The 56,151-nt window shown below is 63.6% G+C and carries 55 protein-coding genes (1 of these 55 only partly in view); 34 read left to right on the plus strand and 21 right to left on the minus strand.

The window, feature by feature from the left end; translation table 11 throughout:
- Positions 1-709: 709 nt before the first annotated feature.
- The 3 genes from hydA (at position 710) to NCS02_RS16030 (ending at position 3,452) form a co-directional block, all read left to right on the plus strand.
- The gene (hydA, locus tag NCS02_RS16020; protein ID WP_250502879.1) at positions 710-2,173 is read left to right on the plus strand and encodes a dihydropyrimidinase; all 1,464 of its coding nucleotides are present in this window, start codon (positions 710-712) and stop codon (positions 2,171-2,173) included.
- 129 nt (positions 2,174-2,302) lie between these two features.
- Positions 2,303-3,067 carry a CDP-diacylglycerol diphosphatase gene (locus NCS02_RS16025; RefSeq protein ID WP_250523229.1) on the plus strand — a complete coding sequence of 255 codons (765 nt, stop codon included), beginning with the start codon at positions 2,303-2,305 and terminating at the stop codon, positions 3,065-3,067.
- Between the two features lie 109 nt (positions 3,068-3,176).
- A complete protein-coding gene (locus tag NCS02_RS16030) occupies positions 3,177-3,452 on the plus strand; it encodes a BrnT family toxin (protein WP_034471857.1) in 276 nt (91 codons plus the stop codon).
- A gap of 166 nt (positions 3,453-3,618) precedes the next feature.
- On the opposite strand, the gene NCS02_RS16035 is transcribed toward NCS02_RS16030, so the two are convergent.
- The 3 genes from NCS02_RS16035 to NCS02_RS16045 form a co-directional block, all read right to left on the minus strand.
- Positions 3,619-3,951 carry a hypothetical protein gene (locus NCS02_RS16035; RefSeq protein ID WP_008353709.1) on the minus strand — a complete coding sequence of 111 codons (333 nt, stop codon included), beginning with the start codon at positions 3,949-3,951 and terminating at the stop codon, positions 3,619-3,621.
- A gap of 94 nt (positions 3,952-4,045) precedes the next feature.
- Complete coding sequence (locus tag NCS02_RS16040) at positions 4,046-5,329, minus strand: aspartate carbamoyltransferase (RefSeq protein WP_409014153.1); 1,284 nt, start codon at positions 5,327-5,329, stop codon at positions 4,046-4,048.
- A gap of 39 nt (positions 5,330-5,368) precedes the next feature.
- Positions 5,369-5,788, minus strand: coding sequence for a secondary thiamine-phosphate synthase enzyme YjbQ (locus NCS02_RS16045; RefSeq protein WP_250502880.1), 420 nt, complete (start codon positions 5,786-5,788; stop codon positions 5,369-5,371).
- 124 nt (positions 5,789-5,912) lie between these two features.
- Between NCS02_RS16045 and NCS02_RS16050 the strand changes: the two genes are divergently transcribed.
- The 3 genes from NCS02_RS16050 to NCS02_RS16060 all read left to right on the plus strand — a co-directional run bounded on the left by NCS02_RS16050 (position 5,913) and on the right by NCS02_RS16060 (position 8,653).
- On the plus strand, positions 5,913-6,395 hold the full coding sequence (locus tag NCS02_RS16050) for a BON domain-containing protein (protein ID WP_250435612.1): 483 nt from the start codon (positions 5,913-5,915) through the stop codon (positions 6,393-6,395).
- A gap of 76 nt (positions 6,396-6,471) precedes the next feature.
- Positions 6,472-7,854, plus strand: coding sequence for an NfeD family protein (locus tag NCS02_RS16055; RefSeq protein ID WP_502800881.1), 1,383 nt, complete (start codon positions 6,472-6,474; stop codon positions 7,852-7,854).
- 25 nt (positions 7,855-7,879) lie between these two features.
- Complete coding sequence (locus tag NCS02_RS16060) at positions 7,880-8,653, plus strand: slipin family protein (RefSeq protein WP_175979171.1); 774 nt, start codon at positions 7,880-7,882, stop codon at positions 8,651-8,653.
- Here the strand turns inward: NCS02_RS16060 and NCS02_RS16065 are convergent.
- Positions 8,650-9,186: a carboxymuconolactone decarboxylase family protein gene (locus NCS02_RS16065; RefSeq protein ID WP_008353697.1), complete on the minus strand. Its 537-nt coding sequence runs from the start codon at positions 9,184-9,186 to the stop codon at positions 8,650-8,652. The two genes, NCS02_RS16060 and NCS02_RS16065, sit on opposite strands and share 4 nt — an antisense overlap.
- A gap of 175 nt (positions 9,187-9,361) precedes the next feature.
- On the opposite strand from NCS02_RS16065, the gene NCS02_RS16070 reads away from it, so the two are divergent.
- From NCS02_RS16070 to NCS02_RS16090, 5 genes are all read left to right on the plus strand, one after another.
- A complete protein-coding gene (locus tag NCS02_RS16070) occupies positions 9,362-10,300 on the plus strand; it encodes a LysR family transcriptional regulator (protein ID WP_250502894.1) in 939 nt (312 codons plus the stop codon).
- A 156-nt stretch (positions 10,301-10,456) separates the two neighbouring features.
- Positions 10,457-11,548 (plus strand): HlyD family secretion protein, encoded by a 1,092-nt coding sequence (locus tag NCS02_RS16075; protein WP_250502882.1) that lies wholly within the window; start codon positions 10,457-10,459, stop codon positions 11,546-11,548.
- Between the two features lie 11 nt (positions 11,549-11,559).
- Complete coding sequence (locus NCS02_RS16080; protein WP_250523230.1) at positions 11,560-13,134, plus strand: DHA2 family efflux MFS transporter permease subunit; 1,575 nt, start codon at positions 11,560-11,562, stop codon at positions 13,132-13,134.
- 27 nt (positions 13,135-13,161) lie between these two features.
- Positions 13,162-14,625, plus strand: a complete 1,464-nt coding sequence (locus NCS02_RS16085; RefSeq protein ID WP_250523231.1) for an efflux transporter outer membrane subunit — start codon at positions 13,162-13,164, stop codon at positions 14,623-14,625.
- Positions 14,622-15,071: a PaaI family thioesterase gene (locus NCS02_RS16090; protein WP_008353692.1), complete on the plus strand. Its 450-nt coding sequence runs from the start codon at positions 14,622-14,624 to the stop codon at positions 15,069-15,071. Before NCS02_RS16085 ends, NCS02_RS16090 begins: the two co-directional genes overlap by 4 nt.
- Positions 15,072-15,125: 54 nt before the next feature.
- Here NCS02_RS16090 and aptA read toward each other — a convergent pair whose 3' ends face one another.
- The gene (gene aptA, locus NCS02_RS16095) at positions 15,126-16,454 is read right to left on the minus strand and encodes an omega-aminotransferase AptA (RefSeq protein WP_250502884.1); all 1,329 of its coding nucleotides are present in this window, start codon (positions 16,452-16,454) and stop codon (positions 15,126-15,128) included.
- A gap of 148 nt (positions 16,455-16,602) precedes the next feature.
- Here aptA and NCS02_RS16100 point away from each other — a divergent pair, with 148 nt between their 5' ends.
- Positions 16,603-18,018, plus strand: a complete 1,416-nt coding sequence (locus NCS02_RS16100; RefSeq protein ID WP_175979176.1) for an aminotransferase-like domain-containing protein — start codon at positions 16,603-16,605, stop codon at positions 18,016-18,018.
- A gap of 45 nt (positions 18,019-18,063) precedes the next feature.
- Here NCS02_RS16100 and NCS02_RS16105 read toward each other — a convergent pair whose 3' ends face one another.
- From NCS02_RS16105 to NCS02_RS16125, 5 genes are all read right to left on the minus strand, one after another.
- Entirely contained in the window at positions 18,064-18,324 is a 261-nt protein-coding gene (locus NCS02_RS16105; protein ID WP_008353687.1) for a hypothetical protein, read from the minus strand.
- 190 nt (positions 18,325-18,514) lie between these two features.
- Positions 18,515-19,111 (minus strand): H-NS histone family protein, encoded by a 597-nt coding sequence (locus tag NCS02_RS16110; RefSeq protein WP_250523232.1) that lies wholly within the window; start codon positions 19,109-19,111, stop codon positions 18,515-18,517.
- A 126-nt stretch (positions 19,112-19,237) separates the two neighbouring features.
- Positions 19,238-19,984: an ABC transporter substrate-binding protein gene (locus NCS02_RS16115; protein WP_284502730.1), complete on the minus strand. Its 747-nt coding sequence runs from the start codon at positions 19,982-19,984 to the stop codon at positions 19,238-19,240.
- A gap of 179 nt (positions 19,985-20,163) precedes the next feature.
- The gene (locus tag NCS02_RS16120; RefSeq protein ID WP_250435622.1) at positions 20,164-20,568 is read right to left on the minus strand and encodes an Hsp20/alpha crystallin family protein; all 405 of its coding nucleotides are present in this window, start codon (positions 20,566-20,568) and stop codon (positions 20,164-20,166) included.
- Positions 20,569-20,581: 13 nt separating this feature from the next.
- The gene (locus NCS02_RS16125; protein WP_008353683.1) at positions 20,582-21,016 is read right to left on the minus strand and encodes an Hsp20/alpha crystallin family protein; all 435 of its coding nucleotides are present in this window, start codon (positions 21,014-21,016) and stop codon (positions 20,582-20,584) included.
- A 318-nt stretch (positions 21,017-21,334) separates the two neighbouring features.
- Here NCS02_RS16125 and NCS02_RS16130 point away from each other — a divergent pair, with 318 nt between their 5' ends.
- The 4 genes from NCS02_RS16130 to NCS02_RS16145 all read left to right on the plus strand — a co-directional run bounded on the left by NCS02_RS16130 (position 21,335) and on the right by NCS02_RS16145 (position 24,289).
- Positions 21,335-21,523 carry a DUF2970 domain-containing protein gene (locus tag NCS02_RS16130; RefSeq protein WP_008353682.1) on the plus strand — a complete coding sequence of 63 codons (189 nt, stop codon included), beginning with the start codon at positions 21,335-21,337 and terminating at the stop codon, positions 21,521-21,523.
- 68 nt (positions 21,524-21,591) lie between these two features.
- On the plus strand, positions 21,592-22,572 hold the full coding sequence (locus NCS02_RS16135; RefSeq protein ID WP_250502885.1) for a 2-dehydropantoate 2-reductase: 981 nt from the start codon (positions 21,592-21,594) through the stop codon (positions 22,570-22,572).
- 73 nt (positions 22,573-22,645) lie between these two features.
- Entirely contained in the window at positions 22,646-23,026 is a 381-nt protein-coding gene (locus tag NCS02_RS16140; RefSeq protein WP_008353680.1) for a nucleotide pyrophosphohydrolase, read from the plus strand.
- Positions 23,027-23,107: 81 nt separating this feature from the next.
- Positions 23,108-24,289, plus strand: a complete 1,182-nt coding sequence (locus NCS02_RS16145) for an acyl-CoA dehydrogenase family protein (protein ID WP_250502886.1) — start codon at positions 23,108-23,110, stop codon at positions 24,287-24,289.
- A gap of 11 nt (positions 24,290-24,300) precedes the next feature.
- Here NCS02_RS16145 and NCS02_RS16150 read toward each other — a convergent pair whose 3' ends face one another.
- Positions 24,301-24,552: a DUF4148 domain-containing protein gene (locus NCS02_RS16150; RefSeq protein WP_033537146.1), complete on the minus strand. Its 252-nt coding sequence runs from the start codon at positions 24,550-24,552 to the stop codon at positions 24,301-24,303.
- Between the two features lie 209 nt (positions 24,553-24,761).
- Between NCS02_RS16150 and NCS02_RS16155 the strand changes: the two genes are divergently transcribed.
- From NCS02_RS16155 to NCS02_RS16175, 5 genes are all read left to right on the plus strand, one after another.
- A complete protein-coding gene (locus NCS02_RS16155) occupies positions 24,762-25,799 on the plus strand; it encodes a M14 family zinc carboxypeptidase (RefSeq protein ID WP_033537145.1) in 1,038 nt (345 codons plus the stop codon).
- Positions 25,796-26,590, plus strand: a complete 795-nt coding sequence (locus tag NCS02_RS16160) for an alpha/beta fold hydrolase (protein WP_250502887.1) — start codon at positions 25,796-25,798, stop codon at positions 26,588-26,590. The genes NCS02_RS16155 and NCS02_RS16160 overlap by 4 nt, the downstream gene beginning before the upstream one ends.
- Before the next feature lie 23 nt (positions 26,591-26,613).
- Entirely contained in the window at positions 26,614-27,120 is a 507-nt protein-coding gene (locus tag NCS02_RS16165; RefSeq protein WP_033537144.1) for a cupin domain-containing protein, read from the plus strand.
- A 299-nt stretch (positions 27,121-27,419) separates the two neighbouring features.
- Positions 27,420-27,659 carry a hypothetical protein gene (locus NCS02_RS16170; protein WP_008353671.1) on the plus strand — a complete coding sequence of 80 codons (240 nt, stop codon included), beginning with the start codon at positions 27,420-27,422 and terminating at the stop codon, positions 27,657-27,659.
- A 139-nt stretch (positions 27,660-27,798) separates the two neighbouring features.
- Positions 27,799-28,692: a GNAT family N-acetyltransferase gene (locus NCS02_RS16175; RefSeq protein WP_502800882.1), complete on the plus strand. Its 894-nt coding sequence runs from the start codon at positions 27,799-27,801 to the stop codon at positions 28,690-28,692.
- Positions 28,693-28,708: 16 nt separating this feature from the next.
- Here NCS02_RS16175 and NCS02_RS16180 read toward each other — a convergent pair whose 3' ends face one another.
- Positions 28,709-28,903: a DUF1059 domain-containing protein gene (locus NCS02_RS16180; protein ID WP_008353669.1), complete on the minus strand. Its 195-nt coding sequence runs from the start codon at positions 28,901-28,903 to the stop codon at positions 28,709-28,711.
- A 124-nt stretch (positions 28,904-29,027) separates the two neighbouring features.
- Here NCS02_RS16180 and nthA point away from each other — a divergent pair, with 124 nt between their 5' ends.
- Genes nthA through NCS02_RS16205 form a run of 5 tightly spaced genes read left to right on the plus strand, consistent with a single transcriptional unit; the run spans position 29,028 to position 32,247 of the window.
- Positions 29,028-29,687 (plus strand): nitrile hydratase subunit alpha, encoded by a 660-nt coding sequence (nthA, locus tag NCS02_RS16185; protein ID WP_008353668.1) that lies wholly within the window; start codon positions 29,028-29,030, stop codon positions 29,685-29,687.
- Complete coding sequence (gene nthB, locus NCS02_RS16190; RefSeq protein WP_008353667.1) at positions 29,684-30,346, plus strand: nitrile hydratase subunit beta; 663 nt, start codon at positions 29,684-29,686, stop codon at positions 30,344-30,346. The genes nthA and nthB overlap by 4 nt, the downstream gene beginning before the upstream one ends.
- The gene (locus tag NCS02_RS16195; RefSeq protein ID WP_250502888.1) at positions 30,343-31,140 is read left to right on the plus strand and encodes a nitrile hydratase accessory protein; all 798 of its coding nucleotides are present in this window, start codon (positions 30,343-30,345) and stop codon (positions 31,138-31,140) included. Before nthB ends, NCS02_RS16195 begins: the two co-directional genes overlap by 4 nt.
- Positions 31,141-31,162: 22 nt before the next feature.
- Positions 31,163-31,549 carry a tautomerase family protein gene (locus NCS02_RS16200; RefSeq protein WP_008353665.1) on the plus strand — a complete coding sequence of 129 codons (387 nt, stop codon included), beginning with the start codon at positions 31,163-31,165 and terminating at the stop codon, positions 31,547-31,549.
- Entirely contained in the window at positions 31,546-32,247 is a 702-nt protein-coding gene (locus tag NCS02_RS16205) for a 4'-phosphopantetheinyl transferase family protein (RefSeq protein WP_250502889.1), read from the plus strand. The genes NCS02_RS16200 and NCS02_RS16205 overlap by 4 nt, the downstream gene beginning before the upstream one ends.
- A 16-nt stretch (positions 32,248-32,263) precedes the next feature.
- Here NCS02_RS16205 and NCS02_RS16210 read toward each other — a convergent pair whose 3' ends face one another.
- Positions 32,264-32,770, minus strand: a complete 507-nt coding sequence (locus tag NCS02_RS16210) for a M48 metallopeptidase family protein (RefSeq protein ID WP_008353662.1) — start codon at positions 32,768-32,770, stop codon at positions 32,264-32,266.
- Positions 32,771-33,022: 252 nt separating this feature from the next.
- On the opposite strand from NCS02_RS16210, the gene NCS02_RS16215 reads away from it, so the two are divergent.
- Complete coding sequence (locus NCS02_RS16215; RefSeq protein ID WP_008353661.1) at positions 33,023-33,538, plus strand: metal-dependent hydrolase; 516 nt, start codon at positions 33,023-33,025, stop codon at positions 33,536-33,538.
- A gap of 27 nt (positions 33,539-33,565) precedes the next feature.
- The gene (locus NCS02_RS16220; protein WP_175979188.1) at positions 33,566-34,060 is read left to right on the plus strand and encodes an LEA/WHy family protein; all 495 of its coding nucleotides are present in this window, start codon (positions 33,566-33,568) and stop codon (positions 34,058-34,060) included.
- On the opposite strand, the gene NCS02_RS16225 is transcribed toward NCS02_RS16220, so the two are convergent.
- Positions 34,057-34,482 (minus strand): cupin domain-containing protein, encoded by a 426-nt coding sequence (locus NCS02_RS16225; RefSeq protein ID WP_008353659.1) that lies wholly within the window; start codon positions 34,480-34,482, stop codon positions 34,057-34,059. The two genes, NCS02_RS16220 and NCS02_RS16225, sit on opposite strands and share 4 nt — an antisense overlap.
- A 221-nt stretch (positions 34,483-34,703) precedes the next feature.
- Here NCS02_RS16225 and NCS02_RS16230 point away from each other — a divergent pair, with 221 nt between their 5' ends.
- From NCS02_RS16230 to NCS02_RS16250, 5 genes are all read left to right on the plus strand, one after another.
- Positions 34,704-39,569, plus strand: coding sequence for an NAD-glutamate dehydrogenase (locus NCS02_RS16230; protein ID WP_250502890.1), 4,866 nt, complete (start codon positions 34,704-34,706; stop codon positions 39,567-39,569).
- 185 nt (positions 39,570-39,754) lie between these two features.
- On the plus strand, positions 39,755-40,438 hold the full coding sequence (locus tag NCS02_RS16235; protein ID WP_175979191.1) for a CsgG/HfaB family protein: 684 nt from the start codon (positions 39,755-39,757) through the stop codon (positions 40,436-40,438).
- Positions 40,439-40,466: 28 nt separating this feature from the next.
- Positions 40,467-40,829: a DUF4810 domain-containing protein gene (locus NCS02_RS16240; protein WP_008353656.1), complete on the plus strand. Its 363-nt coding sequence runs from the start codon at positions 40,467-40,469 to the stop codon at positions 40,827-40,829.
- 9 nt (positions 40,830-40,838) lie between these two features.
- Positions 40,839-41,513 (plus strand): DUF799 domain-containing protein, encoded by a 675-nt coding sequence (locus tag NCS02_RS16245; RefSeq protein WP_250435634.1) that lies wholly within the window; start codon positions 40,839-40,841, stop codon positions 41,511-41,513.
- Between the two features lie 408 nt (positions 41,514-41,921).
- Positions 41,922-43,310, plus strand: a complete 1,389-nt coding sequence (locus tag NCS02_RS16250; RefSeq protein ID WP_250435635.1) for an FAD-binding oxidoreductase — start codon at positions 41,922-41,924, stop codon at positions 43,308-43,310.
- A gap of 51 nt (positions 43,311-43,361) precedes the next feature.
- On the opposite strand, the gene NCS02_RS16255 is transcribed toward NCS02_RS16250, so the two are convergent.
- The 3 genes from NCS02_RS16255 to NCS02_RS16265 form a co-directional block, all read right to left on the minus strand.
- On the minus strand, positions 43,362-43,718 hold the full coding sequence (locus NCS02_RS16255; protein WP_250460406.1) for a host attachment protein: 357 nt from the start codon (positions 43,716-43,718) through the stop codon (positions 43,362-43,364).
- Between the two features lie 123 nt (positions 43,719-43,841).
- Positions 43,842-45,338, minus strand: coding sequence for a succinyl-CoA:acetate CoA-transferase ScpC (gene scpC, locus NCS02_RS16260; RefSeq protein WP_175979195.1), 1,497 nt, complete (start codon positions 45,336-45,338; stop codon positions 43,842-43,844).
- 269 nt (positions 45,339-45,607) lie between these two features.
- A complete protein-coding gene (locus tag NCS02_RS16265; RefSeq protein ID WP_250502896.1) occupies positions 45,608-47,659 on the minus strand; it encodes an FUSC family protein in 2,052 nt (683 codons plus the stop codon).
- Between the two features lie 160 nt (positions 47,660-47,819).
- Here NCS02_RS16265 and NCS02_RS16270 point away from each other — a divergent pair, with 160 nt between their 5' ends.
- Positions 47,820-48,779 (plus strand): LysR family transcriptional regulator, encoded by a 960-nt coding sequence (locus NCS02_RS16270; protein WP_033537142.1) that lies wholly within the window; start codon positions 47,820-47,822, stop codon positions 48,777-48,779.
- Position 48,780: 1 nt separating this feature from the next.
- On the opposite strand, the gene NCS02_RS16275 is transcribed toward NCS02_RS16270, so the two are convergent.
- The 4 genes from NCS02_RS16275 to NCS02_RS16290 all read right to left on the minus strand — a co-directional run.
- Positions 48,781-49,464 carry a Fe2+-dependent dioxygenase gene (locus NCS02_RS16275; RefSeq protein ID WP_008353646.1) on the minus strand — a complete coding sequence of 228 codons (684 nt, stop codon included), beginning with the start codon at positions 49,462-49,464 and terminating at the stop codon, positions 48,781-48,783.
- Positions 49,465-49,527: 63 nt separating this feature from the next.
- On the minus strand, positions 49,528-51,741 hold the full coding sequence (locus tag NCS02_RS16280; RefSeq protein WP_250502897.1) for a TonB-dependent receptor: 2,214 nt from the start codon (positions 51,739-51,741) through the stop codon (positions 49,528-49,530).
- Positions 51,742-52,142: 401 nt separating this feature from the next.
- Entirely contained in the window at positions 52,143-53,096 is a 954-nt protein-coding gene (locus tag NCS02_RS16285; protein ID WP_175979197.1) for a LysR family transcriptional regulator, read from the minus strand.
- 70 nt (positions 53,097-53,166) lie between these two features.
- Positions 53,167-56,151: the 3' portion of a cellulose biosynthesis protein BcsC gene (locus NCS02_RS16290; protein WP_250523233.1), read on the minus strand. Its footprint extends 1,521 nt past the window's final position; only the last 2,985 of its 4,506 coding nucleotides appear in the window; the start codon falls outside the window, past its right edge; it ends in the stop codon at positions 53,167-53,169.

Consider the following 56,151-nt stretch of genomic DNA (forward strand, 5'->3'; position numbering starts at 1 on the left):
GCTGTGAGCCCATGTAACACAAACGGGCTACCGCTTCGAGCGAACGGGAGAGATCAGCTTCCGGACGCCAGATTCAATATACAAGTAACCAAAGAAAGCAGCTTCCGATACGCCCGCGGTCACACGCAATTTGGGTAGTTCTCTCGTTGCAGATGGCACTCGCCTAAAGAGTGCCATCGAAGGACTAACCGGGCTTGGATCGCGCACGGTCTGACAAGCTAGTTTTCCAAGGGCGCTGGATCAGCACGAAACAGCTTCGGCACAGCGCTACGCGCTGCCGCCGGGTCTGCAAGGGAAACCAACGTGAGGAACACGCGGCGTGGTCAGAGGGAAGGGTAAGTAGAGAAGCACTCGCGGACCCGATTGGCCGTTCGGCCGCGAAGCGGGCTGGAGCTATTTGGTGCTGAACCAGTTTGTTGTGTGGTGCGATGACACAGACCGTGCGCGAGCCAAGCCCGATGGGGCCTATGAGGGCACTCTTTAGGCAGCCCACGATGGACGAGAGGACTACCCAAATTGCGTGTGACCGCGGGCGTATCGGGAGCTGCTTTCTTTGCTTACTTTCTTTGCAGCAGCAAAGAAAGTGAGTGCCGCCCCGCACAGGGGCAGTGCTAATAGACCGACACGAACAAAGGATTTCACGAGAGCGGAAGCGAACAAGCAACGCAACGCAACGCAACGCAACGACAACCCCCGGAGGGACACTTCAATGCCAACATTGATCCGCGGCGGCACCATCATCGACGCTGACCGCACCTACCGCGCCGATATTCTCTGCGCAGACCCGCAAGCCGGTGGCACGATCCTGGCGATAGGCCTCGACATAGAGGCACCGGCCGATACGCACACCATAGACGCCGGCGGTCAGTACGTCATGCCGGGCGGCATCGATCCGCACACGCACATGGAACTGCCCTTCATGGGCACCACCGCGAGCGACGATTTCTATACCGGCACCGCAGCGGGATTGTCAGGCGGCACGACGAGTATCATCGACTTCGTGATTCCGAGCCCGAAGCAACCACTCATGGATGCGTTCAAAGAATGGCGCGGCTGGGCTGAGAAAGCATCGGCGGACTACGGCTTTCACGTCGCGGTGACGTGGTGGGACGAGTCGGTGCATCGCGACATGGGCCTGCTCGTTCACGAACACGGTGTGTCGAGCTTCAAGCACTTCATGGCCTACAAAAACGCAATCATGGCCGACGACGAAGTGCTCGTGAACAGCTTCACGCGCTCGCTTGAACTCGGCGCGCTGCCGACCGTGCACGCGGAAAACGGCGAGCTCGTCTTTCAGTTGCAGAAGCAACTACTTGCGAAAGGCTTCAGGGGACCGGAGGCGCATCCGTTGTCGCGTCCGCCCGAAGTGGAAGGCGAGGCGGCCAATCGCGCGATCCGCATCGCGCAAGTGCTCGGCGTGCCGCTCTATATCGTGCATGTGTCGGCGAAAGATGCAGTCGATGTCATCGCCAAGGCGCGCAACGAAGGACTGCGCGTATTCGGTGAAGTGTTGCCGGGCCATCTGGTGATCGATGAATCGGTGTATCGCGATCCCGACTGGACGCGCGCCGCCGCGCACGTGATGAGCCCGCCGTTTCGCACGAGCGAGCACCGCGAAGCATTGTGGCACGGGCTGCAATCGGGACAGCTTCATACGACGGCGACGGATCATTGCGTGTTCTGCGCATCGCAGAAGGCGATGGGCCGCGAGGACTTCACGAAGATCCCCAACGGTTGCGGCGGCGTGGAAGATCGCATGTCGGTGCTGTGGCATCACGGCGTCAACATGGGACGTCTCACGCCGAACGAATTCGTGCGCGTGACATCGACGAACGCGGCGCAAATCTTCAATCTCTATCCGCGAAAGGGGGCGGTGCAGATAGGCGCGGACGCAGATCTCGTCGTATGGGATCCGAACGCGACCCGCACGATCTCCGTAAAGGCGCATCATCAAAAGGTCGATTTCAACGTCTTCGAAGGCATGCAAGTGCAGGGCGTCGCGACGCACACGCTCACGCGCGGCGCGCTCGCGTGGACCGACGGCGATCTGCGCGCGGAACGCGGCGCGGGACAGTATCTGAAGCGTCCGCCGAACGCGTCGTACTTCGAGGCGGCGCGCGTCGCCAACAAGCTGAAGGAACCGCATCCCGTGAATCGCGCTGAGTCGGCTTGATTTGCGCATCGGTCGACGAAGCTCCGCGTTGCATTCGACGCGGAGTTTTGTCACGTTTCGCGGCGTGGTCACGCGCCTGCAAGCATAATCCGGCAGGCTATCGATTTTTTGCGCCGCCCGATCATGCCGATGAAAATCACAAAGAAGCTACGCCGCCTCGCCGCGCCAGGTTTGCTCTGTCTGCCGCTCGCGTGCGCGGCAAATCCCAACGCGCTGTGGGAAATCGTCCACGACTACTGCGAGCCCGCCGCCGAGGGCGCGCAGGTCCGGCAGAAATGCGCGGACGTGAATCTGGCGGGCGGCTATGCGGTGCTGAAGGATATCGTCGGCGCCGCGCAGTATCTGCTGATTCCGACCGCGCGCGTGAGCGGCATCGAAAGTCCCGAACTGCTCGAGCCCCACGCGCCGAAATACTTTCGCGACGCATGGAATGCGCGCGGCTATGTCTTTCGCGCGTTGCGCCGGACGCTGCCGCGCGACGAAATTTCGCTCGCGATCAACTCGGCAAGCGGGCGCACGCAGAATCAATTGCACATTCATATCGACTGTCTCGCGTCGGATGTCGCCCAGACGCTGCGCGAACTGGGACCGGGCATCGGCACGGCGTGGAAGCCGCTGCCGGTGAGATTGCGCGGCCATGTGTACAGCGCGATGCGTATCGATGATGCTGATCTCGCGCATACGGATCCCTTCAAGCTCGTCGCGCCCTATGCCGCAAGCCGCGGCCAGACCATGGGCGAACAGACGCTGCTGCTCGTCGGCGCCGTGCGTGGCGATGGCGTGCATGCGTTCTTTCTTCTCAACGATCACGTTCAGCCAGGCAACTGGGCGTCATCCGAAGAGCTGCAGGATCATACGTGCTCGTTGGCCAATCGGTCTATAGAAAAGCCGTGAGGTTTTCAGAAGAATGAAGTGACGCAAATCGTTCGGAGTTCGGATGAATCGCAATCCGCAAATCAGAACTTTCGCGCCTTGTCACTTCTACTTCTGGGAACCACAATGAATGCACTTCGACATCACCTTTGACCCGTTGAAGGACGCGATCAATCGGCTTCAGCATGGTGTGTCGCTGGAGCTTGCGAGGGAGATTGCGTGGGACGATGTCGCGCCGAAGGTTGATGGTCGTCGCGACTATGGAGAGGTACGCGAAGTCAATTTCGCGCCCATTCGAGGCTTCATGTTTTGCGTAGTGTTCACGCAGAGAAGCGAAACGCGGCGCATCATCAGTTTGCGCCGCGCCAACAGAAGAGAGATAAATCGGTATGCAACAAACGTATAAAGGGTTCATCCTTCCTACGCCCGAGGAAGAGGCGGCGATTCAGCGCGGCATCGAACTCGATCCGGATACGTGGAATCTGTCCTACGAAGAGTTTGAGCGACTGGAATCATCCGCCGCTTATCATCGTCGGCAGTCGATGTCTGGCGAGCTTCCGGCCGCATGACCCTCACCCCGCGTCGCGCGTGTTCATCCGATGCGCAAACACACGCGGCGCAATCCCTTCGACACGCGCTTCCGGCAACACGCGCTTCAACGTTCGCAAGGTGAACGCAAGGTCTTCGCTAGCAGTATCGAATTCGAGCCGCAGTTCGCAACCTTCACGCTGCGCCTGACTCACGTAGATGCCAAGCGGCGAATGAAACAACGCGCGTATGCGTTCCCGCGACGCTTCGCTATCCGCGAAATGCGCAAGCGCCAGAACCCGCACACGTTGACATGCACCTAACCCATCATCCTGCAATTTTCGACGGCTGACCGCCCACGCAAGCGACATATCCATGGCCGTTGCTCCATCACGTTTCCCTTGTGTAGAAGGATAGGGCGGCTCGCGTCAACGTCGCGCAAAGACACGTGCGCCGCGTGTAAAAAACGTATCAATCGAAGCCATGAAAGACCGCATCGTCCGGACCGATGGAAGCAGGCGACTTCCATGCCGCATCGCGCATCGAGTGACGCACCTGATGCTCGACGCCGAGCAGCACCGCGAAAATCGCCATGCGAACCGCAATGCCGTTGTCGGTCTGACGGAAGATCGCGAGGCGCGAGTCGTGATTCAGATCGGTGGCGAGATCGTTCGCACCGGGGCGGCTGTCGCGCGGCAGCGGATGCATGATGAGCGTGTCGCGTCCGCATACATCGTCGACGAGCGCCTGGTTGATCTGGAAATCCGGCGTATAGCCTTCGATGGACTCATCGGCGAAACGCTCTTTCTGGATGCGCGTCGCGTAGACCACGTCGGCGCCCGCGAGTCCCGCGCGCAAGTCGCTCGTCTGTTCGATCACATGATCGCCGCGCGCGATGCGCTCGATGATATGCGCCGGCATCTCCAGCGAACCCGGCGACACGAGCGTGAACTTCAGCCCCTTGTAAAGCGAGAGCAGCTTGGCGAGCGAATGCACGGTGCGGCCGTACTTGAGATCGCCGACCATCGCGATATGCGCCCCATCGACGATCTTTCCGAGACGCGAAAACTCGCGCTGGATCGTATACAGATCGAGCAGCGCCTGACTCGGATGCTCGCCGGGGCCGTCGCCGGCATTGATGACGGGAATGTTCGTCGCGCGCGCGAATTCCGCGACGGAGCCCTGCTCCGGATGCCGCACGACAATCGCGTCGGCGTATCCGCTGATGACGCGGCTCGTGTCGTAGATCGACTCGCCTTTCGCCATCGAGGAAAAGGTGAAGCCGGTCGTGTCGCACACGGAGCCGCCGAGGCGCGCGAACGCCGCGCCGAAACTCACGCGCGTGCGCGTGCTGGCCTCGAAGAACAGATTTGCAAGCACCGCGCCTTCGAGCACGCGCGTGATTTTCTTGCGCCGCGCGATGGGCTGCATCATGTCGGCCGTGCGGAACAGCGCTTCAGCCGAGTCGCGCGAAAACTGGTCGATCGAAAGCAATTGCGGCCGGCCTTCGAAGTCGATGGCCAAATGTGCGCTTTGCGTATATGGGCCACCTTCCGGCAAACCGCCGAGAATCTCGCCGACATAGCGCGCGGCGATCTCCGGCATCGCGCGCGACTCCGGCGATTCGTCCGGCAGCAACCATGTGTCCAACGCACGCCGCGACACGCCGATGCGCGATGCGAACGCGTCGCGCGTCATGTTCAGACGCCGCATCGCATCGCGAAGAATCGTCTGCTGCTGAAGTTCCTGAGTCACCGTCACCGCTCCCGAAATATACGCGGTGCGTATATTAGGTCACTCGCCGATCAGATGCAAGACGAGTTCGCGCTGATGCTGCGCCGTCCGGTGCTCGAACACGTAGATGCCCTGCCAAGTGCCGAGCACCATCCGGCCAGCCTCGACGGGAATCGAAAGCTGCACCGTGGTCAGCGCGGTGCGCAGATGCGCGGGCATGTCGTCGGGGCCTTCGGTGTCGTGCACGTAGCGGCCGGGCGCTTCGGGCGCGACCGACTCGAAATAGCGTTCGAGATCCACGCGCACGTCGGGGTCGGCGTTCTCCTGAATCAGCAACGATGCCGACGTATGCCGGCAAAACAGCGTGAGCACGCCAGTGCGGATGTCCTGAAGGTCGATCCAGTGATCGACGTCGCGGGTGACTTCGTGCAGGCCGCGCGAGCCTGTCGCGACCGTCAGATGGTGGAGTGCCTGTTTCATGTCGGTCTCGGTGCGAGGAATGGGCGGTGCGCCACATCGTGAGTTTACCGACTTCCCGCGTGGCGTTCGATTCGACGCGATGAACTATGCTGTCTGGACGATGGCTCCACGAAAGGCGCGCACGATGACACGAAACGCGGCTTACGGAACGCTCGCGCTGGCGGCTGTGCTCGCCGCGGCCCCGTACGGGACACACGCCGAAGAAAGGCGCGAGAACCGCGGCAACGATCCGTTTCTGCACGTTTCGAGCGCCATCGCCGATTGCGCCGCTCCGCGCGGCCCGTTCGAAACGCATCAGGAATGGCTCGACGAAGCGCATTACCGCATCGAACGCGGCAATAGCTGCTGGATCGCGGGGCGCTGCCGGCTCGCCAACAGCTACGACTACGACAAGGAAATCGCCGAAAGCGTGACGCGGCGCCTGAATTCGCTCAACGCCTCGCTGCAGTGGCGCGAGAAAACGAGTTTGTGGCTCACGTTGCAGCGCCGCTTCATCTATCTCGACGGCTGCGTGTCGGGCGACTTCGACACGGCGCGCTTCGTGAAAGAGCTCGGCGAAACGGCCGATGTCGAAAAGGTCATCGACCGAACGACGCGCCGGCCGTGATCTCGCAATTGACCTAAGCTAAAAGAGAGACCAAACACGAGGAACCGCCGCGCATATGCGCGTCCGGCTTTCGCCGATGAAAACGAACTTCGCTGACTGGCTGTGCAGACGCGTGCGCCACGCGCTGCTGCTGATGGCGTTCGCCCTCGTGCCGATGAGCGCCGTAGCCGCCGTGGCGGCGCCCGTCGTCGTGATTCCGCTGAAGGGCGCGATCGGGCCGGCGAGCGCGGATTACGTCGTGCGCTCGCTCGCCCGCGCCGCAGACGAGCACGCGCAACTCGTCGTGCTCGAACTCGACACGCCCGGCGGCCTCGATCTCTCGATGCGCTCGATCATTCAGGCGATGCTCGCGTCGCCGGTGCCGGTCGCCGCGTTCATCGCGCCGAGCGGGGCGCGCGCTGCGAGCGCGGGCACGTACATCACGTACGCGAGCCATATCGCCGCGATGGCGCCCGGCACGAATCTGGGCGCGGCGTCGCCGGTGCAGCTTGGCATCGGCGGATCGGAGCGCGAGGGCAAGGCGGCGTCAAACGCAGACGCGCAATCGACCGAAACGCGCAAGCAGATGCAGGACGCCGCCGCCTACATCCGCGGCCTCGCGCAACTGCGCGGACGCAACGTGCAATGGGCCGAGCGCGCGGTGCGCGAGGCGGTCGCGTTATCGGCGACGGAAGCGCTGGAGCAGGAGGTCATCGACGTGACCGCCAACGACGTTCCCGACCTGCTCGCGAAACTCGACGGCCGTCATGTCAAAACCGCGAGCGGCGATCGCGTTCTCGCGACGAAACAGGCGCCGCTCGTCGTGCTGCAACCCGACTGGCGCAGCCGCTTTCTCGCGACGATCACCGACCCGAGCGTCGCGCTCATCCTGATGATGATCGGCATGTACGGCCTCTTCTTCGAGTTCGCGAATCCGGGCATGGTGCTGCCGGGCGTCGCGGGCGCGATCTGCCTGCTCGTCGGATTGTTCGCTTTGCAACTATTGCCGATCAGTTTCGTCGGACTCGGATTGATCGTGCTCGGCATGGGCTTTCTCGTCGCGGAAATGTTTCTGCCGACATTCGGCTCGCTCGGCATCGGCGGAATCATCGCGTTCGCGATCGGCGCGCTCATGCTGATCGATACCGACGTTCCCGGCTTCGGCATTCCGGTCGGGCTCGTTGCCGGGCTCGCGCTCTTCACGGCGCTCTTCGTGTTCACCGTGTCGGGCGTCGCGTTGAAAGCGCGCAAGCGGCCCGTCGTGAGCGGCGGCGAAGCGATGCTCGGCACCATCGGCGTGATGCTGGCGCACGAATCCGGCAGCGGTTGGGCGCGCGTGCAGGGCGAACGCTGGCGCGTGCAGGCGGACGCGCCGCGAGCGTTGCCGCAAGAAGGCGCGCGCGTGCGGGTGATTTCGCGCCACGGTCTCACGCTGACCGTCGAGCCGCTCGAAGGCGAACGCGAGGCGGGCCATTCCTGAACACATCGACAACGAGGCTTGAAAAATGGGGCTTACCTTCGGTTTCAGCGGCATTGTCATTGCGTTCGTCATCTTCATCGTCGCGTCGGCGGTGCGTATTTTTCGCGAGTACGAGCGCGGCGTCGTGTTCATGCTCGGGCGCTTCTGGAAGGTGAAAGGGCCGGGGCTCGTGCTCATCATTCCGGTCGTGCAGCAGGTCGTGCGAATGGACTTGCGCACCGTCGTGTTCGACGTGCCGCCGCAGGACGTCATCACGCGCGACAACGTGTCGGTGAAGGTGAATGCGGTCGTGTACTTTCGCGTCGTCGATCCGGAGAAGGCGGTGATTCAGGTCGCGCGTTTTCTCGAAGCAACGAGCCAGCTCGCACAAACGACGTTGCGCGCGATTCTCGGCAAGCACGAGCTCGACGAGTTGCTGTCCGAGCGCGAGCGCCTCAATACCGACATCCAGCGCGTGCTCGATTCGCAGACGGACGCATGGGGCATCAAGGTATCGAACGTCGAGATCAAGGACGTCGACATCAACGAAACGATGATCCGCGCGATCGCCCGCCAGGCCGAAGCGGAGCGCGAGCGGCGCGCGAAGATCATCCATGCGGAAGGCGAGTTGCAGGCATCGGAGAAGCTGCTGCAAGCGGCGCAGATGCTCGCGCAGCAGCCGCAGGCGATGCAGTTGCGCTATCTGCAAACGCTCACGTCGATCGCCGGCGACAAGAACTCGACGATCGTCTTTCCGGTGCCGGTCGATCTCGTGAGTTCCGTCATCGACCGGCTGACCAAAGGCTCGACGCAAACTTAGACGAGAGCAGGGAAGTCGATCACCGTGTCGTTCACGCGGTTCACGAGGTTCGTGAAATTGATGACGCTCATCGCAAACAGCGTGTCGATGACTTGCGCTTCCGAATAGCCCGCTTCGCGCACTTCGGTAAGACGCGCCGCGTCGATCGTGCCGGTCGTGCCCGCGACATGCCGCACGAAGCGCACGAGCGCATCGCGCTTTGCATTGCCGGTCGCTTCGCCCGCGCGAATTTGCTGCGTTTCCTTCTGCGACAGCCCGACCATCTTGCCGACGAGCGTATGCGCGGCGGCACAGTAATCACAGCCCGCGAGTTCGCTGACGGCGAGCTTGATCGCTTCGACATCGGCCTTGTCGAGGCTGCTCTTCGCGAGAATCGCATCGCCGTTGAGCGCTGCGCCGAGCGCGGCCGGGCTATGCGTGCCGATGGTCGCGTAAGCGTTCGGCACCTTGCCCGCGGCCTTCTTGATCGCGGCGAAAAGATCGGCGGTGACGCCCGTTGCTTCGTTGACGTTGATTTGGGAAAGACGTGACATGGTGTGCTCCTTCGTTCGGTGGTTGGCCATGTGGATGGCATGGGTTGAACTTTAGGCGCGTGCGTCTTTCGCGTGAATGCTCGCGCGGCTCGTAAAACCGCGCGATCGTCTCATCGTGCGAATGCGGCGGCTTCGTGCCATGATCGGGGCTTCCGCACGCATCGCGAACGCGCACATGGACTATCTGACGAGCCTGAAGGTGTTTTGCACGGTGGTCGAAGCGAAGAGCTTCGCGCGTGCGGCCGACATACTCGGCTTGTCGCCGCCCGTCGTATCGCGTGCCATCGCCGGCCTCGAAGACCGCCTCGGCAGCCGGCTCTTCAATCGCACGACGCGGCAGATCTCGCTGACGGAAACCGCCGAGCGCTTCTTCGCCGACTGCTCGCGTCTGCTCGACGAATTGCAGGCGATGGAAGAGCGCGCGTCGAACCGCGCGAGCGAAGCGACCGGCCTGTTGCGGCTCGTCTCGCACACGACCGTGATGATGAGCCGCTACGCGCCGCTCGTCGCGAGCTTCAGGCGCGCGCATCCGCATGTGCGCCTCGACGTGACGCTGACGGAGCGACCCATCGATCTCGTCGGCGAAGGCTACGATCTCGCCATCGTGCTGCCTTTCATGCTATCGACCGATACCGCCGTCACGCGCCTGCTGGAAACCATTCCGCTCGTGCTCGTCGCGAGCCCCGCGTATCTCGCGCAACGTCCCGCGCCGCGCCATCCGTCCGAACTCGCCGATCATGTGTTCGTGCCGATGTCGCCGTCGATCCGCAAGCCGGCGCTCACGTTCCGCATCGGCGGCGAGGAACTGCGCGTGCCGCTCAGTCACGACATCACGTCGAACAGTGCGGTGTTCAATCGCGAGATGGCCTTGCAGGGCTTCGGCATCGGCGTGTTGCCGACGGCGCTCGTGGCCGACGAGGTCGCGTCGGGGCGGCTCGTCACGCTGCTCGACGCCTACGAGCGCGTCGATTCCGCGATCGAAATCCGGATCGCGTACAGCACGCGCGCGCTGTTGCCGGCCAAGGTGCGCGCGTTCGTCGAGCATGCCGTGCGCTTCTGCGCCGACGAGAGCCTGCGTCCCGACGCGCCGGCAAACCGTCTTCGCGCCTTGTAGCACAAGGCTCGGCGCGATTCTTTCCGTCTGCGTCATTCATTCATGCGCGCCGTGACGGTTGACTTGGTGCATATGCACAACTAGTCTTCCGGGCTATGACGGGCAATGGATTCAGGCCTTCCTTCAAACTTAATTGTGCATATGCACTTATCGCAAATGACGACTCCTACGACGAATATTCCTTCGGTAGCGGCGCCGGCGCTCGCGCGGCCCACGCGCAAGATTCCCTGGATGCTGCTCGCGCTTGGCCTGGTCGGGCTCGTGCTGATCGCGGCGGCGACGTACTGGGCGCTCGTGCTGCGCTTCATTCAGACGACCGACGATGCCTACGTCGGCGGCGATGTCACCGTGCTCGCGCCGAAGGTGAACGGTTTCGTCACCGACGTGCTCGTGCAGGACAATCAGCCCGTTAAGGCGGGGCAAGTGCTGATCCGCCTCGACGCCCGCGACTACGATGCGCGCCTCGCTCAAGCCGACGCCGAATTGTCGGGCGCGCGCGCGGCGGTGGTCGAGTTGCAGGCGAAGGACGCGCTGCAGGCGGCCGTCATCAACCAGCAGCAGGCGGAAGTGCGCGCGTCGTCGGCGGAACTCACGCGCACCGGGCAGGACCGTTCGCGCTATCGCCAACTCGTGAAGGACGATGCGGTGTCGAACCAGATCGTCGAGCGCGCGGACGCGGACTACACGAAGGCGCAGGCGGCGGTGGATCGCAGCGGCGCGTCGCTCGTCGCGGCCAAGCGTCAGTTGAGCGTGATCGAAGCGCAGATCGCCGATGCGCAGGCGCGCGTCGCGACAGCGGAAGCGGCACGTCGTGTCGCGGAGCTGAACGTCGAATACACGACGATCCGCTCGCCGGTCGATGGCTATGTCGGCAATCGCACGGCGCGCGTGGGCGTGCTCGCGAACGTGGGCACATCGCTGCTGACCATCGTTCCGTCGACGGGCCTTTGGGTCGATGCGAACTTCAAGGAAGATCAGTTGAAGAAGATGCGCGCGGGCGACGAAGCCGACGTCGAACTCGACGCATCGAGCGTGCCGCTCACCGGTCACGTCGAAAGTCTCGCGCCCGCGACCGGCGCGACCTTCAGCGTGCTGCCCGCCGAGAACGCGACGGGCAACTTCACGAAGATCGTGCAGCGGGTGCCGGTTCGCATCCGCCTCGATGTGCCGAAGGGCATGGAAACGGTGCTGCGTCCGGGCTTGTCGGCGACGGTGAAGGTGCATCTCGCGAAGCAGTCGAACGGCTGAGGAGCGCGGCGATGACACACACCATTCCTTCCGATCCCGCGAGCCAGCCGATACGGCAACGCGTGTTCGCCTTCGCGCTGATGTGCCTCGGCTTCTTCATGGCGACGCTCGATATCCAGATCGTCGCGTCGTCGCTCAAGGATATCGGCGGCGGATTGTCGGCGAGCCAGGACGAGCTGTCGTGGGTGCAGACGTCGTATCTGATCGCCGAAATTCTGGTCATTCCGATGTCGGGCTGGCTCTCGAAAGTGTTCTCCACGCGCTGGCTGTTCGTCGCATCGGCAATCGGCTTCACGCTCACGAGCATGTTGTGCGGCATGGCGTGGGACATCAATTCGATGATCCTCTTTCGCGGACTGCAAGGCGCGCTCGGCGCCGCGATGATCCCGACCGTCTTCACGACCGCCTTCGTGCTGTTCCCCGGCAAGCAGCGATTGATTGCATCTACAACTATCGGCGCGCTGGCGTCGCTCGCGCCCGCAGTCGGACCGGTGATCGGCGGATGGATCACCGATCAATGGTCGTGGCACTGGCTCTTCTATCTGAACGTGGTGCCGGGTCTCGTCGTCGGGTTGCTCGTGCCGAAGTACGTGCACGTCGACGAGCCCAATGTTTCGCTGCTGAAGAAGGGCGATTACATCGGCATCGTGCTGATGTCGGGCTTTCTCGGCTGTCTGGAATACGTGCTCGAAGAAGGGCCGCGCAAGAACTGGTTCGGCGACGACGTCATCATCGTCTGTGCGTGGATTTCGGGGATCTGCGGCTTCCTGTTCCTCGTGCATGCGTTCACGGCGAAGGATCCGATCGTCGATCTGCGTGCGCTCGCGGTGCGCAACTTCGCGATCGGCAGTCTGCTTTCGTTCGTGACGGGCATCGGCATCTTCGTGTCGGTGTTTCTGACGCCCGTGTTCCTCGCGCGCGTGCGTGGCTTCGAATCGCTGCATACGGGTCTCGCGCTGCTTTCCGTCGGCTGTTTTCAACTGCTTTCCATCGGCGTGTACGGGTTCGCGTCGCGCTTCATCGACATGCGCGTGCTGCTCGCATTCGGTCTGATCTGCTTCGGCGCGGGCTGTTACTTCTATACGCCGCTGACGCACGACTGGGGCTGGCAACAGTTCCTGCTGCCGCAGGCGCTGCGCGGCATCGGCCAGCAATTCGCGGTACCGCCCATCGTGACGATGGCGCTCGGTTCGCTTCCGCCATCGCGGCTCAAATCGGCGAGCGGGCTGTTCAATCTGATGCGCAATCTCGGCGGCGCAATCGGCATCGCGGTGAGCGCGACGATGCTCAACGATCGCCTCAATCTGCATTACCTGCATCTGAACGAGAGCGTGACGATTGGTCGGCCGGTCGTCGACGACATGATCGCGCGCAGTTCGGCGCATCTCGCTTCCGTCGCCGGCGATGCGTTGAACGCGTCGCAAGCGGGGCTGGCATCGCTGCACGCGCTCGTGATGCGCGAGGCGCTCGTGCTGACCTTCGCCGATTGCTTCTACGTGCTCGCGCTGTGTTTCCTCTTCGGCCTGATGACGGTGATGTTCGCCAAGCCGATCACGAGCGCGCCGCCTTCGTCCGACGCGCATTGAACCGGGCCTTATCTGGATGCTTCGATCATGAAGAAACTTCTCGTCGCAATACTTTCCGGCGTGACCGCGCTGACGCTCGCCGCGTGCGCGGTGCAGCCCGCCACGCACGCCGATCTTCCCGCGACGGTCAACGCGACCGCGCCCACGGACTGGAGCGTCGATGTGCCGAGACAGGCCGTCGATCCCGCTGCATGGTGGAATCAGTTCAACGATCCGGTGATGCATGAACTCGTCGCGTCGGTGCTGAACGATAACCTCGATGTTCAAGCCGCCGTCGAGCGCGTGAAGCAGGCGCAAGCGCTCACGACGCAACGCCGCGCGGCCTTGCTCCCGCAACTGGATGCGAGCGCGGGCGGCGCGTACACGCGGCAGAACACGCCGCCGCCGCTCGGCTATGTGAAGCAGGCGGGCTTCGGCCTCGCGCTGAGCTGGACGCCGGACGTGTTCGGCGGCGAGCGGCTGGAACTGCTGGCATCGCAGGCGCAGCTCGTCGGCCGCGAACACGCCGCGGATCAGATCAGGCTCGCGCTCGCCGCGGATACGGCCGCTGCGTATGTCGACCTTCGCTGGGCGCAGGCGGAATCGAAGATCCTGCAAGACAATCTGCAGATTCGCGAACGCGCGTTGAAACTCACGCAACGACGCCTGCAATACGGTCTGTCGACTCAGCTCGATGTCGCACGTGCGCAGAATCAGTTGAGCGACCTGCAATCGCGCATCCCGCGCACGCAATCGACGATCCAGCATCAGCTGAGTCTGATCGCGGTGTATTCGGGCCGCACGCCGGAATCCATCGACAGGCTGATGCTCGTGGATGCGGGCGACGCGCCCGTGATTCCCGTTCCCGCCAGCGGCGCGCCGCAGATGTTGCCGTCCGATGCCTTGTTGCGCCGCCCCGATGTGCTCGTCGCGTATGCGACCGTTCAGCAGCGCGCGGCGGAAGTGGGCGTCGCGCGTGCCGAGCGTTATCCGAAGTTCTCGCTGCGCTTGTCGGATGGCTTGCTCGCCTCGTCGTATTTCGGCTTGCCGACGCTGACCGATAACCTCTTTTCCGCCGCGCTCAACGCGACGAGCCCGATCTTCAACGCCGGACGCATCACGGCGCAGGTCGAGCAGAACGAGAGCCGGATGCGCGAGTCGGAACTGCATCTGCGTCAGACGATGCTCGAAGCGCTGAAGGATGTCGAGGATACGCGCAGCGATCTCGTCAGCACGACCGAATCGACCGCGCGTCTCACCGAAGCGCTCTCGGCATCCGGTCAATCGCTCACGCTGTCGACGCAGTTGTACAAGGGCGGCGCGGCCAGCTTTCTCGATGTGCTCGACGCGCAACAATCGTATCTGCGCGATGCCGATGCGCTGAATCAATCGAAGCGCGAACACGCGCTTGCCGCGGTGGCGCTTTATCGCTCGCTCGGCGGCGGTTGGAGCGCGACCGGCGACGACGATGCGATCAAGACCGCCAGCGATAAAACGGAGACGCCGAAATGAGTTTGATCGAAGAAACCGCCGCCGGCCTCGACGGTCTCGCGCAATTGCGCAGATTGATCGCAAGCGGGCGCAAGCCGGGCATTCTGGTATCGCTGGATTTCGATTTCATCGAAGTGGAAGCGGGCAGGGCAGTGTTCGCGGGCGTCCCCGGCGATCACGCGTATAACCCGATCGGCACCGTGCACGGCGGCTATGCGGCGACGCTGCTCGATTCCGCGTGCGGCTGCTCGGTGCATTCATGCCTGACCGCGACGCAGGCGTACACGACGCTCGAACTGAAGGTCGCGTATCACAAGGCGCTCACGCGCGACTCGGGCGTGTTGCGCGCGGAAGGACGCGTGCTGTCGATCGGACGGCGCGCCGCGTTCGCCGAAGCGACGCTCAAGGACGCGAGCGGCAGATTGTTCGCATCGGCGACATCTACGTTGCTTGTCATGGAGCGATAAAAAGCCCGGCTTTCCATCGCAGGAAGCCGGGCCGCGAGCAACCGCAAAAGCCGCTTATTTCACGCTTTCCAGCGCCTTTCGCACCGTCGCGAAGATCTGATCGATCTGATCGTCTTCGATGATGAGCGGCGGTGAGAACGCGAGGATATCGCCGGTGTAGCGCACGAGCACGCCCGCCTCGAAGCACTTGACGAACACTTCATACGCGCGCGCGCCGGGTGCGCCTTCGCGCGGATCGAGCTCGATGCCCGCGACGAGGCCAAGATTGCGAATGTCCTTCACGAACGGCGCATCGCGCAGCCCGTGTGCGGCGCTTTCGAACTTCGCGGCCTTCGATGCCGCGCGCTCGAACAGCTTGTCGCGCTGATACAGATCGAGCGTCGCGATGGCCGCTGCGGCCGCGACCGGGTGCGCCGAATAGGTGTAGCCATGGAACAGTTCGATGGCGTTGGCCGCGCCCGCGTTGACGACCGTGTCGTGCACGTTGCGATGCGCGGCGACGGCGCCCATCGGAATGGTCGCGTTGTTGATGGCCTTGGCCATCGTGATGAGGTCGGGCGTTACGCCGAAGTATTCACTGGCCGTCGCTTTACCCAAACGTCCGAAGCCGGTGATGACTTCGTCGAAGATCAGAAGAATGCCGTACTTCGTGCAGATATCGCGCAGCTTTTGCAGATAGCCTTGCGGCGGCACGAGCACGCCTGTCGAACCGGCGAGCGGCTCGACGATCACGGCGGCGATCGTCGACGGATCGTGCAGCGCGACGATGCGCTCGAGGTCATCGGCGAGATGATCGCCCCACGCGGGCTGGCCTTTCGTGAATGCGTTGTGCGCGAGATCGTGCGTATGCGGCAGATGATCGACCGACGGCAGCAGCGCGCCCGAGAACGTCTTGCGATTCGGCGCGATGCCGCCGACCGAAATGCCGCCGAAGCCGACGCCGTGATAGCCGCGCTCACGGCCGATCAGACGCGTGCGCTGGCCTTCGCCGCGCGCGCGGTGATACGCCAGCGCGATCTTGAGCGCCGTATCGACCGACTCGGAGCCCGAGTTCGTGAAGAAGATGCGGTCGAGGCCTTCGGGCATCAGGCTCGCGACTTTGGTCGCCGCTTCGAATGCGAGCGGATGGCCCATCTGGAAGGTCGGCGCGAAATCGAGCGTCGAAAGTGCCTTTTGCACCGCATCGACGATCTCGTCGCGGCAATGGCCTGCGTTCACGCACCACAGTCCGGCCGTGCCGTCGAGCACTTCGCGGCCATCGGTCGAGCGGTAGTACATGCCCTTGGCGCTGTCGAGCATGCGCGGCGCGGCCTTGAACTGGCGATTGGCGGTGAACGGCATCCAGAACGACGAGAGGTCTTCGATCACGGGGCGAGCGGTCATCACGGGGTCTCCTGAAGAAGTACGGCCACTGTATTCCCCGGCAAAATTGCAAGGCATAGACAGTTGCTTCACTGCGCTGCCAACTGTGCTGGCAGAATGCTGCAAACTGTATTGGCCGGCGGACTTTCTCCGCGTTATTCTCGACGCCATGATCGAACTCAAGCTGGAGCGCGGCGCGCGGCAGGCGCCGACGCTCGTCGAACAAATCGTGCGCGCGTTCTCCTCGGCGATCGAGGAGCAGACGTTGCGCGAGGGCGCGCTTCTGCCGTCGGTGCGGCGTCTTGCCGAAGCCGAAAGTCTCAGCACGTTCACGGTGACGGAAGCGTATGGCAGGCTCGTGTCGATGGGCCTCGTCACCGCGCGGCGCGGATCGGGTTATCGCGTGGCAATACGCGGGCGCAGCGAGCGCGTGCGCGCCGTCGAATGGCAGCCGCCGAGCCTCACCGCGACGTGGCTTTTGTCGGACGTATTCGCCGATCATTCCGTGCCGATCAAATCGGGCTGCGGCTGGCTGCCTAACGAATGGGTCAACGAGAGCGGTCTGCAGCACGCGTTGCGCGCGGTGAGCCGCGTACCGGCGGCGCGCATCGCGGATTACGGGCATCCGTACGGCTTCGCGCCGCTGCGCGAGCGGATCGCGGAGCAGATGGACCGCCACGGCTTGCCGATCGACGCCGCATCGAACGTGCTGCTGACCGCGGGCGCGACGCAGGCGCTCGATCTCATCGTGCGCACGCTGCTGCGTCCGGGCGATGCGGTCGTCGTCGAAGATCCGGGCTACTGCAATCTGCTGCAGATTCTGCGGCTCGCGGGTTTGCAGGTGCATGGCGTGCCACGCACGGCGGCCGGTGTCGATACCGACGTGTTCGAGCGCATCGTCGTCGAGCATCGACCGAAAGCGGTCTTTCTCAACACGACCTTGCAGAATCCGACGGGCGCGACCTTCGGCATGGCGTCGGCGTTTCGGCTGATGCAGATTGCGGAGCGGCACGGCCTGTGGGTCGTCGAGGACGATGTGAACCGCGAGCTCGCCGCGCCCGGCGCGCCGTTGCTCGCCGCCATGGAAGGGCTCAGCCGCGTGCTCTACGTCGGCGGTTTCGCGAAGACGATCACGCCCGCGTTGCGCTGTGGTTATGTCATCGCCGAGCGCGACGTATTGCGCGAACTGGCGCGCACGAAGATGGCGGTCGGGCTGACGTCATCGGAGGCGACGGAGCGCATCGTCGAGAAAGTGCTGACGGAAGGGCGCTACGCGCGGCATGTCGAATTCGTCGTGGAAAAGCTCAAGGATGCGCATGCGCTCGTCGAAGAACGCATGGATGCGCTGGGCGTCGAATTGTTCCGGCGTCCGCGCGCGGGGCTTTTCCTGTGGGGCGCGTTGCCGATCGATCCGGCGGATGGAAGCGACGTCGCGACACGCGCATTGCAGCACGGCATATGGCTCGCGCCCGGCTCTTATTTCCGTCCGGACGATGCTCAAAGCGCATGTTTTCGATTCAACGTCCCTTATTCCGTGGACGATGCGCTTTGGACATTTCTGGAAAGAACGATAAAAGGCTTTTAAAACGGACACGACAAACTCGCATCATCGTGTCCGTTAATCGGATATTTATTGCGCCACTTGCGAAGAAGCGGAAGCCGAAACTTGCCCGCGTTGAATCTGCGCGGTGCGTTCCGTATTGCCGAAATCGCCGCGTCCTTGTGCGGCTTCTTCCGCAGCGAAGGTCTGCGCGCTGACGCCATGCTGCGAAGCCGGCGCTCCGACATCGGGACGATAATGCGGCGCCGGTCCATAACCGCTTGCAAATGCCGAGCCGGCGAAAAGAGAACTCAATGCAATAGCAAAGCCCACTACGAGTCGCTTGTTCACGAGGACGCTCCAACGAAGATATGAGGAGATGCGGTTGTCCGAAGCGACAACTGCAATCGGAGAAGCGAATCGTTGCTACGAAACGCCGCCGACATGTGAACGCAGTGTAGAAGGACTGAGCCTTTTTTTAATCGCACGAAAAGCCAATTGAGTTTTCGTCGATCTCAAACAATGGGATGACGTCAGGGTTTCATACGGAAGCATCGCCCGTTGTCGTGGATGGCGATGTTTCGGCACCGCCTTGTTCCGGCAATGCGGCTTTTGCCGCGCGTTTGCGGGGCGCGCTGCGCTTCACCGCCGGTTTCACTGCCGGTTTCGCCGCGACGGATTTCCTTGCTGCCGGCGCCGCTGCTTTCTTCTTCGCAGCAGTTTTTTTCGCCGCCGCTTTCCTCGCTACAGCCTTCGGTTTGACCGCGTTCTCCGCACTTTCCGCATCGATCAGAAACTTGCTGCGATCCTTCACGTTCCCGATCCACGCGGGCGGGCGCGCCCAGCCGCTCCACGTTTCACCCGTCTTCGGATTGCGATACTTCGCGGGCAGCTTGCCCTTCTTCGCGAGCTTGGTCATCGCTTCGTGACGGCCGGCGGGCGCGGGGTACGCGACCTGCGGCTTGCCCGCGCGTTTGGCCTTCTTGCCGTGACGGTCGATATCCGCGGTCGTGAGGCCGTGCCTTTCCATCAGCGCGCGAATATCGTCGAGTACGGCTTGCGCGCGTTTCGCGATCAGCTTCTCGGTCTGCGCCTGGAGCTTCTTCAACTTCGCCTGCATCTGCTTGAGCGTCGCCATCGTTGTCTCCTTGTTGTCGGTTATGTATGTGAGTCTAGGCGAGAGCGAAGCAAGCGGGATAACCTCGCCGCCCGCGAACGAAGTTATCCGCATTGGATGGATCGTTCGCGGGCAACGTATTCCAAATCACTCGCCGTAGATATCGAAGTCGAAGTACTTCTGTTCGATGCGCTTATACGTGCCATCCTTGATCATCGCGGCGATGGCGCCGTCGAGCTTATCCTTCAGGTCCGTATCTTCCTTGCGCAGGCCGATTGCCGTGCCCGGACCGAAGATCGCACTGTCTTCCAGCGCGCCGCCCGCGAAACCGTAGGGCTTGCCGCGCGGCGTCTCGAGAAAGCCGCGTTCGGCTTGCACCGCGTTTTGCAGCGACGCATCGAGCCGTCCGGCGAGCAGATCCTGATAAACCTGATCCTGATCCGCATAGGACACGACCTTCACGCCTTTCGCGCCCCAATGCACCTTCGCATACGTTTCCTGCATCGAGCCTTGCTCGACGCCGACAGCTTTTCCCGCGAGCGATTCCGCCGTCGGCTGGATGTTCGAATCGCGTTTGGCGACGAGGCGCGTGGGCACGTGAAAGAGCTTGCTGGAGAACGCGATCTGCTTGACGCGCGCGGGCGTCATCGACATCGTGGAGAGCACGCCGTCGAACTTGCGCGATTTGAGGCCGGGAATCATGCCGTCGAATGCATTTTCGACCCATACGCATTTCGCGTTGAGACGCCGGCACAGTTCATTGCCGACATCGATATCGAAGCCGACCAGCGTGCCGTCGGGCGCTTTCGATTCGAAAGGCGGATAACTCGCATCGACGCCGAAGCGGATAGTCGACCACTCTTTTGCATGCGCTCCGATCGATACGGCAAGCATCGAACCCAACAACACCGTTACCAGCCTCTTCACGATAGTCCCTTCTTTCTATGAGTATTCGAATGGTTGGCGAATTAAACCGCCGTTGAAGATTATAGAGGCGTGCGCGCAGTGCAAAAGAAAAAGCGGCCGCGAAAAATCGCGGCCGCTCGAGACAAAACTGATAACTTTTCCGATGCTTAACCCGCGCGTACTTCGACGCGGCGCGGACGCGCCTGCTCGCGACGCGGAATCGTGAGTCTCAGCACGCCATTGCTGAGATTCGCGTCGATCTTCGTCGTGTCGAAGTCTTCGCTCACCGTGAAGGCGCGTACGAAACGCGGCGCGCGCAGTTCGGCATGATGCACGCGCACCGTGCCCGGCACAGGCAATGCTGCTTCGGCTTCGATGGTGAGGCGCGCATCGTGCACCTTCACGTCGAGCTTCTCGCGCGAGACGCCGGGCAGATCGGCCCACAGCGTGATGCCATTGCTATCCTCGACGATATCGACCGCCGGTGTGACCGTTGCGCGGCGTGCATTGTCTTCGTTCTTGCGCGCAGCGTCGTTCGTGTTTTGCGCGGCGACTTGAGTGTTCTCGGTCATGATGTGCTTCCTCTTACTGAATGGTGATCGCACGCGGCTTCGATGCTTCGCGCTTGCCGATGGTGATGGACAACGTGCCGTTCTCATAGCGCGCTTCGACCTTGTCCGCGTCCGCGTTTTGCGGCAGTTCGATCACGCGGCGGAAGCTGCCGGTGAAGCGCTCTTTCGCATACGTGCGCGCGCCTTCCACCGTTGCCTGCGCCTTGCGTTCGCCGCTAATGGTGAGCGTGCCTTTATCGACGGTCACATCGAGCGATGCAGGCTCGACGCCCGGCGCGAACGCGACGATATGAATCGCATCGTCCGTGCTGCCGATGTTCAGACGCGGGAAAGCATCCGCGCGGCTCGAACGCATGCTCGAAGGAAGATTGCCGAAGAGCGAGGACATCTGCCGCTGCATGCGGTCCAGTTCAGAGAAAACGTCGCCGCTGAAATAAAAGTCACTCATGGTCCAGTCTCCGATAGTGCGGCCAGCGCGGCCTGCAACAGGAAGTTGAATCGCCGACGCGGTTATCGCCGTCAGTGCATCGAAAGTAGGAGCGAAGGCTATCGTTTCAATACCGCCGCGCTATGTTTCAAGCGCAATTTTTTTTCTCCGGGCGGCTCTTGAAAGAAGCCGAAGCGCGCTTACATCCGTCCGAATGCGCTTCTTGCAGGTCGTTCTGCTACCGTCGAATACAGCGCAACTGCTGCTGTTTTTCATCTCATGGAGCCGGCATCATCATCGCGTGAAAGATCGATACGGATTCAGGCGAAGGAGCCGCTCATGGAACTCTTGAAGATGTTGCGCATCGTGCTTTGGAGCTTTTTCGGCGTGCGCAAGCGCGCTTCGCACAACGCAGACTTCGCGCAGGTCAGGTTGCCGCTATTGCCGGTCATCGCCGTGATGCTCGCGGGCGCATTCGGCCTGACGCTGCTGACGGTGGCGAAGCTCGCCACGGGCATCGCGCACTGAACGCACGAGGGCGCCGTCCCGCTCTTACAATGGCGATCGGATGATTGCCACGAGCGAGGACGGGAACGATGAAAGTATGCGTTTATGGCGCGGGCGCCATCGGCGGATGGATCGGCGTGAAGCTCGCGCAGGCGGGCTGCGATGTCAGCGTGGTCGCGCGCGGCGCGACGCTCGATGCGCTGAAGACGGAAGGGTTGCGGCTCGTCGAAAAGGACGCCACGCATGTCGTGAAGGTCGCGGCGAGCGCCGAACCCGCTGATCTCGGCGTGCAGGATCTCGTCGTGGTTGCAGTGAAGGCGCCCGCGATGGAATCCGTCGCCGCGCATATCGCGCCGCTGCTGTCGAATGAAACCCCCGTGCTGACCGCGATGAACGGTGTGCCGTGGTGGTTCTGCGACGGCCTTGGCGAACCGTTCACCGGCAAACGTCTTTCGTCCGTCGATCCGCAAGGCAAGATCGCCGCGGCGATTCCGGGCACGCAGACGGTCGGTTGCGTGGTGCACGCGAGTTGCTTCGTAGAAGCGCCGGGCGTCATCCGGCATCATCAGGGCAAGGGGCTGATTATGGGCGAGGCGACGGGCGCACCGACCGCCCGCACCGAATCGCTCGTTTCGCTCTTCTCGAAGGCGGGCTTCGACGCCACGCTCTCCGCGCAGATTCAACGCGACGTCTGGTTCAAGCTATGGGGCAACATGACGATGAACCCCATCAGCGCGATTACCGGCGCGACCACCGACCGCATTCTCAGCGACGATCTCGTGCGCGGCTTCGTCACGAACGTGATGCTCGAAGCGAAGGAAATCGGCGCGCGCTTCGGCATTCCCATCGAACAGAAGCCCGAGGATCGCCACGCCGTGACGCTCAAGCTCGGCGCGATGAAAACGTCGATGTTGCAGGACGTTCAGGCGGGCAAGGCGGTCGAGCTCGATGCGCTCGTCGCGTCCGTGCGCGAGTTGGGCGCGATGACCGGCGTGCCGACGCCGTTCACCGATGCGCTTCTCGGGCTCGCACGCCTGCACGCTCGCACGCTCGGGCTCTATCCGGCCTAGGCCGGCTCACCGCGCCACTCTGTCCGGCGAAGGCAGCACCTTCGCGCACACCCGACATCTTCAGAGGAACCCCATGGAGCAACAGGATCAGCGGGAAACCGCGAGCGAGCTCGTCGCAATGCGCGACATGCTGCGCGAGTTCGTCCGCGAGCGGGACTGGAGCCGCTTTCATTCGCCGAAGAATCTGGCTGCGGCGTTGTCGGTGGAAGCGAGCGAGTTGCTCGAACCGTTCACGTGGCTCGCCACCGGCGACAGAACCGAACTCGACGAATCGAAGCTACAAGCCATTCGCCACGAAATGGCGGACGTGCTCGCCTATCTCGTGATGCTCGCCGACTCCCTCGACGTCGATCTGCATCGCGCGCTGATCGAGAAGATGGCGCTGAACCGGTCGAAATATCCGGCGCACAAAGTGAAGGGCGACGCGCGCAAGTACACGGAGTACGACGACTGACACCCGGACGAACGCCACTGGCGCACGATGCGCCCGCGCGGTTAAGCTTGGCGTTCAGCCCGTTCCCTTAGAGGATTGTCGATGGACTTTTCGCTTTCTCCGGAGTTGACCGATCTGCAGGCGCGCGTGCGCGCTTTCATCGCTGAAGAGATCGTGCCGTTCGAGCGCGATCCGCGTTGCACGCTGCATGGCCCGAACGAAGCGCTGCGCGCCGAGTTGATCGCGAAAGGGCGCGCGGCGAAGCTGTTGTCGAGCCACGTATCGCCCGAATTCGGCGGCCTGGGCCTGAATCACGTCGCGAAAGCCATTCTGTTCGAGGAGGCGGGCTATTCGCCGCTCGGTCCGGTCGCGCTGAACATCGCCGCGCCCGACGAAGGGAACATGCATCTGCTCGAAGCCATCGCTACGCCGCAGCAAAAGGAGCGCTGGCTGCGTCCGCTCGCGGCGGGCGAGATTCGCTCGTGTTTCTGCATGACCGAGCCGCCGCCGGGTGCGGGCGCCGATCCGGCGATGCTGCAGACCATCGCCGTGCAGGACGGCGACGACTACGTGATCGACGGACGCAAATGGTTCATCACGGGCGCGGAAGGCGCGGCGGTCGCGATCATCATGGCGAAGTTCGCCGACGGTCCCGCGACGATGTTCCTCGCCGATATGTCGAGCCCCGGCATCGTGATCGAGCGCGCGATGGATTCGCTCGATACGTGCTTTCCCGGCGGCCACGGCGTCGTGCGCTTCGAGGGCCTGCGCGTGCCGAAGGAAAACGTATTGGGCGAGCCGGGCGAAGGATTTCGCTACGCGCAGGTGCGGCTATCGCCGGCGCGTCTCACGCACTGCATGCGCTGGCTCGGCGCCGCGCGGCGCGCGCACGATGTCGCGACGGCGCATGCGCGGCAGCGTCAGGCGTTCGGCAAGGCATTGGGCGAGCACGAAGGCGTCGGCTTCATGCTCGCCGATAACGAAATGGATCTGCACGTCACGCGTCTCGCCATCTGGCATTGCGCGTGGGTGCTCGATCAGGGCGTGCTCGGCAAGCACGAATCGAGCATCGCGAAAGTGGTGTCGTCGGAGGCGCTGTGGCGGGTCGTCGACCGCTCGGTGCAGGTGCTCGGCGGGCAGGGCGTCACGCACGAAACCGTCGTCGCGCGGATTTTCGCGGACATGCGCGCGTTCCGTATCTACGACGGTCCGTCGGAAGTGCATCGATGGAGCATCGCGCGGCGCATCCTGCGCGGGCCGAAGCCGCGCGGCGAATCGGCCTGACGAATGCGCGCTTACTGCACGCGGGTTTCGCCGCGAGCCTGCCGTTGCGCGATGATGCGGCTCGCGCGCATCGCGTTGTCCGGGTAGTCCAGCCAGTCGTTCGGATCGTAGCCGACCGAGCGCCACAGCAGAAATTCCTGCCGGACCTGGTCGCGCGTTTTCGGCGCGTTCGGATCGGTGGTTTGCGCCGGCGGTTGCGCGAGCGCGGACGCGGCGCAGCACAAAGCGAGCGCGCCGAGGATGATGCGGGAAATGGATGTCATGACGAATACCTCACACCGCGTAGCACGGCGATTTCATTCTAGGTGACGGAACGAAAACGCGCAGAACACGTTGTTCGCGTTCGGCGCGTCGCGTTTCATATGTCGTGTGCTGACGAACCGCCCTATACTCGATTTCTTCGGGCGGGGCGTTCCGGCGATTCATAGAACCATAGCCTGAGCCAACGAATACACGACAAACAGGCCCAGTCATGAGCACGTCGAGCGTTGCCATCACCAGCAGTTTTCCGGAGATGGACGAACTGAAAGCGATTCGCGTCGCGGGCGGCGCGCGCTTCGCGTGGCACACGATCGGCGAAGTGCGCGCACGCGAGCATATGTTTCCGATCCTGACCGCGGCGATCGGCTCGGACGATCCGCAAGCGCCCGCCATCGGCTTTTTCGGCGGCGTGCATGGGCTCGAATGCATCGGCACGCAACTCGTCCTCGAATACATGCGCGCGCTGTTGCGACGGCTCGAATGGGACGACACGCTGCATCATCAACTGCGCGCGGTGCGGCTCATCTTCATGCCGATCGTCAATCCCGGCGGCATGTTCGCGCGCACCCGCGCGAATCCGAATGGCGTCGATCTGATGCGCAACGCGCCGCAAAGCGCCGAAGGACGCGTGCCGTTTCTCGCAGGCGGACAGCGCATCGGGCCGTGGCTGCCGTGGTATCGCGGCCCGGCCGATGGCCGCATGGAAGTGGAGAGCGCGGCGCTGCTTTCCGTTGTCGAGGAACAGTTGATGTCGCGGCCGTTGAGCTTCGCGCTCGATTGTCATTCGGGCTTCGGCTGGGACGACAGCATCTGGTTTCCCTACGCGCGCACCGAGCGGCAAATGGCGCATCTGCCGGAAATGTTTCTGCTGAAGACGATGTTCGAGGAGTCGTATCCGCATCATGGCTACGCGTTCGAGCCGCAGAGTCATCAATACCTGCTGCACGGCGATCTGTGGGATTTCGCATATGACCGCTCGCGCGCACCCAACATCTTCCTTCCGATGACGCTCGAACTCGGCTCGTGGCGCTGGATTCGAAAGAATCCGATGCAGCTTTTCTCGCGCCTCGGCATCTTCAATCCGATCAAGGCGCACCGGACGAGGCGCGTGCTGCGGCGTCATCCGAACTTCTTCGATTTCCTCACGCGCGCGGCGTTCTCGTCGCGTCGCTGGCTGCCGAGCGGCGAATTCCGCGAGGACGTGCTGCGGCGCGCGCGCGAGCACTGGCAACGCACGGCCCTGCGATGAGCCAGTGGATCCTTCTGCGCGGCCTCACGCGTGAAGCGCGTCACTGGGGCGCGTTCGATGCGGCGCTCGCCGCGCATGGGCTCGCAGGCGCGGGCGAGCGCGCGATATGCATCGATCTGCCGGGCAATGGCGTCGAACGCGCGCATGGGGCGCCGCTTTCCGTCGTCAGGATGATGGCGTTCGTTCGCGAGCGCGCCGCCGCGCTGAACATACACATGCCGTGCCGCGTGCTTGCGATGTCGCTCGGCGCGATGGTCGCCACTGCGTGGGCCGAACATCATCCCGACGAGATCGAGCGGCTCGTGCTGATCAACACCAGCATGCGCCCGTTCGCGCGCGTGTCCGAACGCCTGCGTCCCAATGCGTGGCCGATGCTCGCGCGAATCGCGATGACGTGGACGCTGCCCGAGCGATGCGAAACGCTCATCCACGCGCTGACGTGCAGTCGTATCGACACGCGTGGCGCAGATATCGCGCACTGGGCGCATCTTCGGCGCACGCATGGCGCGAGCGCGGCGAACGCGCTGCGTCAACTCGCGGCGGCGGCGCGCTTTCGCGCGCGCGTCGATGCACCGCCATGTCCCGTATTGCTGCTATCGTCGGCGGCGGACCGGCTCGTCGATCCGATATGCTCGCTGCGCATCGCGGCGCAATGGCGTGCCTCGCACGCGGTGCATCCGTGGGCGGGCCACGATCTGCCTCACGACGATGCCAACTGGACGTGCGCAGCCATCGCCGCGTGGCTCGACGAGCGCAAGCGCACGCGTGACGTTTCCGTGACGAGTGCATGACACCCATTTGTTTCAAGGTCAATATGAAACCGCCCATCATCAATCTCGATGCGCTCGAACCGCAACCGCTGCCGCCGGAATTCGCGCCGACGGGTGCCGCCGCCGAACGTTACGCGCCGCGCATTGCGCGTATCGGCGGCATGCTCGGCGCGAGGAAGCTCGGCTATAGCCTCATCGTGCTCGAAGCGGGCAAGCGCGCGTTTCCGTTTCATCATCATCGCGTGAACGAGGAGATGTTCTTCGTGGTGGAAGGCGAGGGCGAAGTCCGCATCGGCCAGGAGACGCATGCGATTCGCGCGGGCGACGTCATCGCCTGCCCGCCGGGCGATGCATCGACGGCGCATCAGATCGTCAACACGGGCGCGCAACCGTTGCGCTACCTTGCGGTCAGCACGATGCAATCGCCCGAAGTGGTCGAGTATCCGGATACGGGCCGCCAGGCCGTGCTCGTCGCCGACGAGCCGGGCGTGAAGGGCTTGCGCGCCGTGTTTCGCGCAAGCGATTCGCTGCACTACTGGGACGGCGAATAGAAATGCAGCAGGCACGACGATGGCGAACACCGTCGTCGCTGCCTTCCATGCTTCGTCCATGTAACCGTCACGAATTTCCCGTTAGCGCATGTAACGGACGTGCGTTTCGCGCGACGCATAGGGGAAATCTCGTGTTGCAACGCAGCATCCCATTGCGTATGCTGTTCCTGGCAGGTGGCACAGGCCGCCGCCGCACGCATTCGAGCATCGACACGAACAATCAAACGCCGGCAAGCACAGAGCGTTTCATCGGGCGGGCCGGTAAGCATTACGGTCGTCAGCCTGAGGGAGCCGCACATATGGAACTGACCACATCGTCGCAACCGACGCTGCACGTCTTTCATCAGGAAGGAGGGTGGCATTGGGGCATCACCGTCGAGCGAGCGGCGGGAGGCGGAATGAAGGTCGTCGCGTATAGCGACGAAGGCTTCGGATCCGAGGAAGAGGCACGCGAGGACGGCGAACACGTCCTGCGCTCGGAAGACTGGCGCTCGCGCCAGAGTTTCAGCCGCAGCGAGCGGCGTCAAGGGTATTCCTGATCGGGGCGGCACACGCTCGCCCCCGTTATCGTCCCACCGTTCTTTTTTCCCCTCGTTGCACCCACGCCTCGCTGCATCTTTCGCCTGCACCGGAAACGCGCGACACTGAACGCATCCGCATTCCGACAAGGCGCGTCCCATGCCGTCCGTTCCCTGTCCCTCGCACGCGACACCCGACAATCCCCGTTTCGCAATACGCCGCATGACGCCGCGCGATGTCGACGTCGCGCTCGAATGGGCCGCGACCGAAGGATGGAATCCCGGTCTCGACGACGCCCGCTCGTTCTTCGCCGCCGATCCGCACGGATTTTTCGTCGGCACGTGGGACGGCGCGCCGGTCGGCTGCATCTCGGCGGTCGCATACGGCGATGCGTTCGGTTTCGTCGGCCTCTATATCGTGGTTCCGGAATGGCGCGGCAAGGGCTTCGGCATGCGCTTGTGGAACGAAGGCATGGCGTATCTCGGCGCGCGCACTATCGGGCTCGATGGCGTGCTCGCGCAGCAGCCCAACTATCGGAAATCCGGCTTCGTGTTGGCGTATCGCAACGTGCGCTATGAAGGCATCGCATCGGCGGATGAAGATCCTGCCGATGGAGCCACGATCACCGATGCGCTGAACATCCCCTTCGCGCGGCTTCTCGATTACGACACCCGCGTGTTCGCGTGCGAGCGCACCGCGTTCCTGCGAGCGTGGCTGTCGCAACCGCAGGCGCACGCGCGCGCACTCGCCGCGCTCGATGGCGACGCGGTGAGCGGCCTCGCCGTGATCCGGCGTTGCGGCGCGGGCCACAAGATCGGTCCGCTCTTCGCCGACGATCTGAGCACGGCGCGCGCGCTGTATCGTGGGCTCGTTTCCGTGCTGCCCGGCGAGACCGTGTTCCTCGACGTGCCCGAAATCAATCCTGCGGCGGTGGCGCTGGCGGTCGAACACGACATGACGAGCGTCTTCGAAACGGCGCGCATGTACACGCGTGCGGCCCCGGACGTGCCGCTCGCGCGTGTCTTCGGTGTAACGACCTTCGAGCTCGGCTGAGAACGCCAAAGACCGGTCAGGCCGGCGGCGTGCCGTCGTGGAAGAAGGTCTTCAGTTGCGAGCGCAGTTCGGGCGAATCCGTGTGCTGATGGACGGCGACGGCATGCTGCACGGCCGCTTCCATCAACTCGTCCTCGCTGTCGGCGGACAGGACGACGCTGCATTTCACGTCGCTCGGGCACTCGCGACAATCGATGTACTTGCGTGTCATGGCATCCTCCTCGCATGAGACGCTGAATCCAGTATAGGCGGCGCGCCGCGTCACGGTGACGAGGTTTGCGCGCGCGCGCACACTCCGGTAACGTGTGACGTCTGTGCCACGCGCGAGCCCGCTCATGAGCCACGATCATCCGCACCATCACGACCACGACCACGATCACGATCACGCCGGCAGTGAATTGCCGGAGATGGACCTGCGCGTGCGCGCGCTCGAATCGCTGCTGGTCGAAAAAGGGTATATCGATCCGCGAGCGCTAGACGTCTTCATCGAAACCTACGAGCACAAGGTCGGGCCGCGCAATGGCGCGCGCGTCGTCGCGAAGGCGTGGAGCGATCCCGCGTTTCGCACATGGCTTTTGGACGATGCCACCGCCGCCATCGCGTCGCTCGGTTTCACCGGCCGGCAAGGCGAGCACATGGTCGCGCTCGAGAACACGGAGGACGTACATAACATGGTCGTCTGCACGCTGTGCTCGTGCTACCCGTGGTCGGTGCTCGGGCTGCCGCCGGTCTGGTACAAGTCGGCGCCGTATCGCTCGCGTGCGGTGATCGATCCGCGCGGCGTGCTGCGGGATTTCGGCGTCGAATTGCCGGAACAGGTCGAGTTGCGCGTATGGGATTCGACCGCCGAAGTGCGCTATCTCGTCGTGCCGATGCGTCCCGCCGACACCGATCATCTCGACGAAGACGCGCTCGCCGATCTCGTCACACGCGATTCGATGATCGGCACGGGCGTCGCGCTCGCGCCGTCGCAGGCAACGGGAGCATCGGCATGAACGCGGCGCACGACATGGGCGGCATGCAGGCGTTCGGCCCCATCGAAATCGATGCCTGCGACGCGCCGGGCGCATCGCCGTTTCACGCGGAATGGGAGCGCCGCGTGCTGGCCGTCACGCTCGCGATGGGCGCGACGGGCCAATGGAACATCGACACGTCCCGTGCCGCGCGCGAAAGCCTGCCGCCCGCGCAGTATCTCGGCAGCAGCTATTACGAAATCTGGTTCGAAGGCTTGAAGAAACTCTTGACGGCGAAGGGACTCGCGAGCGCCGATGAGATCGCGAGCGGCCGTTCGCAATCCGCCGCGAAGCCGAACGTGCGCGTGCTGAAAGCGGAGGACGTAAGCGCCGCGCTGTTGCGCGGTGCGCCGGTCGATCGTCCGGCTGCGTCGGCGGCGCGCTTTTCCATCGGTGATGAAGTCCGCACGAAACTGATGAATCCGCCGACGCACACGCGTCTGCCGCGCTATTGCCGCGGCAAGCTCGGGCGCGTCGTCGCGGTGCGCGGCACGCACGTCTTTCCCGATGAAAACGCGCTCGGTCACGGCGAGCATCCGCAATGGCTCTACACCGTGCGTTTCGAGGCGAAAGACTTGTGGGGCGCGGACACGACCGCGTCGTCGGTGTGTGTCGATTGCTGGGAACCGTATCTCGAATGACCTCGACCGACGCTGAATCGAAGCTGAAAGAACTGCGCGCCGCGTTGCCCGAACTGCCTTTCGATGGCGACGGTCCCGTGTTTCGCGCGCCGTGGGAAGCGCAGGCGTTCGCGATGGCGCTCGCGTTGCACGAGCGCGGCGTGTTCACCTGGAAGGAGTGGGCGCACGCGTTGAGCATCGCGATCGAGGACGCGCAGGCGGCGGGCGATCCCGATCACGGCGACACGTATTACGCGCATTGGCTCAGCGCGCTCGAACGCCTCACTGCCGAAAAGGGATGCGTGAGCGACGCGATGCTTGCGCAGCGGCGCGACGAATGGGACGAGGCCGCGCGCGCCACGCCGCATGGCCAGCCGATCGTGCTTACGCGCGCATTGCCCGCCGCGACGCTCGATGCGTATCGCGCGGCGATCTATCGGATCGAAGCGCAGCCGGACATCGACATGAAGATCGGCGTCGGGAATCGCGATGTCGTTGCCTTGCTCGAAAAGCATGGCGTCGCAAGCGCGGTGTTCGTCACGGCGTTCAATCCGTTCGGTCATGTGCTCACGCCGCAAGAAAATGCGCTGCGCCAGCGGGCGCTGATCGAACGCGTCGGACAGATGGGATTGCAGGCGCTGCCGGGCGCGGGCGTCGATCCTCAGCATGTCTGGGTGGCCGAAGCGAGCCTCTTCGCGCTCGGCGCGACCCGCGACACCGCCGATACGCTGATGACGCAATTCGCGCAGAACGCCGTCGTGTATGTCGACCGCGCGGGCGTGCCGGAATTGCTGCTGCATCCGGATCATCGCTGAAACTAACCAACAGGAGAAACCCATGCCGCTCGTTCGCATCGATCTGCAGAAAGGCAAGGACAGCGCGTATCGCACGACTATCGGCGATGTCGTGTACGACGCGATGCGCTCGACACTCGACGTGCCCGAGAACGATCGCTTTCAGATCGTCGCGGAGCACGGCGCGACGGACTTCATCGTCGATCGCACGTATCTCGGCATCAGCCGCACGGACGATTGCGTCGTGATCCAGGTCACGCTCAACGAAGGCCGCGACCTCGCGAAAAAGAGCGCGTTCTACAAGGCGGTCGCCGATGGCTTGCACGAACGTCTCAAGCTGCGGCGCGAGGATGTTTTCATCAGCCTCGTCGAAGTGAAGAAGGAGAACTGGTCCTTCGGCAACGGCGAGGCGCAGTACGCTCCCAAATGACCGAAGCAACGATTCCCTTCGATGTCCGCCCGATGCCGCTTCCCGATCACGCGCCCGGCGACGTGCGCGTGTGGCTGCTTCATATCGATTTTTCGATGCCGCTCGACAGCGCCGCCTACGCCGTGATGAACGCGGATGAACGCGCGCGCGCCGCGCGTTTTCTGCGTCACGCGGATGGCGCGCGTTTCGGCGCGGTGCGTTGCGCGCTGCGGCATCTGCTCGCGGCCGAAACGGGCGACGATCCCGCGCGTCTCGCGTTCGATGCCGGCGATCGCGGCAGGCCGTTTCTCGTTCACCGGAACGCGCCGGATTTCAACGTGTCGCATTCGGGCGGCTATGGCTTGATCGCGATGTCGCGAGAAAGGCGCGTGGGCGCCGATATCGAGGAAGCGCGCGCGACGTTCGATTGGCGCGATCTCGCGCCCGCGGTGCTCGGGGATATCGACCGGCGCGAAATCGAAGCCTTGCCCGACGATGCCGCCCGAGACCGCGCGTTCTTCGACTGCTGGACGGCGAAAGAGGCGGTGCTGAAGGCGCACGGCGATGGCATCGGCAGCACGGATGTCGCGATGCACGGCTTTTCAGTTCTTCCGCGCAGGGACGTTCGCTATGCGGTGACGCGCGGCGCGGGCGCGTTCGACGCTATTTCGCTCACCGCGCCCGACGGATACGCTGCCGCGCTAGCCTGGTCCTATTGATGCGCCGCAGCGACGCTCACGCCACTTTGGTGCGGAGCAAATCCCGATGCGTGAGATACAGCCGCAAGTCGAATTCGATCTGATGGTAGCCGGGCTGCATCAACTCGCACAGGCGATAGAAGGCCTTGTTGTGATCGCTTTCCTTCAGATGCGCGAGTTCATGCACGACGATCATCCGAAGAAACTCGGGCGCGGTGTCCCTGAAAAGCGACGCAATGCGGATTTCCTTCTTCGCCTTGAGCTTCGCGCCCTGCACGCGCGAGATGGCGGTGTGCAGGCCGAGCGCGTGACGCAGCACGTCGAGCTTGCTGTCGTAGAAGACTTTGTCGATTGCAGGCGCGACGCGCAGGAATTCCTGCTTCAGATCTGAGCAATATTCATAAAGCGCGCGATCGGACTGAACGGCGTGCCTGTTCGGATAGCGCGCGTCGAGATACGAACCCAGTTGTTGCTGGGCGATCAGTCGGCGAACCTTGTCCTGCAGCACGTTCGGGTAGGCGCTCAGGTATTTCAGGTGTTGCATGACGGCCAAATTCGATAAAAATGCCTGCGTGCGCAGGCGGGCGTGGGACGCATCGGGCAGCGTCCGCAGCGTGATTTGCGCAGCGATTCAGCAATCATTTTAGTCAACGCCGCGCGGCCTCGCCGACGCCGTTCGCACAAGCGTGTTTCGACGCACGCAATTGCGTAAGTTTATGTTTCAGGCCGGTTTCGACCCCAGCGACCGTGCGAACATGCGCCCTCTTCGGGCAAGGGCGACAAAGGCGGTTTCTTCATGGCATCGAGCAAGGCTCATCATGCGACGGGATGGGCGGCAGGCATCATCGCGGCGGCGATCGTGACGCATCCGGCCACGGCGGGCGGCGCGAACATGCTCGCGGGCGTTTTCGCGCTGCTCGCGGGCGTCGCCGGGGCGACCGCGCCGGACTGGCTCGAAGTCGCGTGGTGGACGCGCGCGCGCAAGCTCTGGATCACGCATCGCACGCTCACGCACTGGGGCATCGGCTGGGTTGCGCTGCTCGCGCTTTCGTATCACTTTCTCGGCCGGCATCCGGCGGCGCCCGTCGCGTTCGGCTTCGCGTGCGGCGGGCTCATGCATCTCTTCGCGGACTGGCCGAACCCGCTCGGCGTGCCTTGGATCGCCGCGCGCCATTCGCTCAATCTATGGACGAGCGGCCATTGCGATCTGATCATCGTCGCGGCTGCGTGGGCTGCAGCGCTTTTCGTCGTCGACGATGTCTGGTTTCATCATGTCTATGGCCGCATGCTGCTGAACGCACTACATATCTAGCACGACATCGCGAGGAGTCACGTTCTCATGCAACCGAATCCCATGCGCAATCGCTTCGCTTTCTTCCTTGCCGCCTTTCTCGCGATGCTCGCGCTCGGCGGCTGCGCGGGCTTCTTCAATCGCGACGCGATGCGCGTGAGCGTCGCGGGCATCGAGCCGCTCGAAGGGCAAGGGCTGGAGATGCGTTTCGCCGTGAAGCTGCGCATTCAGAACCCGAACGACGCGCCGATCGACTTCGATGGCGTCGCGCTCGATCTCGATCTCAACGGCCGCGCATTCGCGAGCGGCGTCAGCGATCAGCGCGGAACGGTGCCGCGTTTCGGCGAAACGGTGCTGTCCGTGCCGGTGACGGTATCGGCATTCTCGATGGCGCGCCAGGCGTTCGGCTTCGCGAGCGGCGACACCGTCAGCAAGGTGTCGTATGCGGTGCGCGGCAAACTCGCGGGCGGCGCGTTCGGCGGCGCGCGCTTCGCCGACAGCGGTTATGTCGATCTGCCGGGCATGGGCGCGCCCGGCTACTAGGGCGCGGACGGCTCCCACGGATCGTAAGGCACGACGCGATCCGCCTCGTTGGCGTCGTTGCGGGCGATCACGGCGCGCGCTGCTTGCGTCGCGCTCAGATTGACCGGCTGATGCGGCACGCCCGGCGGAATGAATACGAAGTCGCCCGGCTCGTTGATGACCGATTCCGCCAGTCCCGGCCCATAGCGCGTCTCGATGCGTCCTTCGAGTATGTAGATGCCGGTCTCGTAGCCAACGTGGATGTGCGGCTCGCCGCGTCCGCCCGGCGGCACGACGACGATATGCATCGCGAGTCCGCGCGTGCCCGCCGTCTTCGCCGACAGCCCGATGAAATACGGCAGATGCTGAACCGTCGCGAGTTGCTCTTTCGGACGCACCGTGACGACCGTCTGCTGCGCTGTCTCTTCAGTGAAATCCTGCATGGCGATGCCTCCGTGAGCCGCTCTTCAGCTATCGACAATAGTCGAAAGCCGATGTCGCGCAAAGGTCATGCGATGCGGCTAACGTAGCCGGAATGCGCGCACCGTCTTTGTGCAACCGCACATGCCCGACCCGCGAGCGATGCGCCGGGGCGGCGCATAATCTCCTTGATTCGAAGCGCGAGCCGCAATCGCACCGCAACCGAAAGCCTCGGGAGGACACCATGCTGGTCAAGAACGAAGCGCGGGTCGAACATCTCATCAACGATCTTCTCGAGTTCGCGAGAGGGCGATTGCCGGAGCCAAGCTTCAAGGTCATCGAGCCGCTGCTTCGCTATTACTACGAGCAGGTCGATGTCGAGGATATCGCGAGCCGCGATGTCGCCGATCTCTACGGCGCCGCGATGGCGCACTGGCAGACCGCGCAGAAGTTCGTGCCGGGGCGCGAGGTGCTGCGCGTCTACAACCCGAATCTGGAGCAGCACGGCTGGCATTCGGATCACACGGTCGTCGAGATCGTCAACGACGACATGCCGTTTCTCGTCGATTCGGTGACGATGGAACTCAACCGCCTGGGGCTCGCGCTGCATTCGGCGATTCATCCGGTGTTTCGCGTCTGGCGCGCGAGCAAGGGCGCGCATACGGGCGAGATCGAGCGCATCGGTCAGGGTCATGCCGAAGCGGGCGACGGCAACTCCGAGCTCGAATCGTTCATCCATTTCGAAGTCAATCGCTGCGGCGACGGCGAGCGTCTCGACGAAGTGCGCGAGAACATCGCGCGCGTGCTCGGCGACGTGCGCGCGGCGGTCGAAGACTGGCCGAAAGTCACCGAGGCCGCGCGTGTAGCGATAGACGATCTGAAGGCGCGCGATACGACGCCCGACGGCATCGAGTCCCGCGCGTTCCTCGAATGGATGGTCGCCGATCACTTTACGTTCCTCGGCTGCCGCGATTACGAACTCGTCGAGCATGAAGGCGGCTTCGCGCTGCGCGGCGTGGCCGGCTCGGGCCTCGGCATTTTGCGCGAAACCTTGCGCGCGCCGTCCGACGGGGACGTGACGCCGCTGCCGCCGGGCGCGGCCGCGATCATCGAAGGCGCGGCGCCGATCTTTCTGACGAAGGCGAATTCGCGCGCGACGGTGCATCGGCCGGGCTATCTCGACTATGTCGGCGTGAAGCGCACGTCGCCGGATGGCAAGGTGATCGGCGAACGGCGCTTCCTCGGTCTCTATACGTCGACGGCGTATCTCGTGCCCACGTCCGAGATCCCGATCGTGCGCCGCAAATGCGCGAACATCGTGCGGCGCGCGGGCTTTCTCGCGAAGGGGCATCTGGCGAAGTCGCTTATCACGGTGCTCGAACAATATCCGCGCGACGAACTGTTCCAGGCCGATGAAGACGTGCTCTTCGATATCGCCATCGGCGTGCTGCGTTTGCAGGAACATCAGCGCACGCGGCTTTTCGTGCGGCGCGACCGCTTCGACCGCTTCGTGTCATGCCTCGTCTTCGTGCCGCGCGACAAGTTCAACACCGACTTGCGCCGCCGCATCAGCCGTGTGTTGATGGAAGCGTTCAACGGCAAGAGCATCGAGTTCACGCCGCTCCTGTCCGAATCGCCGCTCGCGCGCATTCATATCGTCGTGCGTGCGGACAGAGGCGCGATGCCCGAAGTCGATACCCGCGAACTCGAAGCGCGCGTCGTGCAGGTCGCGCGCCGCTGGCAGGACGATCTCGCCGATGCGCTCATCGACAGTCACGGCGAGGAAGCGGGCAACCGGCTCCTGCAGCGTTATGCCGATTCGTTCCCGGCGGGTTATCGCGAGGACTATCCGGCGCGCACGGCGGTGCGCGACATCGAATTGATCGAGGCGACGCATACGCGGCCCGGCGGCTTGTCGATGAGCCTGTACCGGCCGATCGAAGCCGGACGCCGCGCGTTTCGCTTCAAGGTGTATCGCGTCGGCGATCCGATCGCGCTGTCGCACAGCCTGCCGATGCTGGAGCATCTCGGCGTGCGTGTCGATGAAGAGCGGCCGTATCTGATCGAGCCGACCGGCGCGCCGAATGCGTGGATCCACGATTTCGGGCTGGAGTTGCAGGACGACGTGGAATTCGATATCGATCGCGTGAAGCCGCTCTTCGAAAACGCGTTCGCGAGCGTGTGGTCGGGCGAGATCGAGAACGACGACTACAACCGTCTCGTTCTGCGCGCGGAGTTCGGCGCGCGCGACGTGACGATCATGCGCGCCTATGCGAAATATCTGCGGCAGGTTGGCTCGACCTTCAGCGATGCGTATATCGAGCGCGCGCTGATCGGCAATCCGCTGATCGCGAAGAAGCTGCTGCAACTCTTCATGGTGCGTTTCGATCCGGCGCGCGGCGGCTCGGCGGAAGATCGCGACAAGGCCGCCGAACGCGTGCTCGCCGATATCGAAGCCGCGCTCGACAAGGTGCCGAATCTCGACGAAGACCGCATCCTGCGTCAGTTTCTGGGCGTCATCACGGCGACGGTGCGAACCAATCATTTCCATCGCGATGCGCAAGGCCAGCCGCGTCCGTATGTGTCGTTCAAGCTCGATCCGTCGATAGTGCCGGGCTTGCCCGAGCCGAAGCCGATGTTCGAAATCTGGGTCTATGCGCCGCGCGTCGAGGGCGTGCATTTGCGCGGCGGACGCGTTGCGCGCGGCGGGCTGCGCTGGTCGGACCGGCGCGAGGATTTCCGCACCGAAGTGCTCGGCCTCATGAAAGCGCAGATGGTGAAGAACACGGTAATCGTGCCGGTCGGATCGAAAGGCGGCTTTGTCGTGAAGAATCCGCCGCCCGTATCGGATCGGGAAGCGTTTCTCAATGAAGGCATCGCGTGTTATCAGATGTTCCTGCGCGGCCTGCTCGACGTGACCGACAACCGCACGCCCGATGGCATCGTGCCGCCGCCCGATGTCGTGCGCCACGATCCCGACGATCCGTATCTCGTCGTCGCCGCCGACAAGGGCACGGCCACGTTCTCCGACTACGCGAACGCGATCGCGCACGAATACGGCTTCTGGCTCGACGATGCCTTCGCGTCCGGCGGGTCGGTCGGCTACGACCACAAGAAGATGGGCATCACGGCGCGCGGTGCGTGGGAATCGGTGAAGCGGCATTTCCGCGAGATGAACTTCGATACGCAGACGACCGATTTCACCGTGGTCGGCATTGGCGACATGTCCGGCGACGTCTTCGGCAACGGCATGCTGCTGTCGCGCCATATCAGGCTGATTGCGGCGTTCGATCATCGGCATGTGTTTCTCGATCCGACGCCCGATGCGGCCACGAGCTTCGATGAGCGCGCGCGTCTTTTCGCGCTGCCGCGCTCCAGCTGGGCCGACTACGATCCCGCATTGATCTCGACGGGCGGCGGCGTCTATCCGCGCACGGCGAAGTCGATTCCGATCTCGCCGCAAGTGCAGGCGGCGCTCGGCATCAGCGCATCGGTGCTCGCGCCGAACGAACTGATCCGCGCGATCCTGCTGGCCGAGGCGGATCTGCTCTATAACGGCGGCGTCGGGACGTATGTGAAGTCGAGCGCGGAGACGCATCAGCAAGTCGGCGATCGAACGAATGATGGCGTGCGCGTGAACGGCGCGGAACTGCGCGTGAAGGTCGTCGCGGAAGGCGGCAATCTCGGGCTCACGCAACTGGGGCGCATCGAGTTCGCGCAGAAGGGCGGCCGCATCAATACGGATGCCATCGATAACTCGGCGGGCGTCGACTGTTCGGATCACGAGGTCAACATCAAGATTCTGCTTGGCCTCGTCGTCGCGGATGGCGAGATGACCGAGAAGCAACGCAACGCGCTGCTCGCCGAAATGACCGATGAAGTCGGCCTGCTCGTGCTGAAGGACAACTATGCGCAGACGCAGGCGCTGTCGATCGCAAAGCGCCATGTCGCCGAAACGCTCGACGCCGAAGCCCGCATGATGCGCTTCCTCGAACGCGCCGGGCGCCTGAAACGGCGCATCGAGTTCCTGCCGAACGACGACGACATCAACGAGCGCGCGGCGGCGAAGTCGGGGCTGACGTCGCCAGAACGCGCGGTGCTGCTCGCGTACGGCAAGATGTGGCTCTACGACGAACTGCTCGAATCGGACGTGCCCGAAGACGCGCTCGTCGCGGACATGCTGCCCGAGTATTTCCCGAAGCCCTTGCAGCAGCGCTATAGCGAGACGATGCAGCGCCATCCGCTGAAGCGCGAGATTCTCGCGACGCATCTGACGAACGCGCTCGTGAATCGTGTGGGCTGTACGTTCGTGCATCGGCTGATGGAAGAGACCGATGCGCGCCCGAGCGATATCGTGCGCGCGGCGCTGATGTCGCGCGATGTCTTCGATCTCGACGATTTGTGGCGCAGCATCGACGGACTCGACAACATCGTCGCGGATGAAGTGCAGGCGCGCATGTTCGTCGATGTCGTGCGTCTGCTCGACGATACGTCGCTGTGGTTCCTGCGTCATCTGAAGCACAACGGATCGGGCTCGAACGAGGCGAAGGGTTTGCTCGCGCGTTGCCGCGAGGCGGCGCTTCGACTCGCGCCGCAACTGCCGGCGCTCTTGCCCGCGACGCAGCTCGACGCGTGGTACGCGCGGCGGCGCGATCTGGAGGATGCGGGCGTCGAGAGCAGTCTCGCGGCGCGCGTCGCGAGCGGCGAGATCGCGACCGCCGTGCTCGACAGCGCGGAAGTGGCGGCGTGTTCCGGGCGCGGCCTGGAGCTTGTGGCGAGCGTGTATTTCGGCATCGGCACGTTGCTCGATTATCGCGGCATCGCCGAACGGGCGATGGCACTGCCGATCACGACGCACTGGGACTTGCTCGCGCGCGCGGCGGCGCTGGAAGAGCTCGCGCGATTGAAGCGCGCGCTGACGGTGAGCGCGCTCGAACAGTCGCGCGGCATCGATGCGCCGGATGTGATCGTCGAGAGCTGGCGCGCGAAACGGCAGGACGCGCTGGATCGGTACACGCGCTTGCTGGCCGAATTGCGGGCGAGCGGCGGCGCGAGTTTGTCGATGCTGCTGGTGGTCGTGAGGGAGATGGCGGTGCTGGAGAGAGCGTAGGGACCGTGGGGATTGGCGGCCTTTTATCAATTCTCAACAAATCGTCTCAGGCGTTCCCCTCGGCACTCATTTTTAGGAACTGTCCTTCTTTTTGAAAGATTTGAATTGCCAAATAATTGTCGATTTTTCGAAAGCACCTGTCTGACGGCAGGTGTTTTCAAGATTCGACGTTTTGGAGGCAATTCATGAGCGTTATCAAAGGGCGCCTGGCGATCGCGGTTGCGGTCGCGTCCGTTGCAGTTCTGTTTGGCGGATGCGCGACCGAGGCGTCGCACTCGGTTGCGGTTCCCGCCGTCGCGAGTTCCCAGAAGCCGTTCGCGGGCAAGCCCGTGCCCGTGGCCATCGGCAAGTTCGACAATCGCTCGAATTACATGCGTGGCGTGTTCTCGGATGGCGTCGATCGCCTCGGCAGTCAGGCGAAGACCATCCTCGCCACGGCCTTGCAGCAAAGCCGACGCTTCACCGTGCTGGATCGCGACAACCTTGGCGAAACGAAACAGGAAGCCGGGTTCGCGAACAAGGCGCAGTCGATTCGAGGCGCGAATTACATCATCACCGGCGACGTGACGGAGTTCGGCCGCAAGGATGTCGGCGATCAGCAATTGTTCGGCATTCTCGGACGCGGGAAGACTCAGGTGGCCTATGCGAAGGTCAGCCTCAATATCGTCGATATCGCCACGTCCGAGATCGTGACGTCGAGCCAGGGCGCCGGTGAATTCAGTTTGTCGAGCCGCGAAGTGATCGGCTTCGGCGGAACGTCGAGCTATGACTCCACGCTCAATGGCAAGGTGCTCGATCTTGCGATCAGCGAAGCGGTCAATCACCTGGCCGAACAAGTCGATGCCGGCGCCCTGCCGGCCGCAAAGTAATTCCACTCGTTTTCATCCGAACAACAACATGATCGTCAAGATTCACAAACTGACCGGCTTCGCGCTGCCGGTCGCGGTGGCGTGCTCGCTGCTGACGGGTTGCGCAACACAGACCACGTCGCTTTATCAATGGGACGGCTATCAGCCGCAGGTGTACGAATACTTCAAGGGACAAACGAGTCCGTCCGACCAGATCGCCGCACTCGAAGCGGCCCGCGAGAAGGTCTTCGCAAAGGACAAGACATTGCCTCCGGGTTTTCGCGCGCATCTCGGCATGTTGTACGCGACCGTGGGCAAGGGCGCCGAGGCTCGTCAGCAATTGACCGAGGAAAAGGAGCGCTTTCCCGAGTCGTCTACGTATATGGATTTTCTGTTGAGCAAACTTCAGTAAGCACCGACCATGACTTTCAATATTTCCCGCAAACTCATCGCGGTGCTGTCGGTCCTCTTGACGATGACCGCATGCGCTTCGCGCTCGCCGAGCCAGACGGACTACACGGCGTTCCGCAACAGCAAGCCGCGTTCGATTCTCGTTCTTCCGCCTGTCAACGACTCGAAGGATGTTGGCGCGACCTACGGCATGCTGTCCCAGATGACGATGCCGCTCGCCGAGGGCGGTTACTACGTCGTGCCGGTCGCCGAGATGGAAGAGACCTTCAGGCACAACGGTCTGACGACTGCAAACGACATCCAGGACGTTTCGGCGGCGAAGCTGCGCAGCATTTTCGGCGCGGACGCAGCGTTGTACACGAAGATCACCGCATACGGCTCGTCGTATCAAGTGGTCGCGAGCACGACTCAGGTCACGGCCGCGGCGAAGCTCGTCGATCTGCGCTCAGGCGAAACGCTTTGGAGCGGTTCGGCCACGGCGAATGGCAAGGAGGTCGGCACGAACGTGAGCGTCGGGTCCGGTCTCATTGGCGCGCTTGCGCAAGCTGCTGTCACGCATGTCGTGAATGTCACCAGCGACAAGTCATGGGCCGTTGCGGGACTCACTAGTCAGCGCTTGCTGGCAACGGGTGGATCGAACGGTCTGCTGTATGGGCCACGCTCGCCGAAATACGGAACGGACTGACCGGGACATAACGCGAGAAGCGACAACGCGCCGAATCATCGGCGCGTTTTTTTTCGCCGATTAAACCGTCGTTTCCTTAATAGATGATCGTTAAATAAGGAATACACAGCAAAGCCATGAAGCACTGTATCCACTCGCTCGCCGCATCGGCAACTTTGTCCGATACATGCTAGATCGCATGCACGATTTAACTGCTCGGGCACTTTACATCGCGTAAATCAAGGCATTAAATCAACAGGCGGGCCGAAGCGTCCGCTTGTTGCAATTCATCCCCGTTCTCGTGATTTCTCCGACGTGCATCCGATCGACATGCCACGCACGATCCGATGGCGGGTTCCTTGCGCTTTCGCGTACCAACTGGCAGGGTCGGACACGTCGCGGCGCTTCATATAGCAGCGAGGTCTCACAATGAGCAACATTTCAGGCGAAGCGATCGACACCCTCAAGGCGTCGGTGCGAGGCAGGCTCATCACACCGTCGGATTCCGATTACGACGAAGCGCGCAAGGTCTGGAACGCGACTATCGACAGGCGCCCCGCGCTCATCGTGCGTTGCGCCGGCGCGGCTGACGTCATCGCCGCGCTAGCGTTCGCGCGCGAGCAGGGCGTACTCGTTTCGATTCGCGGCGGATCGCACAACATCGCGGGCAGCGCAGTCAGCGACGACGCCTTGATGATCGATCTCTCCGCGCTGAAGTCCGTGCGTATCGATCCGCAAGCGAAGCGCGCCTATGTCGAGCCCGGCGCGCTGCTCTCCGACTTCGATCACGAAGCGCAGGCATTCGGCCTCGCGACACCGCTCGGCATCAACTCGACGACGGGCGTCGCCGGTCTCACGCTCGGTGGCGGCTTCGGCTGGATCAGCCGCAAGTTCGGCGTGACAGTCGACAATCTCGTCGCAGCGGAGATCGTCACGGCCGACGGCACCTGGCGCCGCGTGAGCGCGGACAGCGAGCCCGATCTCTTCTGGGCATTGCGCGGCGGCGGCGGCAACTTCGGCGTCGTGACGCTCTTCGAATATCAGCTGCATGAAGTCGGTCCGCAGATATACGGCGGCCTCGTCGTCTTTCCGCTCGAACAGGCGAATGAGGTTCTGCCGAAGTATCGCGAGTTCGTCGCGCAATGTCCCGACGAGCTCACCGTGTGGGCCGTGCTGCGTCTCGCGCCGCCGCTGCCGTTTCTTCCCGAGGACGCGCACGGCAAGCCCGTGGTCGTGTTGGCGAGTTGCTATGTCGGCCCGGTCGAAAACGGCGAAAGGGCGCTCGCGCCCGTACGCAGCTTCGGCACGCCCTATGGCGAACATCTCGGCGCGATGCCGTTCGCAGCATGGCAGAAGGCATTCGATCCGCTGCTCACGCCGGGTGAGCGCAACTACTGGAAATCGCACAACTTCGCGAGTCTGAACGACGCAACCTTCGACATCCTGACGAATGCGGTGAAGTCGCTTCCGTCGACGCAGTGCGAGGTCTTCATCGGCGCGATGGGCGGGCAGACGAATCGCGTGCCGGTCGATGCAACCGCTTATGCGAATCGCGATTCGATCTACACGATCAACATTCACGGCCGCTGGAGCGAGGCCGCGGACGACGAGAAGTGCACGAAGTGGGCGCGCGACATGTTCTCCGCGATGACGCCGCATGCAATCGGCAGCGTCTACGTGAACTTCATGACGGGAGAAGAAGGAGACCGTGTGAGAGCGGCGTATGGTCCGAATTACGAGCGGCTCGCCGAAGTGAAGCGGCGCTACGATCCGGATAACCTGTTCCGCAGCAATCAGAACATCACGCCGGCGGCGTGACGGCAGGTGCGTCGTGTTTCGCGATGAAACACGACGCACCGCAAGCGTCGTTCAGGGCCGGTTCAGTTGACGGCCGATATCGCGCGTGCCGAACTTCGACGCGTCGTTATCGGCTTCTTCGTAGACGAGCTTGAGCGTTTCGACGCTCAGATATTGACGCAAGAGGCCCAAAAATCTTGGCTCGACCGCGAGACGCAGCCGGTCGAATCGTTGATGCAAGCGGCTCCGTTCGAGATAATCCGCGACGGCCCGCGCGAACTTCTCACGATCCATTTCTGCCGTTTCGGTCGCGCGCGGCGCGGGGTTCCTGAGGTCCTCGACTTGCCGCAAATCCAGCTTCAATCCCTGCGTTTCGAAGATCCGGGCACGGCTGCCGTCGGCGGCGAGAACCCAGGTGATGGCGGTCATGATGCTCCTCCTGTTCGCCAGCCCAAGCGGGCTCCCGCCATTGTGCGCCTAATCTTCGTTTAGCGGCTTCGTTGTCGCCCCGCATTCGTTTTCGCGGCGCAGCAACGCGCGCGCGAATGTGCATCAAGGCAGCATCGAACCGCTCGCTGCGAAGCGCGTGTGGAACGAAAACGCCTGATCGAGGCGATGCGGCGTATGTCCGCCGAGCGCTGCTGCATCGCGGTAATAGTCGCGCAAAAGATCGCGATAGAGCGGATGCGCGCAGTGCTCGATCACGCTCATCGCGCGTTCGCGTGGCGCGAGGCCGGTGAGGTTGGCGAGCCCGCGTTCGGTCACGACGATATCGACATCGTGTTCGTTGTGGTCGCAATGGGGCACCATCGGCACGATGCTCGAGATACGGCCGTCCTTCGCGACCGATTTCGTCGCGAACACCGCATACGCCGCATTGCGCGCGAAGTCGCCCGAGCCGCCGATGCCGTTCATCATGTGCGTGCCGCCGACGTGCGTCGAATTCACGTTGCCGTAGATGTCGGCTTCGAGCGCCGTGTTGATCGCGATGAGACCGAGACGCCGAATCACTTCAGGATGATTGCTCACTTCCTGCGGCCGCAGCACGAGCCGGTCGCGATAGCGTTCGATCTCGTTGAACACTTTCTCCTGCCGTTGCGCGGACAGCGTGATCGACGCGCCCGATGCGAACGTCGCCTTGCCTGAGTCGAGCAGATCGAAGGTCGAGTCTTGCAGCACTTCGGAATAGATCGTCAGCGCTTCGAACGGCGACGCCGCGAACCCCGACAGCACAGCGTTCGCAATGGTGCCGATGCCGGCCTGCAACGGCGGCAACTGTTTCGGCAGACGCCCGCGCGAGACTTCATGCTGAAAGAACTCGATGAGATGACCGGCGATCAACGCCGTGTCCTGGTCGGCGGGCAACACGGTGGATGCGCTGTCCGGCTTGTCGGTGATGACGATCGCGGCGATCTTCTCGATCGGAATCTCGATGGCGGCCGCGCCGATCCGGTCATGCGGGCGCACGATCGGCAGCGCTTCGCGCGCGGGACGGCGCTCGGGAATCCAGATGTCGTGCAGGCCTTCGAGCGAGAGCGGCTGCGCCAGATTGATCTCGACGATCACGCGTTCGGCGAGGATCGCGAAGCTCGCGGTATTGCCGACCGAGGTCGTCGGCACGATGCCGCCGCTCTCGGTGATCGCGGCTGCTTCGACGATCGCGAGGTCGAGCTTGCCGAGGCGATTCGCGCGCAGCAGTTCGACCGTCTCCGACAGGTGTTGATCGACGAACATTACGTCGCCGCGGTTGATCGCGCGGCGCAAGGTCGTGTCGACCTGAAACGGCAGGCGTCGCGCAATCGCACCGGCTTCGGTCAGGATGCGGTCCGTGTCATGACCGAGCGATGCGCCCGTCATGAGCGTGATACGCAACGGTTCGTCTTCCTCGCGGGCGCGGCGCGCGATTTCGAGCGGCACGGCTTTCGCGTCACCCGCGCGCGTAAAGCCGCTTGCGCCGACGATCATACCGTCGCGAACGAGTTGAGCCGCTTCGGCGGCCGTGGTGATTTTTCCGCGCAACGCGGCACAGCGAATACGATCTTCGTACATCGACGTCTATCTTCAAGAGCTTCGTTTAACCGAAGGCGATTATAGGTAGCGCGGTTTGCCGTCGAAATCGCAACGTTGAAAGACATTGTTCCAATGCCGTGCGACATTGCGCTTTGTCCAAATCGATGCACGCGAGCGCGTTCGCACGCGCCATGAAAGTGCGGCAAAAGAGCGCGCTGGCGAAAAATCGATTCGACTATAAGACGCGCGACGCCGTGGATTAATCGCCGGACCAGGAAGTCAGCTTTGCATGGCGAGGAAGGATGCGTTCAGCGATGCGCGTCGAAGGGCGCATCCGGATCCACCAGCGCCGTGCGGACGAAGTGCAGGCACGCGAGCACGCGCTGCACCTCGCGCCGCGCGTTGCGTTCGTCGCGCGTGCGTTCGAGCATGTCTTCTGCGATCACGATCGACGCGACGACCGAAGCTATCGCGCGACGCAGCGTCCGGCTATCCGGCGTGCGGAACAGCACGGCGATATCGCGCAGCACACGCGCGAGCGACGTGCTCCACGCGATGCGCAATGCATCGGGAAAGCACGCCGTATGCAGCGCGCGGGAGTCGCGCCGAAGATCGATCATCGCTTGTCCGACTTCGAGCGTGACGAGCATCCACAGAAGCGCATGCCGATGTTCACGCGAGCGTCGCGTGAGCAAGGCGCGCAATTGCGACATCAGATCGTGCGTGCCCGAATGGAAGCGCTCGCCGAGTCCCGCGAGCTTGCCTTCGCATGCGAGCGCCGCTTGCGCGCGCAATTGCGCGAGCGTCTTGCCGACGAGCCAACGCGTGCGTGGCGGCACGATGACCGCGCACGCGATGGCCGCGCCGAGCATCGCGACGAGAACGGCAACGCCGTTGTTCAGCAACAGGCCCGGATCGTAGACGATGCGATTGTCGGGCGCGGCGAGCAGGCAGAAGAACACGCAGAAGCCGATGCCATAGCCCGCGCTCGACGGACGCATCGCGAGAAAAGCGCCTGCCGCGAGCGGCGGCGCGAGCATCGCGCACAGGAGCGCCAGGCCGTCGATCGCCGGATACACGCGACACAGATATGCATATCCGATGACGATCGCGAGCGCCGCACCCGCGGCCATCTGCGCGATGAATTTCGAAGGCCGCGCCAATGCCGACGACAACGCGCACGCGAGCGTCGCGCCGATGACGGCGTAGCCTCCGCTCGGCCACGCCGTCACGATCCAGAACCAGGCCGTCGCCGCGATCACGATGCCTGTACGCATGAAGGTCGCGACGACGACGAAGCGGCTGGTCCGCGCGTCGTATCGCGGCGCCGCGCGATGGTTCGGAATCGACAGATAGCGAATCGTATCGGCGATGAAGCGATACAGCAGCTCCGCCGATGTCGTGAAATCGAGTTGCGTCGCGTGATCGGTGTGAGGGAGCGCGCGTTGTGCATCGCGCAGGCGTTTCGGCAGCGTCGCTTTGTAGCGCTCCAGATGTTCCTTCAGCGCTTCGCGTTCGAAGATCTGCGCAAGCTCTTCGAAGAAGGGCGCGAGTGCATCGCTCGCGCGCAGGCGCTTCATCGATTGATCGAGCGCATGCAGGCGCGCGCATGCGTCCATGAAGGCGCTGTTCAGTTGCGCCAGCTTGCCGTTGCCCTGACGCATCGCGGGCGACTCATACGTGGCGAAACCACGCGTCGCTTCGAAGCCGACGATCTCATCGACGAAATCGGCGAAGCGGCGTTCGCGCGCGATACGCGAAAGACGTCCGCGCAATACGTCGGCGGCGAATGCGGCGAAACGCATCCGGCGCGCATCGAGCGACTGCGTGAGCGTCGCGCTCGCATGACGCGGAAACACGAGCGCGCTCACCACGCTCGAACACACGATGCCGAGCATCACTTCCGCACCGCGCGTGAGCGTTGCGATGAGCAGGCTGTTCGGATCGGTGACGGCGGGAATGCCGATCAGCGCAGCCGTATAGCCCGCGAGCACGAAGCCATACCAGCGAAAGTGCCGGTAACGCACGGCGAGCGCGGTGCACGCCGCGACCCATATCGTCAGCGCGAGCGCATGGAGCTCGGGCTGTTGCACGAACACGGCGCCGAGCGCGAGCGCGGCGATCATGCCGAGCGCCGTGCCCGCGAAACGATAGACGCTCTTCGCGAGCACCATGCCGGAGAACGGCTGCATCAGGACGAAGGTGGTCGTCATCGCGACGCGCGGCTGCGGCAATTCCAGCCGCATCGCAATGCTCATCGCGATGAACGCGGCCAGCAAGGTCTTTGCGAGATGCAGCCAGACGTGGCCATCGGTGACGAGCCAGTCGCGCATCGACAGGCGTGCTTGCTGGAGCGACATGCTGACCGCCGATAGTCCTCTCGTCATGAAGGCGCCGATTGTAGGCAAGCGGACCGGGCGGATTAATGTGCAAATCAGGGAACATTCTTTCCTGATTCAACAACAATCGATCGCGCGCCAAGGCGGACAATAGCGCTTCCGAAGTGAATGTGACGGTTTGATGGACACCCTACAGAACATGCGGGTTTTCACTCGCGTGATCGAGGCCGGCAGCTTTACGGCTGCGGCTCAGTCGATGAACTCGACGACCGGCGCGATGTCGCGCGCCGTATCCGAACTCGAAGCCCATTTGCGCACGCGCCTGATGAACCGCTCCACGCGGCGTCTCGCGCTGACATCGGCGGGCGAGCGTTATCTGAAGCGCGTGCGGCAGATTCTCGCCGATATCGACGGCGCCGAAGAAGAAGCAAGCTGCGCGTATGAGCATCCGACGGGCACGTTGCGCATGTCCAGTTTCGCGAGCGTCGGACAACATTACATATTGCCTGCGATCGCGCGATATCGCGCGCTCTATCCCGATGTGAAAGTCGAACTCACGCTATCGCAGCGCATGCCCGATCTCTTCGAAGGCAGCAGCGACGTAGCGGTGGTGTCGGCGGGCGCGCTGTCGGATTCTGAAGTGATTTCGCACAAGCTGGGCGAGACCTTCAGCATTCTGTGCGCGTCGCCGGAATACATACGTTCGCGCGGCGCGCCCGACGTGCCCGCGGATCTCGCGCAACACGATTGCCTCACGCTGCAGACGCCCGCGTTTCCCGCGCGCGAGTGGACGCTCGAAGGGCCGGAAGGCCGCGAGACGATGCAGATCAGCGGAACGGTGCAGGTGAACATCGCGGAATCGCTCGTCGTCGCGATTCGCGAAGGCATGGGCATCGGCATGTTGCCGCTCTATGCTGCGATCGAAGGCTTGCGCAATGGCTCGCTCGTGCGCGTGCTACCGCAGCACACGCTGCAGCGCACGAATCTCTACGCGCTCTATGCGTCGCGCAAGTTCGTCGATGCGAAGACGCGTACGTGGGTCGAATTCCTGCGCGCGCATCTTCCCGACGTGATCGCGCGCGATGAAGCGTTGCTCGCGGAAGTGGGCCGAACGCCATCGAAGGTTCTGCGCGCCGCGTGAATCACGTATCGCTCCACATGCGCAACAGGTTGTGATAGCAGCCGACGAGCGTGCGTTTCGCGCTTTCGTCGCCGTTGGTCGCATTCAGGCGTTGAATGGAGTTGTCGAGATCGAAGAGCAGCGCGCGTTGCGCATCGTCGCGCACGAGGCTTTGCGCCCAGAAGAAACTCGACACGCGTGCGCCGCGCGTGACGGGCCGCACCTGATGCAGGCTCGTCGCGGGATAGACGATCGCATGTCCCGCGGGCAGCTTCACTTCCTGCACGCCGTACGTGTCTTCGATGATGAGCTCGCCGCCGTCGTATTCGTCGGGCGGCGTGAGAAAGAGCGTGATCGATACATCGGTACGCACGCGCGCGCCATGCCCCGGCACGATGCGGATCGCGCCATCGACATGACTGCCGAAATGCATGCCGCCTTCATAGCGATTGAAAAGCGGCGGATATACGCGATTGGGCAGCACCGCGCTGATGAAAAGCGGATGACGCTCCAGCACGCCGACGAGCGCGTCGCCGAGTTCGAGCGCGATCGGCGAGCCTTCCGCGATCTGCATGTTGCGCTTGACCGGCGCGCCCTGATAGCCGGCGGTCGCGCGGCCATCGACCCATGAGTCGCTTGCTTCGAGACGCGCGCGCATTGCGGCGGCGTCCTCGGGGGAGAGCACGTTCGGTATCGAGAGGATCATTGTCATTGCCTTCGCGAGCGCGCGCCATGAGTCGCATGGCGCGCGCATTCGCATCACATCACATCAACGGAAGCGGTAATTCAACGTCGCGATGAACGTGCGGCCGAGACCCGGCACCGCGCGTCCGCCATCGGACGGAATCAGGGCGTCGTAGTACTTCTTGTCGAACAGGTTCTGCACGTTGAACTGGATATCGTAGCGCTTCTGATGATATGCGGCCATCGCGTCCCAGCGCACGTAGCCGCCCGCTTGAACGAAATTGTTGTTCGCCGCGTAGCGCGACGATACATACGAAGGCCCGCCGCCGATCTGCCATACGGGCGTGAAGTCGTACGTCGTCCACAGCGTCAACATGTGCTTCGGCGTGTTGGCGGGCGTGTTGCCTTGCGTGCCGTCGAATGCCTTCAGGATGGTGCCATCCATGTACGTGTAGCCGCCGAACATCTGCCATTGCCGCGTGATGTGGCCGGCGATGCCGAGCTGATAGCCGCGCACGCGCACGTCGCCATCGAGTGAATAGCTGCCGTCCGAAGCGAGCGTGCGCGCATTGGTCTTCTCGATGTTGAAGAGCGATTGCGTGATCGACAGGCCGCCGTTCAGCAGATCCCACTTCGAGCCGATTTCATAGGACTTGTTGTGCTCGGGCGGCAGGTTTTGCTGGCCGTTGGTGAGCGTGAGCGCTTCGAGCGACGGATCGAACGACGTGCCGTACGAGACGTAGTACGACTGCCAGTCCGTCGGCTGCCATACGACGCCTGTGCGCACGCTCGTGAAATAGTTCGTCTGCGTCGCGTAACCGGGCTGATTGATCGAGTTGTTGATCGCCGCTTCATAGCGGTCCCAGCGCACGCCGCCGATCCACTTCCAGTGCTCGCCGATCGAGATGGTGTCGTTCAAATAGACGCCGATGCCGTTCGCGCTCGACTCCGCGAGATTGGTCGCCACTTCGCGATAGTTCGCTGGACGCGGCACATACGCCGGATCCACGAGCGGCACGATGGCGAGCGTGTTCGACGGCAGACCCGGCGTGGTCGCCGTGAAGGTCTGGTTGCTATACGTTTCGTGACTCAGATCGACGCCCGCGAGCATGTCGTGCTTCAAGGGGCCGGTCGCGAACTTGCCTTGAACGTCGGTCGTGTTGTAGACCGAGTGATCGTTGATGGTGCGGTCCTTGCCTTGCAGACGCACGAAGAGCGACGAGAGCGGCAGCGTCGTGTAATTGCCGTTCGAGAGCGCGGGCGACGTGCCGAGCGGGCCCGTCAGCACGGCCGCCGCGTTGGTCGCGCGCGCTTCGGTGCTGTAGTGGCTGAACTGCGTCTGGTTGCGCAGCGTGAACATGTCGTCGAAGCGATGTTCGATGCGCGCGTTCACCGTCTGCACATCCTGAATCGTGCGGTCGTCGGTGAAGCCGTAGAAGGTCTTCGTATCGACGGGCGCGGGATGGCCGTTCAACGGCGGAATGCCGTAGTCGGGCTGATCGCGGTTGTGCTGGATCAGCGCCGACAACGTCACCTGCGTCGGCGTGCCGATGCCGAATTTCACTTCGGGCGCGATGCCGTAGTCCTTGTTGATCATCTCGTCGCGCGTCGAGCCCATCGACTGGCCGAACGCGTTGATGCGGAACGCGGAGGTATCCGTCATCGGCTGATTGATATCGACCGTCGTGCGATAGCGGTCGTGCGTGCCGGCTTGCAGCGAGACATCGGCGCGCGGATTCAGCGTCGGCTGCTTGCTGACCTGATTGATGACGCCGCCCGTCGAACCGCGCCCGAAGTACAGCGACGACGGCCCGTACAGCACGTCGATCGATTCCAGATTGAACGTATCGCGATAGTACTGGCCGCGATCGCGGAAGCCGTCGAGATAGATGTCGGTGCGCGCCGAGAAGCCGCGCAGGTTGATGTTATTGCCGATCTGGCCGCCTTCGGCCGCGCCGAGCGTGACGCCGGGCACGTTGCGCAGCGCATCGGAGAAAGAGCTCACGGCCTGCGATTGCAGCACCGCCTTCGGCACCACGACGACGGCTTGCGGAATGTCGCGCAGCGCGGTCGGCACCTTTGCGCCGACGCTCGACATCTCCGGCTGGAAGTCGGGCGCGTCGGCCTGACCCGTCACCTTGACGGCGGGCAGGGTCGCGGTTTCGGGTGCGGCGGCGGAGGGCGTGTCTTGCGGTGCGGCTTGTGCGGATTGCGGGGCGGTCTGGGCGTAAAGCGGCGCGGCCATGGGCACGGCGGCAATAGTCACCAATGCCGCAGCAAGCGGCGTCTTTCTCAACATGTCGTTTTCCCGATGCTTGTTAGTGAAATTCAAATCGGCAGCGAAGCGGGTTTTCGACTGCCGACGTTGACCGATCCGAGATCGAGGCGAAGGCGGGCGACGTCGTCGAGAAAGAACCGGCGGCGGCGCCCTGGGAGCGCACGTCGCGCTCGACGGGCTTCATTGAGTCAACCTATCGGCGCGATGGTGTTAAATGCGAATCAGTATCATTACATGTCTCAGAAACATTTGGAAATATCCTAGTTTCGCGACGGGTCTTTTTGCCCCTTTTTGTGACGGCGGCGCAACGTAAGATTCTGTAAGGTTGGCTTTGGCGCTTGGGCGGCGCCGCTGAAGGCTTGCTGGACGGGATTGAGCGGGCGAGCAGCAGGCGATGAAGAACGACGCTACGACGAAGCGCTTCAGAACCCCGCGACGCCCGATGTAACGAGCGAGTAAGGTCCGCTCGTCAATTGCTGTCTGAGAAACTCGATGCACACGCGAATCTTCGCCGAATGCGACGAGCGCGCCGACGTCACCGCCCACACGTCCGCGCGCTGCCGATAAGCCGGCAGAACGGGCACGAGACGGCCGTTTTGAAGACTGCCGGCGGCGTCCCAGATCGAGCACATCACGATGCCGAAACCTTCCTCGGCCCACTGCCGCACGATGTCGCTGTGGTTCGAAGCAATCGGCCCGGTCACTTTGACGCTTTCCTCGCCGTTCGGCCCGGCGAGCCGCCAGACGCCGAAACGCTGATCGCGCCCGCGAAACAGCAGGCAATCGTGATGCGCCAGTTCGGCCAGCGTTCTAGGCGTGCCGCGCCGTTCGAGATACGCGGGCGCGGCGGCGAGCACGCGAAAACTGTCGACGATCTTGTGCGCGATCAGATGCGGCTCCAGCACTTCGCCGACGCGAATGTCGATATCGAAGTTCTCGCCGACGAGATCGACGCGCCGGTCGAGCAGTTCGAGCCAGATTTCCAGCCCCGGATGGCGACGCCGTAGCAAGGTGAGCGCGGGCGAAACATGCTCGCGCCCGAGCCGCAGACTCGTGCCGATCCGCAAGACGCCGCGCGGATCGTCGAGGCCGGCGAAGGCGTCGGCCATGCCCTGGACGTCGTCGAGAATCTTTTGCGCCCATTGGAACGCCGCTTCGCCGTCGCTCGTGATGGACACGCGGCGCGTCGTGCGCGTGAAGAGCCTGACGCCGAGACTCGTCTCCAGCATCGCAATGCGCTTGCTGACGTGCGCCGGCGAGATGCCGGTCTCGGTCGCGGCGGCGATGAAGCTCGAACGCCGCGCGACGATGCAGAACAACTGCAAGTCGCGCAGGAATTGGTCGTTGTTCGCGACGAGCGCGCTTTGCGTTTTCATTCGAACGATGTTGGCCCGCTTGCGGCAGTGGATCAAGCCTAGCCGCAAGCGCGGCGCACGCGCAAGAACATCAGTTCGACAGCGACAGATACGGCGAGCTGAACGCCTGCGGCGGAAACACCGGCTGCGCGCCGCCTTGACGCGTGAAGCTGTAGCGCACATAAACGGCGGCGAGCCACTCGCGATACTGATACGCGTTGCCGAACGATGCCGTCGCGCCGAACGCGAGTTGTGGCGCGAGCTGGTATTCGCCCGTCGCGCTGAGCGAATACGACACGCCCGTCTTGCTCTGGCCGGGATAGACCGCGCCCGCATCCGGCGTCGCGCCGGAACTCGCGGCTCGCGCCTGATACGTGCCGTTCGTCGGGAAATAGTCCGACGCGTCCTGCCGATAATGCTGCACGCCGATCGAACCCTTCAGGTCGTACGTGAAAAGCCCCGTGCGTCCCATGTATTCGACCGGGAAGTTCAGGATCACGTACTGCTGCGGGCTGAAGTAGCCGCCTTGGCCATACGTGAAGTACGACAGGTTCTTGTCGTAGTGCATCAGCGTGGTGTTGGCGCCGACGGTCAGCGTCTGGTCGGCATCCTTGATGAGACGCGTGTAGATGCCGCCGCCGCCCTTCACCGCGTTGTTGGTCGCGACCTGATTGCCGTCGAGGAACTGATACGCCGCGTTCACGTAGACGCCGCTCGTGCCGTCGTCCCAGCCGAGGTCGGCGCGCGCGCCCGTCGATGTCACGCCGCCCCATTCGAGGTTCGCGCCCTGATCGCGCGCGCCGGCGTACGAAAGCAGGCTGTCGGTGACGGCGCGGCGGGCGACGGCGAGCGAATACGACACCTTGTCGGTGATTGCCTTCTGATACTGCAATCCGCCGACGACATTGGTCTCGCGAAAGCCGAGCGGCGTCGTGCCGACATCGCCCTTGAAGTTGCGGTTCTCGTAGCCGAGCGAGAGCCCGACGCCCGTCGCCGTCTGCGAGCCGTAGTTGTTGGTGGGCGGCGTGGCGGTCGCGCCGAGGCCGGAGCCGAAGCGCGCGAGCGTGTTCGGCTCGCTGCTCGCGGTGCCGGCGTCGAGCGTGACGGGCGTCGCGCGCACGATGACGTGGCCGTTGCCGGCCTTGATGCGGCCTTCGATGGGCGCTTCGATATCGGTCAGGTTCGAGAGGCCGTCCTCGCCGTCGCGGCTGCGGAAGATGAGGCCGCCGGAAATCGTGCTCGCCTGCTCGCGATTGATCTGCGCGAGTTCCTCCGCGACGCCCGCCGTCTGCGAATTCGCGACCGGCGCGGGAACGCCGCCCGTGCTCATCGTCGCGGCTGCGGCGGCGCGCTGCGCGGGTTGCGCCTGCGACGGGTAATAAGGCTGCGCGTAGCCCGCGGGCGGCTGCGGGATGTACTGCTGCTGCGCGTACTGCGGCGGCGCGTATGGCTGCGGCGCGTACTGTTGCGGCTGCTGGTAATAAGGCTGCTGCTGCGGCGGCGGCGCGCCGTAGGCGTACGGATCGGCGGGACGCGTCGTCGCGGTCTTGGGCGATGACGCCGGCTTCCTCTTCGAGCTGGCGGGCAGCGGCGCGTTGTACGCATTGGCTTGCGCCTCGCGCGCGCCGGGCGACATCGGCCAGGGCTCGGCATACGGATCCTGCGCGGCGTAAGGCTGCTGCTGATACGGCTGCTGTTGATACTGCGGCGGCTGCGGATAAGCCGGCTGATACCCGCCATCCTGTCCCGGATACGGCTGCAACGGCGCGCCCGATTGACCCGAGCCATACGCGTCGGGTCCGTAGCCGCCGCTCGGCACCGGGCGCGGCGCGGCGTTGGGCATCGTCATCGGAGCGGAGGACGGCGCGACGTAAGGCACGGAATACGGCGCGGGCTGAGGAGGCGGCAGATAGTTCGGCACGGGCTGCGAATAACCTTGAGGAAGGGCCTGACGATAAGACGCGTCCGATGCGAGCGCCGGGTTCGACGCCGTATCGACGGCCGTCTTGCCTTCGAACGGATTGGTGCCGGGCAGCGGATTCGAGCCGACACGGCTCATCGCGGTTTCCCAGCCGGGCGGGACATTGCCGCGTCCCTGCGCCGACGCCGCCGGCGCGGGCGTATTCGCGGCGACGAGCGAGCGTTGCAGGAACTGCGCGGCGAGATCGAGCTTGCCTTGCGCGCGATACATCCGGCCGATCGCGGCGAGCACGCCCGGATCGTTCGGCGCGGCTTCGTACGCCTGATTCGCGTAGGTCTGAGCGAGCTTGAAATCGCGCACGCCGCTCGCCGCCGACATCGCCGCCGTCTGCAAGCCGATATCGTCCGGACGGCGCGACAGCGCTTTTTGATAGCACGAGAGCGCGTTGCGGTCATCGCCCGCCGATGTGTACATGCGGCCGAGCGCCGCCTGCAGGTCGGCGTTGTCGGGCATCGCGGCGAGCCACGGCGCGATCACGTCGTAGGCGGCGGCGAGATCGCCTTGCCGGCGCACGACATCCGCACGCGCGATGACGATGCCCACGTTCAGATTGTTGAAGTCCGCGCGCTGCTGCGTCGTGAGCGGCATCGATTGCAGGCGGCGCATCACCGAGCCGAGCTCGGCTTCCTGCTGCGTCGCCGACAGAATGCCCGCGTATTGCAGCAGAAGACCGGTATCGTTCGGCGCATTGGCGATGGCGCCGCGCACGAGCGACAACGCCCGCGCCGGATCGCCCGCCTTGACGTAGGCCGATGCCACCGCGCCCATCAATTCCGCATTGCCCGCCGCAACGGGTTCCGCGCGGCGCAGAATCGCGAACGCCTGCTGACGCTGACCGGACGCAGCGGCGCGCGTCGCGAGATCGGCCTGCTGATGCACCCACAGGCGATGTTGCAACGCGGTCATCGCCGGCGTGCGTTGCGCGGCCGGAATGCGGTCGAGTTGCGCGAGCCCGGCCGGCCAGTCCTGCGTTTCGGCGGAGAGCAGCGCGCTCGCGTAGAGCGCGTCGGTCATGTCGGGATGCGTGGCGAGCAGGCCGTCCATCATGCTGCGCGCATTGCCGACCGCGCCCTGACGGACGTAGATGCGCGCGAG

Source organism: Caballeronia sp. NCF2 (genome assembly GCF_023631205.1).
Taxonomy (GTDB): Bacteria; Pseudomonadota; Gammaproteobacteria; order Burkholderiales; family Burkholderiaceae; genus Caballeronia; species Caballeronia zhejiangensis.

Bases quoted from the DNA above. Each gene is read 5' to 3' on its own strand.
- NCS02_RS16165 (WP_033537144.1), top strand. From the start codon at position 26,614: ATGAAACCGCCCATCATCAATCTCGATGCGCTCGAACCGCAACCGCTG.
- NCS02_RS16170 (WP_008353671.1), top strand. From the start codon at position 27,420: ATGGAACTGACCACATCGTCGCAACCGACGCTGCACGTCTTTCATCAG.
- NCS02_RS16120 (WP_250435622.1), bottom strand. From the start codon at position 20,568: ATGACCGAGAACACTCAAGTCGCCGCGCAAAACACGAACGACGCTGCG.
- NCS02_RS16205 (WP_250502889.1), top strand. From the start codon at position 31,546: ATGACCGAAGCAACGATTCCCTTCGATGTCCGCCCGATGCCGCTTCCC.
- NCS02_RS16035 (WP_008353709.1), bottom strand. From the start codon at position 3,951: ATGGATATGTCGCTTGCGTGGGCGGTCAGCCGTCGAAAATTGCAGGAT.
- NCS02_RS16130 (WP_008353682.1), top strand. From the start codon at position 21,335: ATGGAACTCTTGAAGATGTTGCGCATCGTGCTTTGGAGCTTTTTCGGC.
- NCS02_RS16150 (WP_033537146.1), bottom strand. From the start codon at position 24,552: ATGACATCCATTTCCCGCATCATCCTCGGCGCGCTCGCTTTGTGCTGC.
- NCS02_RS16160 (WP_250502887.1), top strand. From the start codon at position 25,796: ATGAGCCAGTGGATCCTTCTGCGCGGCCTCACGCGTGAAGCGCGTCAC.
- NCS02_RS16075 (WP_250502882.1), top strand. From the start codon at position 10,457: ATGACGACTCCTACGACGAATATTCCTTCGGTAGCGGCGCCGGCGCTC.
- NCS02_RS16195 (WP_250502888.1), top strand. From the start codon at position 30,343: ATGACCTCGACCGACGCTGAATCGAAGCTGAAAGAACTGCGCGCCGCG.
- NCS02_RS16280 (WP_250502897.1), bottom strand. From the start codon at position 51,741: ATGTTGAGAAAGACGCCGCTTGCTGCGGCATTGGTGACTATTGCCGCC.
- NCS02_RS16135 (WP_250502885.1), top strand. From the start codon at position 21,592: ATGAAAGTATGCGTTTATGGCGCGGGCGCCATCGGCGGATGGATCGGC.
- nthB (WP_008353667.1), top strand. From the start codon at position 29,684: ATGAACGCGGCGCACGACATGGGCGGCATGCAGGCGTTCGGCCCCATC.
- NCS02_RS16285 (WP_175979197.1), bottom strand. From the start codon at position 53,096: ATGAAAACGCAAAGCGCGCTCGTCGCGAACAACGACCAATTCCTGCGC.
- NCS02_RS16050 (WP_250435612.1), top strand. From the start codon at position 5,913: ATGACACGAAACGCGGCTTACGGAACGCTCGCGCTGGCGGCTGTGCTC.
- NCS02_RS16180 (WP_008353669.1), bottom strand. From the start codon at position 28,903: ATGACACGCAAGTACATCGATTGTCGCGAGTGCCCGAGCGACGTGAAA.
- NCS02_RS16235 (WP_175979191.1), top strand. From the start codon at position 39,755: ATGAGCGTTATCAAAGGGCGCCTGGCGATCGCGGTTGCGGTCGCGTCC.
- NCS02_RS16115 (WP_284502730.1), bottom strand. From the start codon at position 19,984: ATGCTTGCCGTATCGATCGGAGCGCATGCAAAAGAGTGGTCGACTATC.
- NCS02_RS16245 (WP_250435634.1), top strand. From the start codon at position 40,839: ATGACTTTCAATATTTCCCGCAAACTCATCGCGGTGCTGTCGGTCCTC.
- NCS02_RS16045 (WP_250502880.1), bottom strand. From the start codon at position 5,788: ATGAAACAGGCACTCCACCATCTGACGGTCGCGACAGGCTCGCGCGGC.
- hydA (WP_250502879.1), top strand. From the start codon at position 710: ATGCCAACATTGATCCGCGGCGGCACCATCATCGACGCTGACCGCACC.
- NCS02_RS16030 (WP_034471857.1), top strand. From the start codon at position 3,177: ATGCACTTCGACATCACCTTTGACCCGTTGAAGGACGCGATCAATCGG.
- NCS02_RS16220 (WP_175979188.1), top strand. From the start codon at position 33,566: ATGCAACCGAATCCCATGCGCAATCGCTTCGCTTTCTTCCTTGCCGCC.
- NCS02_RS16145 (WP_250502886.1), top strand. From the start codon at position 23,108: ATGGACTTTTCGCTTTCTCCGGAGTTGACCGATCTGCAGGCGCGCGTG.
- NCS02_RS16265 (WP_250502896.1), bottom strand. From the start codon at position 47,659: ATGTCGCTCCAGCAAGCACGCCTGTCGATGCGCGACTGGCTCGTCACC.
- scpC (WP_175979195.1), bottom strand. From the start codon at position 45,338: ATGTACGAAGATCGTATTCGCTGTGCCGCGTTGCGCGGAAAAATCACC.
- NCS02_RS16155 (WP_033537145.1), top strand. From the start codon at position 24,762: ATGAGCACGTCGAGCGTTGCCATCACCAGCAGTTTTCCGGAGATGGAC.
- nthA (WP_008353668.1), top strand. From the start codon at position 29,028: ATGAGCCACGATCATCCGCACCATCACGACCACGACCACGATCACGAT.
- NCS02_RS16065 (WP_008353697.1), bottom strand. From the start codon at position 9,186: ATGTCACGTCTTTCCCAAATCAACGTCAACGAAGCAACGGGCGTCACC.
- NCS02_RS16090 (WP_008353692.1), top strand. From the start codon at position 14,622: ATGAGTTTGATCGAAGAAACCGCCGCCGGCCTCGACGGTCTCGCGCAA.
- NCS02_RS16250 (WP_250435635.1), top strand. From the start codon at position 41,922: ATGAGCAACATTTCAGGCGAAGCGATCGACACCCTCAAGGCGTCGGTG.
- NCS02_RS16255 (WP_250460406.1), bottom strand. From the start codon at position 43,718: ATGACCGCCATCACCTGGGTTCTCGCCGCCGACGGCAGCCGTGCCCGG.
- aptA (WP_250502884.1), bottom strand. From the start codon at position 16,454: ATGACCGCTCGCCCCGTGATCGAAGACCTCTCGTCGTTCTGGATGCCG.
- NCS02_RS16080 (WP_250523230.1), top strand. From the start codon at position 11,560: ATGACACACACCATTCCTTCCGATCCCGCGAGCCAGCCGATACGGCAA.
- NCS02_RS16240 (WP_008353656.1), top strand. From the start codon at position 40,467: ATGATCGTCAAGATTCACAAACTGACCGGCTTCGCGCTGCCGGTCGCG.
- NCS02_RS16215 (WP_008353661.1), top strand. From the start codon at position 33,023: ATGGCATCGAGCAAGGCTCATCATGCGACGGGATGGGCGGCAGGCATC.
- NCS02_RS16110 (WP_250523232.1), bottom strand. From the start codon at position 19,111: ATGGCGACGCTCAAGCAGATGCAGGCGAAGTTGAAGAAGCTCCAGGCG.
- NCS02_RS16210 (WP_008353662.1), bottom strand. From the start codon at position 32,770: ATGCAACACCTGAAATACCTGAGCGCCTACCCGAACGTGCTGCAGGAC.
- NCS02_RS16200 (WP_008353665.1), top strand. From the start codon at position 31,163: ATGCCGCTCGTTCGCATCGATCTGCAGAAAGGCAAGGACAGCGCGTAT.
- NCS02_RS16175 (WP_502800882.1), top strand. From the start codon at position 27,799: ATGCCGTCCGTTCCCTGTCCCTCGCACGCGACACCCGACAATCCCCGT.
- NCS02_RS16055 (WP_502800881.1), top strand. From the start codon at position 6,472: ATGAAAACGAACTTCGCTGACTGGCTGTGCAGACGCGTGCGCCACGCG.
- NCS02_RS16025 (WP_250523229.1), top strand. From the start codon at position 2,303: ATGAAAATCACAAAGAAGCTACGCCGCCTCGCCGCGCCAGGTTTGCTC.
- NCS02_RS16085 (WP_250523231.1), top strand. From the start codon at position 13,162: ATGAAGAAACTTCTCGTCGCAATACTTTCCGGCGTGACCGCGCTGACG.
- NCS02_RS16060 (WP_175979171.1), top strand. From the start codon at position 7,880: ATGGGGCTTACCTTCGGTTTCAGCGGCATTGTCATTGCGTTCGTCATC.
- NCS02_RS16070 (WP_250502894.1), top strand. From the start codon at position 9,362: ATGGACTATCTGACGAGCCTGAAGGTGTTTTGCACGGTGGTCGAAGCG.
- NCS02_RS16225 (WP_008353659.1), bottom strand. From the start codon at position 34,482: ATGCAGGATTTCACTGAAGAGACAGCGCAGCAGACGGTCGTCACGGTG.
- NCS02_RS16275 (WP_008353646.1), bottom strand. From the start codon at position 49,464: ATGATCCTCTCGATACCGAACGTGCTCTCCCCCGAGGACGCCGCCGCA.
- NCS02_RS16270 (WP_033537142.1), top strand. From the start codon at position 47,820: ATGGACACCCTACAGAACATGCGGGTTTTCACTCGCGTGATCGAGGCC.
- NCS02_RS16125 (WP_008353683.1), bottom strand. From the start codon at position 21,016: ATGAGTGACTTTTATTTCAGCGGCGACGTTTTCTCTGAACTGGACCGC.
- NCS02_RS16230 (WP_250502890.1), top strand. From the start codon at position 34,704: ATGCTGGTCAAGAACGAAGCGCGGGTCGAACATCTCATCAACGATCTT.
- NCS02_RS16140 (WP_008353680.1), top strand. From the start codon at position 22,646: ATGGAGCAACAGGATCAGCGGGAAACCGCGAGCGAGCTCGTCGCAATG.
- NCS02_RS16100 (WP_175979176.1), top strand. From the start codon at position 16,603: ATGATCGAACTCAAGCTGGAGCGCGGCGCGCGGCAGGCGCCGACGCTC.